General features: G+C 62.6%; 58 protein-coding genes (2 of these 58 cut by a window edge). 36 read left to right on the top strand and 22 right to left on the bottom strand.

Features of this window, described 5'->3' with window-relative positions:
• From AADA15_RS03580 to rpoD, 5 genes are all read left to right on the top strand, one after another.
• Nucleotides 1-1859, top strand: partial view of a sarcosine oxidase subunit alpha family protein gene (locus AADA15_RS03580; protein WP_341640177.1) — the 3' portion only. It extends 1087 nt beyond the left edge of the window; 1859 of the gene's 2946 nt are visible here — the last part of the coding sequence; its start codon lies beyond the left edge, outside the window; it ends in the stop codon at nucleotides 1857-1859.
• The gene (locus AADA15_RS03585) at nucleotides 1852-2397 is read left to right on the top strand and encodes a sarcosine oxidase subunit gamma (protein ID WP_341640178.1); all 546 of its coding nucleotides are present in this window, start codon (nucleotides 1852-1854) and stop codon (nucleotides 2395-2397) included. The genes AADA15_RS03580 and AADA15_RS03585 overlap by 8 nt, the downstream gene beginning before the upstream one ends.
• A 37-nt stretch (nucleotides 2398-2434) precedes the next feature.
• The gene (locus AADA15_RS03590; protein WP_341640179.1) at nucleotides 2435-2797 is read left to right on the top strand and encodes a hypothetical protein; all 363 of its coding nucleotides are present in this window, start codon (nucleotides 2435-2437) and stop codon (nucleotides 2795-2797) included.
• A gap of 1 nt (nucleotide 2798) precedes the next feature.
• The gene (gene dnaG, locus AADA15_RS03595; protein WP_341640180.1) at nucleotides 2799-4790 is read left to right on the top strand and encodes a DNA primase; all 1992 of its coding nucleotides are present in this window, start codon (nucleotides 2799-2801) and stop codon (nucleotides 4788-4790) included.
• A gap of 132 nt (nucleotides 4791-4922) precedes the next feature.
• On the top strand, nucleotides 4923-6917 hold the full coding sequence (rpoD, locus tag AADA15_RS03600) for an RNA polymerase sigma factor RpoD (protein ID WP_341640181.1): 1995 nt from the start codon (nucleotides 4923-4925) through the stop codon (nucleotides 6915-6917).
• Between the two features lie 330 nt (nucleotides 6918-7247).
• Here rpoD and AADA15_RS03605 read toward each other — a convergent pair whose 3' ends face one another.
• The gene (locus tag AADA15_RS03605) at nucleotides 7248-7694 is read right to left on the bottom strand and encodes a hypothetical protein (RefSeq protein ID WP_341640182.1); all 447 of its coding nucleotides are present in this window, start codon (nucleotides 7692-7694) and stop codon (nucleotides 7248-7250) included.
• A gap of 209 nt (nucleotides 7695-7903) precedes the next feature.
• On the opposite strand from AADA15_RS03605, the gene AADA15_RS03610 reads away from it, so the two are divergent.
• From AADA15_RS03610 to ribD, 6 genes are all read left to right on the top strand, one after another.
• Nucleotides 7904-8200 (top strand): hypothetical protein, encoded by a 297-nt coding sequence (locus AADA15_RS03610; RefSeq protein WP_341640183.1) that lies wholly within the window; start codon nucleotides 7904-7906, stop codon nucleotides 8198-8200.
• A 144-nt stretch (nucleotides 8201-8344) separates the two neighbouring features.
• The gene (locus AADA15_RS03615; protein WP_341640184.1) at nucleotides 8345-8752 is read left to right on the top strand and encodes a hypothetical protein; all 408 of its coding nucleotides are present in this window, start codon (nucleotides 8345-8347) and stop codon (nucleotides 8750-8752) included.
• Between the two features lie 48 nt (nucleotides 8753-8800).
• Nucleotides 8801-9223: a hypothetical protein gene (locus AADA15_RS03620; RefSeq protein WP_341640185.1), complete on the top strand. Its 423-nt coding sequence runs from the start codon at nucleotides 8801-8803 to the stop codon at nucleotides 9221-9223.
• A gap of 46 nt (nucleotides 9224-9269) precedes the next feature.
• Nucleotides 9270-9695 carry a secondary thiamine-phosphate synthase enzyme YjbQ gene (locus AADA15_RS03625; RefSeq protein WP_341640186.1) on the top strand — a complete coding sequence of 142 codons (426 nt, stop codon included), beginning with the start codon at nucleotides 9270-9272 and terminating at the stop codon, nucleotides 9693-9695.
• Between the two features lie 113 nt (nucleotides 9696-9808).
• Nucleotides 9809-10276, top strand: a complete 468-nt coding sequence (gene nrdR, locus AADA15_RS03630; RefSeq protein ID WP_341640187.1) for a transcriptional regulator NrdR — start codon at nucleotides 9809-9811, stop codon at nucleotides 10274-10276.
• A 44-nt stretch (nucleotides 10277-10320) separates the two neighbouring features.
• Nucleotides 10321-11397: a bifunctional diaminohydroxyphosphoribosylaminopyrimidine deaminase/5-amino-6-(5-phosphoribosylamino)uracil reductase RibD gene (gene ribD / locus AADA15_RS03635; protein WP_341640570.1), complete on the top strand. Its 1077-nt coding sequence runs from the start codon at nucleotides 10321-10323 to the stop codon at nucleotides 11395-11397.
• 12 nt (nucleotides 11398-11409) lie between these two features.
• Here ribD and AADA15_RS03640 read toward each other — a convergent pair whose 3' ends face one another.
• The 3 genes from AADA15_RS03640 to AADA15_RS03650 form a co-directional block, all read right to left on the bottom strand.
• On the bottom strand, nucleotides 11410-13428 hold the full coding sequence (locus AADA15_RS03640; protein ID WP_437343171.1) for a capsule polysaccharide biogenesis protein: 2019 nt from the start codon (nucleotides 13426-13428) through the stop codon (nucleotides 11410-11412).
• Nucleotides 13429-13447: 19 nt separating this feature from the next.
• Nucleotides 13448-14578, bottom strand: a complete 1131-nt coding sequence (locus tag AADA15_RS03645) for a polysaccharide biosynthesis/export family protein (RefSeq protein ID WP_341640188.1) — start codon at nucleotides 14576-14578, stop codon at nucleotides 13448-13450.
• A gap of 96 nt (nucleotides 14579-14674) precedes the next feature.
• Nucleotides 14675-15970: a capsule polysaccharide biogenesis protein gene (locus AADA15_RS03650; RefSeq protein ID WP_341640189.1), complete on the bottom strand. Its 1296-nt coding sequence runs from the start codon at nucleotides 15968-15970 to the stop codon at nucleotides 14675-14677.
• Between the two features lie 199 nt (nucleotides 15971-16169).
• Between AADA15_RS03650 and AADA15_RS03655 the strand changes: the two genes are divergently transcribed.
• The 7 genes from AADA15_RS03655 to AADA15_RS03685 all read left to right on the top strand — a co-directional run bounded on the left by AADA15_RS03655 (nucleotide 16170) and on the right by AADA15_RS03685 (nucleotide 21148).
• Nucleotides 16170-16757, top strand: coding sequence for a riboflavin synthase (locus AADA15_RS03655; protein WP_341640190.1), 588 nt, complete (start codon nucleotides 16170-16172; stop codon nucleotides 16755-16757).
• Nucleotides 16757-17356, top strand: a complete 600-nt coding sequence (locus tag AADA15_RS03660; protein WP_341640191.1) for a hypothetical protein — start codon at nucleotides 16757-16759, stop codon at nucleotides 17354-17356. The genes AADA15_RS03655 and AADA15_RS03660 overlap by 1 nt, the downstream gene beginning before the upstream one ends.
• A 654-nt stretch (nucleotides 17357-18010) precedes the next feature.
• Nucleotides 18011-19138 carry a 3,4-dihydroxy-2-butanone-4-phosphate synthase gene (ribB, locus tag AADA15_RS03665; protein ID WP_341640192.1) on the top strand — a complete coding sequence of 376 codons (1128 nt, stop codon included), beginning with the start codon at nucleotides 18011-18013 and terminating at the stop codon, nucleotides 19136-19138.
• Nucleotide 19139: 1 nt separating this feature from the next.
• The gene (locus tag AADA15_RS03670) at nucleotides 19140-19706 is read left to right on the top strand and encodes a 6,7-dimethyl-8-ribityllumazine synthase (protein ID WP_341640193.1); all 567 of its coding nucleotides are present in this window, start codon (nucleotides 19140-19142) and stop codon (nucleotides 19704-19706) included.
• The gene (gene nusB / locus AADA15_RS03675; RefSeq protein ID WP_341640194.1) at nucleotides 19703-20185 is read left to right on the top strand and encodes a transcription antitermination factor NusB; all 483 of its coding nucleotides are present in this window, start codon (nucleotides 19703-19705) and stop codon (nucleotides 20183-20185) included. The genes AADA15_RS03670 and nusB overlap by 4 nt, the downstream gene beginning before the upstream one ends.
• Before the next feature lie 162 nt (nucleotides 20186-20347).
• A complete protein-coding gene (locus AADA15_RS03680) occupies nucleotides 20348-20677 on the top strand; it encodes a hypothetical protein (RefSeq protein ID WP_341640195.1) in 330 nt (109 codons plus the stop codon).
• Nucleotides 20678-20962: 285 nt separating this feature from the next.
• A complete protein-coding gene (locus AADA15_RS03685; RefSeq protein WP_341640196.1) occupies nucleotides 20963-21148 on the top strand; it encodes a CTP synthetase in 186 nt (61 codons plus the stop codon).
• Nucleotides 21149-21159: 11 nt separating this feature from the next.
• Here the strand turns inward: AADA15_RS03685 and AADA15_RS03690 are convergent, their stop codons facing one another.
• A complete protein-coding gene (locus tag AADA15_RS03690; protein WP_341640197.1) occupies nucleotides 21160-21297 on the bottom strand; it encodes an entericidin A/B family lipoprotein in 138 nt (45 codons plus the stop codon).
• 191 nt (nucleotides 21298-21488) lie between these two features.
• On the opposite strand from AADA15_RS03690, the gene AADA15_RS03695 reads away from it, so the two are divergent.
• The 5 genes from AADA15_RS03695 (at nucleotide 21489) to AADA15_RS03715 (ending at nucleotide 25868) form a co-directional block, all read left to right on the top strand.
• Nucleotides 21489-21803 carry a TraR/DksA family transcriptional regulator gene (locus AADA15_RS03695; protein WP_341640198.1) on the top strand — a complete coding sequence of 105 codons (315 nt, stop codon included), beginning with the start codon at nucleotides 21489-21491 and terminating at the stop codon, nucleotides 21801-21803.
• Nucleotides 21804-21895: 92 nt separating this feature from the next.
• The gene (locus tag AADA15_RS03700) at nucleotides 21896-22420 is read left to right on the top strand and encodes a PhnA domain-containing protein (RefSeq protein WP_341640199.1); all 525 of its coding nucleotides are present in this window, start codon (nucleotides 21896-21898) and stop codon (nucleotides 22418-22420) included.
• A 104-nt stretch (nucleotides 22421-22524) separates the two neighbouring features.
• On the top strand, nucleotides 22525-23178 hold the full coding sequence (locus AADA15_RS03705) for a protein-L-isoaspartate O-methyltransferase family protein (RefSeq protein WP_341640200.1): 654 nt from the start codon (nucleotides 22525-22527) through the stop codon (nucleotides 23176-23178).
• A gap of 100 nt (nucleotides 23179-23278) precedes the next feature.
• On the top strand, nucleotides 23279-24697 hold the full coding sequence (locus AADA15_RS03710) for a TolC family outer membrane protein (RefSeq protein ID WP_341640201.1): 1419 nt from the start codon (nucleotides 23279-23281) through the stop codon (nucleotides 24695-24697).
• Between the two features lie 103 nt (nucleotides 24698-24800).
• Entirely contained in the window at nucleotides 24801-25868 is a 1068-nt protein-coding gene (locus tag AADA15_RS03715) for a prolipoprotein diacylglyceryl transferase (protein ID WP_341640202.1), read from the top strand.
• Nucleotides 25869-26069: 201 nt separating this feature from the next.
• Here AADA15_RS03715 and AADA15_RS03720 read toward each other — a convergent pair whose 3' ends face one another.
• A complete protein-coding gene (locus AADA15_RS03720; RefSeq protein ID WP_341640203.1) occupies nucleotides 26070-27533 on the bottom strand; it encodes a cobyric acid synthase in 1464 nt (487 codons plus the stop codon).
• A gap of 239 nt (nucleotides 27534-27772) precedes the next feature.
• Nucleotides 27773-28090, bottom strand: coding sequence for a DUF6280 family protein (locus AADA15_RS03725; RefSeq protein WP_341640204.1), 318 nt, complete (start codon nucleotides 28088-28090; stop codon nucleotides 27773-27775).
• Nucleotides 28091-28307: 217 nt separating this feature from the next.
• On the opposite strand from AADA15_RS03725, the gene efp reads away from it, so the two are divergent.
• Nucleotides 28308-28871 (top strand): elongation factor P, encoded by a 564-nt coding sequence (gene efp, locus AADA15_RS03730; protein WP_341640205.1) that lies wholly within the window; start codon nucleotides 28308-28310, stop codon nucleotides 28869-28871.
• Between the two features lie 59 nt (nucleotides 28872-28930).
• Here efp and AADA15_RS03735 read toward each other — a convergent pair whose 3' ends face one another.
• Both AADA15_RS03735 and ygfZ read right to left on the bottom strand, forming a co-directional pair.
• Nucleotides 28931-29464 carry a hypothetical protein gene (locus AADA15_RS03735; protein ID WP_341640206.1) on the bottom strand — a complete coding sequence of 178 codons (534 nt, stop codon included), beginning with the start codon at nucleotides 29462-29464 and terminating at the stop codon, nucleotides 28931-28933.
• 140 nt (nucleotides 29465-29604) lie between these two features.
• Nucleotides 29605-30345, bottom strand: a complete 741-nt coding sequence (gene ygfZ, locus AADA15_RS03740; protein ID WP_341640207.1) for a CAF17-like 4Fe-4S cluster assembly/insertion protein YgfZ — start codon at nucleotides 30343-30345, stop codon at nucleotides 29605-29607.
• 114 nt (nucleotides 30346-30459) lie between these two features.
• On the opposite strand from ygfZ, the gene AADA15_RS03745 reads away from it, so the two are divergent.
• A complete protein-coding gene (locus tag AADA15_RS03745) occupies nucleotides 30460-31140 on the top strand; it encodes a TIGR04283 family arsenosugar biosynthesis glycosyltransferase (protein ID WP_341640208.1) in 681 nt (226 codons plus the stop codon).
• 3 nt (nucleotides 31141-31143) lie between these two features.
• Here AADA15_RS03745 and AADA15_RS03750 read toward each other — a convergent pair whose 3' ends face one another.
• Nucleotides 31144-33000 (bottom strand): ABC transporter ATP-binding protein, encoded by a 1857-nt coding sequence (locus AADA15_RS03750; protein WP_341640209.1) that lies wholly within the window; start codon nucleotides 32998-33000, stop codon nucleotides 31144-31146.
• 150 nt (nucleotides 33001-33150) lie between these two features.
• Here AADA15_RS03750 and AADA15_RS03755 point away from each other — a divergent pair, with 150 nt between their 5' ends.
• The gene (locus tag AADA15_RS03755; protein ID WP_341640210.1) at nucleotides 33151-34386 is read left to right on the top strand and encodes a pyridoxal-phosphate-dependent aminotransferase family protein; all 1236 of its coding nucleotides are present in this window, start codon (nucleotides 33151-33153) and stop codon (nucleotides 34384-34386) included.
• Between the two features lie 12 nt (nucleotides 34387-34398).
• Here AADA15_RS03755 and AADA15_RS03760 read toward each other — a convergent pair whose 3' ends face one another.
• Nucleotides 34399-34617: a histidinol phosphate aminotransferase gene (locus tag AADA15_RS03760; RefSeq protein WP_341640211.1), complete on the bottom strand. Its 219-nt coding sequence runs from the start codon at nucleotides 34615-34617 to the stop codon at nucleotides 34399-34401.
• An 83-nt stretch (nucleotides 34618-34700) separates the two neighbouring features.
• On the bottom strand, nucleotides 34701-35810 hold the full coding sequence (locus tag AADA15_RS03765) for a pyridoxal phosphate-dependent aminotransferase (protein ID WP_341640212.1): 1110 nt from the start codon (nucleotides 35808-35810) through the stop codon (nucleotides 34701-34703).
• Nucleotides 35811-35913: 103 nt separating this feature from the next.
• Here AADA15_RS03765 and AADA15_RS03770 point away from each other — a divergent pair, with 103 nt between their 5' ends.
• Both AADA15_RS03770 and AADA15_RS03775 read left to right on the top strand, forming a co-directional pair.
• Nucleotides 35914-36996, top strand: a complete 1083-nt coding sequence (locus AADA15_RS03770) for an SMP-30/gluconolactonase/LRE family protein (protein ID WP_341640213.1) — start codon at nucleotides 35914-35916, stop codon at nucleotides 36994-36996.
• Between the two features lie 83 nt (nucleotides 36997-37079).
• A complete protein-coding gene (locus AADA15_RS03775; RefSeq protein WP_341640214.1) occupies nucleotides 37080-37865 on the top strand; it encodes a crotonase/enoyl-CoA hydratase family protein in 786 nt (261 codons plus the stop codon).
• Here the strand turns inward: AADA15_RS03775 and AADA15_RS03780 are convergent.
• On the bottom strand, nucleotides 37855-38814 hold the full coding sequence (locus AADA15_RS03780; RefSeq protein ID WP_341640215.1) for an ornithine cyclodeaminase family protein: 960 nt from the start codon (nucleotides 38812-38814) through the stop codon (nucleotides 37855-37857). The two genes, AADA15_RS03775 and AADA15_RS03780, sit on opposite strands and share 11 nt — an antisense overlap.
• Nucleotides 38811-39686 carry a PhzF family phenazine biosynthesis protein gene (locus AADA15_RS03785; protein WP_341640216.1) on the bottom strand — a complete coding sequence of 292 codons (876 nt, stop codon included), beginning with the start codon at nucleotides 39684-39686 and terminating at the stop codon, nucleotides 38811-38813. Before AADA15_RS03785 ends, AADA15_RS03780 begins: the two co-directional genes overlap by 4 nt.
• A gap of 32 nt (nucleotides 39687-39718) precedes the next feature.
• Here AADA15_RS03785 and AADA15_RS03790 point away from each other — a divergent pair, with 32 nt between their 5' ends.
• Together AADA15_RS03790 and AADA15_RS03795 are read left to right on the top strand one after the other, a co-directional pair.
• Nucleotides 39719-40087: an ArsR/SmtB family transcription factor gene (locus tag AADA15_RS03790; protein WP_341640217.1), complete on the top strand. Its 369-nt coding sequence runs from the start codon at nucleotides 39719-39721 to the stop codon at nucleotides 40085-40087.
• A 44-nt stretch (nucleotides 40088-40131) separates the two neighbouring features.
• Entirely contained in the window at nucleotides 40132-41430 is a 1299-nt protein-coding gene (locus AADA15_RS03795; RefSeq protein WP_341640218.1) for a ferredoxin reductase family protein, read from the top strand.
• Between the two features lie 183 nt (nucleotides 41431-41613).
• Here AADA15_RS03795 and AADA15_RS03800 read toward each other — a convergent pair whose 3' ends face one another.
• From AADA15_RS03800 to secG, 4 genes are all read right to left on the bottom strand, one after another.
• The gene (locus tag AADA15_RS03800) at nucleotides 41614-41919 is read right to left on the bottom strand and encodes a DUF4389 domain-containing protein (RefSeq protein WP_341640219.1); all 306 of its coding nucleotides are present in this window, start codon (nucleotides 41917-41919) and stop codon (nucleotides 41614-41616) included.
• A gap of 128 nt (nucleotides 41920-42047) precedes the next feature.
• On the bottom strand, nucleotides 42048-42950 hold the full coding sequence (locus AADA15_RS03805) for a fructose bisphosphate aldolase (protein WP_341640220.1): 903 nt from the start codon (nucleotides 42948-42950) through the stop codon (nucleotides 42048-42050).
• A 222-nt stretch (nucleotides 42951-43172) separates the two neighbouring features.
• The gene (pyrG, locus tag AADA15_RS03810; RefSeq protein ID WP_341640221.1) at nucleotides 43173-44816 is read right to left on the bottom strand and encodes a CTP synthase; all 1644 of its coding nucleotides are present in this window, start codon (nucleotides 44814-44816) and stop codon (nucleotides 43173-43175) included.
• Nucleotides 44817-44977: 161 nt separating this feature from the next.
• Nucleotides 44978-45343, bottom strand: coding sequence for a preprotein translocase subunit SecG (gene secG, locus AADA15_RS03815; protein ID WP_341640222.1), 366 nt, complete (start codon nucleotides 45341-45343; stop codon nucleotides 44978-44980).
• A gap of 226 nt (nucleotides 45344-45569) precedes the next feature.
• Here secG and nthA point away from each other — a divergent pair, with 226 nt between their 5' ends.
• The 5 genes from nthA to AADA15_RS03840 all read left to right on the top strand — a co-directional run bounded on the left by nthA (nucleotide 45570) and on the right by AADA15_RS03840 (nucleotide 48882).
• Complete coding sequence (gene nthA, locus AADA15_RS03820; RefSeq protein WP_341640223.1) at nucleotides 45570-46193, top strand: nitrile hydratase subunit alpha; 624 nt, start codon at nucleotides 45570-45572, stop codon at nucleotides 46191-46193.
• Nucleotides 46190-46867: a nitrile hydratase subunit beta gene (nthB, locus tag AADA15_RS03825; RefSeq protein ID WP_341640224.1), complete on the top strand. Its 678-nt coding sequence runs from the start codon at nucleotides 46190-46192 to the stop codon at nucleotides 46865-46867. The genes nthA and nthB overlap by 4 nt, the downstream gene beginning before the upstream one ends.
• Before the next feature lie 7 nt (nucleotides 46868-46874).
• Nucleotides 46875-47210, top strand: a complete 336-nt coding sequence (locus tag AADA15_RS03830; RefSeq protein ID WP_341640225.1) for a nitrile hydratase accessory protein — start codon at nucleotides 46875-46877, stop codon at nucleotides 47208-47210.
• A 113-nt stretch (nucleotides 47211-47323) separates the two neighbouring features.
• Nucleotides 47324-48637, top strand: a complete 1314-nt coding sequence (locus AADA15_RS03835) for an adenylosuccinate synthase (RefSeq protein ID WP_341640226.1) — start codon at nucleotides 47324-47326, stop codon at nucleotides 48635-48637.
• Entirely contained in the window at nucleotides 48637-48882 is a 246-nt protein-coding gene (locus AADA15_RS03840) for a DUF2842 domain-containing protein (RefSeq protein WP_341640227.1), read from the top strand. Before AADA15_RS03835 ends, AADA15_RS03840 begins: the two co-directional genes overlap by 1 nt.
• Nucleotides 48883-48987: 105 nt before the next feature.
• Here AADA15_RS03840 and AADA15_RS03845 read toward each other — a convergent pair whose 3' ends face one another.
• Entirely contained in the window at nucleotides 48988-51105 is a 2118-nt protein-coding gene (locus AADA15_RS03845; protein WP_341640228.1) for a chemotaxis protein CheA, read from the bottom strand.
• A gap of 140 nt (nucleotides 51106-51245) precedes the next feature.
• On the opposite strand from AADA15_RS03845, the gene AADA15_RS03850 reads away from it, so the two are divergent.
• On the top strand, nucleotides 51246-51905 hold the full coding sequence (locus tag AADA15_RS03850) for a thiamine diphosphokinase (RefSeq protein WP_341640229.1): 660 nt from the start codon (nucleotides 51246-51248) through the stop codon (nucleotides 51903-51905).
• Here the strand turns inward: AADA15_RS03850 and AADA15_RS03855 are convergent.
• The 3 genes in view from AADA15_RS03855 to AADA15_RS03865 are tightly spaced (at most 55 nt apart) and all read right to left on the bottom strand, a layout consistent with a single transcriptional unit that may run on beyond the window.
• On the bottom strand, nucleotides 51883-52809 hold the full coding sequence (locus AADA15_RS03855) for a DMT family transporter (RefSeq protein ID WP_341640230.1): 927 nt from the start codon (nucleotides 52807-52809) through the stop codon (nucleotides 51883-51885). The two genes, AADA15_RS03850 and AADA15_RS03855, sit on opposite strands and share 23 nt — an antisense overlap.
• Nucleotides 52810-52864: 55 nt before the next feature.
• Entirely contained in the window at nucleotides 52865-54238 is a 1374-nt protein-coding gene (locus AADA15_RS03860; RefSeq protein ID WP_341640231.1) for an L-serine ammonia-lyase, read from the bottom strand.
• On the bottom strand, nucleotides 54239-54660 hold the 3' portion of the coding sequence (locus AADA15_RS03865; RefSeq protein ID WP_341640232.1) for a glutathione S-transferase family protein. It continues 286 nt past the right edge of the window; only the last 422 of its 708 coding nucleotides appear in the window; its start codon lies off the right edge, out of view — the gene reads right to left on this strand; its stop codon occupies nucleotides 54239-54241.

The raw sequence follows: 54660 nt of genomic DNA on the forward strand, positions 1-54660 counted from the left end.
AGTTGTTCCCGGTGATCAAGGGCGCGCAGGTCTGCGACGCGGGCGGGCGCAAGCGGCTGGAAAGCATCACCGTGCGCTCCGTCGCGGGCGAGGAGAAGATCCAGACCGACTGCCTTGCCATGTCGGGCGGCTGGAACCCCTCGGTGCATCTGACCTGCCATCTGAACGCTCGGCCCACCTGGCGGCGCGACATCGCCGCCTTTGTGCCGAAGGTCGGCAGCGTGCCGGGCATGGTCACGGCGGGGGCCTGCAATGGGGAATTCTCCACCGCAGGTGCCCTGCGCGAAGGGGCAAGGGCAGCGGCAGAGGTGCTGGAGGCGCTGGGCCTCAAGGGGGCTGCCACCGATCTGCCAGAGGCCGAGGATGACCCGTACCGGATCTCGCCGCTCTGGGCGGTGCCGGGCAAGGGGCGCGCCTGGCTCGATTTCCAGAACGACGTGACCGTGAAGGACGTCAATCAGGCTGCCGGTGAGAACTTCCGCTCGGTCGAGCATATGAAGCGCTACACCACCCAAGGCATGGCGACGGATCAGGGCAAGAACTCCAATGTCGCCGCGCTGGCGGTTCTGGCCGATGCCACCGGGCGCAGCATTCCCGAAACCGGCACCACCACCTTCCGCCCGCCCTTCGTGCCCGTCAGTATCGGCGCGATGGGGGCCGGGGCTGCAGATCAGGGGTTCAAGCCGCAGCGTCTCCTGACCTCGCACAAGGCGAGCGAGGAGCGCGGCGCCCATCAGCTGGAGGTCGGTCTCTGGTATCGCGCGGCCTATTTCCCGAAAACCGGCGAAACCAACTGGCGCCAGTCCTGCGACCGCGAGGTGAATCTCGTGCGCAATCACGTCGGGGTCTGCGATGTCTCGACCCTGGGCAAGATCGACATCCAGGGGCCGGACGCGGGCAAGCTCTTGGATTATGTCTACACGAACACCTTCTCGACCCTGAAGGTGGCGCGCGCGCGCTATGGTCTGATGCTGCGCGAGGATGGCTTTGTCATGGACGATGGCACCACCGCGCGGCTGGGCGAGCAGCACTATGTGATGACCACCACCACCGCAGCCGCAGGGCAGGTGATGGCGCATCTGGAGTACGTGACACAGGTTCTGCGCCCCGATTGGGACGTGCGCGTCGCCTCGGTCACCGAACAATGGGCGCAATTCGCCGTGGCCGGCCCCAAGGCACGGGCGCTTTTGAACGGTCTCCTGGATGATGAGATCGACAGCGAAACCTGGCCCTTCATGGCCTGTGGCGATGTTTCGGTCATGGGCACCTCCGGGCGTTTGTTCCGCATCTCCTTCAGCGGTGAGGAAGCCTATGAGCTGGCGATTCCGGCCCGCTATGGCGATGCTCTGTTCCGCGAGCTGGTGTCCCGCGCCGAAGGTCTGGGCGGCGGCGCCTACGGGATGGAGGCGCTCAACGTGCTGCGGATCGAGAAGGGCTTCATCACCCATGCCGAGATCAACGGCACGGTGACCGCCGGTGATCTGGGGATGCAGGGCATGATGTCGACGAAGAAGGACTTCATCGGCAAGCCCATGTCCCGCCGCGAAGGGCTGACGGCCGAGGACCGCATGCAACTGGTGGGCCTCAAACCCGTCGGCGCGGTGAAACAGCTGACCGCAGGGGCGCATCTGTTCAACCCCGAAGAGCCGGTCGAGCGGATCTTTGATCAGGGCTATGTGACCTCGGCCTGTTTCTCGCCAACCCTTGGCCATTCCATCGCGCTGGCCTTCCTCAGCGGCGGACGGGGCCGGATCGGCGATCAGATCCGACTGGTCGATCACATGCGTGGCATCGACGCCCTGTGCGAGGTGGTCGAACCGCAATTCTACGACCCGGAAGGAGGGCGCGCCCGTGGCTGACCTCATTGCAAAAAGCCCCTGTGACGGGTTGCTCCCGATCTCTGTCGGTGGATTGAGCCTTGTTGAAGAGGATCCGGGTCATCTCACCACGCTTGCCCCCTTCAAAGGTCAGGACAAGGCGCTGAGCGCGGCCTTGGAGGCGGCCCACGGCATGAAGCTGCCCGCGCCGGGGCGCAGCACCGGCAAGGCGGGCGCCCGCGCGATCTGGTTCGGGCGGGACATGGTGTTGCTTGCCGGGCCGGCGCCCGATCCATCGCTGGCCGAATATGCGGCGTTGACGGACCAGAGCGATGCCTGGGCGGTGGTGCGCCTTGACGGGAAGGGGGCAGAGGACGTTCTGGCCCGTCTCTGTCCCATCGATCTGCGCAGCAAGAGCTTCAAACGGGGCCATACCGCGCGCACCGAGTTGCGCCACATGATGGCCTCGGTGACACGTACCGGGGCAAACAGCTTTCAGATCATGGTGTTCCGCTCGCTTGCGCAGACCCTGGTGCATGATCTGAAAACAGCCATGGAAGCTGTCGCCGCGCGGGGGTAGTCTCTCTGGATCACCGACTGATTCATGGAGCGTATCGATGATCCGCATTGCCCCTGCGATTTCACCAGTGGCAGCCCTCTTGGCTGTTGTCCTTGTCGCGCCTGTCCAGGCTGCTGAAAAGAAGGAAGAAAGCTGCAAATACCAGGGGCAGGTCATGGCCGCCGTGCAGGCCGCGCGGATGGATCGCGTGAAACAGGAAAAGGTCGAAGAGGTGATTCTGGCCTCCGACCCCGAATGGCCCGAACAGTATTCCAAGGCGATCCCGCAGCTGACCGCGCATGTCTACGCGATGAAACGGCGCGATCTGCGCAACGCGGATCTTGGTGCAATCCTGGAGCAGCAGTGCCTTGAGAACTGGGATCAGATCCAGGCCATGACCAAGCAACTGAAATCGAACTGATATGTCCCTGCCGCCGGGTTTCCTTGACGAACTGCGCACCCGCATCAGCCTGACGGATGTTGTCGGGCGCAAGGTCATGTGGGATCAGCGCAAATCCAATCAGGGCAAGGGCGACATGTGGGCGCCATGCCCCTTTCACCATGAAAAATCTGCCAGTTTCCACGTCGATGACCGCAAGGGGTTCTATTACTGCTTTGGCTGCCAGGCCAAAGGGGATGCGCTGAAGTTCGTCCAGGAGACCGAGAACGTCGGCTTCATGGAGGCAGTCGAGATCCTTGCCGGGGAGGCGGGCATGGAGATGCCGAAACGTGACCCCAAGGCGCAGGAGAAACAGGACCGCCGCGGCCAGCTTGCGGATGTGATGGAGCAGGCGGTGCAGTTCTTCCGGCTGCAGCTCAATACGCAAGGCGGCAGCGCTGCGCGCGCCTATCTGGCGAAACGCGGCCTGACGGGCGAAGCATTGCAGCGCTGGGAGATCGGCTTTGCCCCGGATGCCTGGCAGGGGCTTTGGGATCACTTGCGCGGCAAAAGCGTTCCCGAGGATCTGATCATGGGCGCGGGGCTGGCCAAGCCCTCCAGCAAGGGGGGCAAGCCCTATGATACCTTCCGCAACCGTATCATGTTCCCGATCCGCGATGCGCGGGGGCGGGCGATCGCCTTTGGTGGGCGGGCGATGGATCCGAATGACAATGCAAAATATCTGAACTCACCCGAGACCGAACTCTTTGACAAGGGGCGCAGCCTTTACAACCACGGACCGGCCCGCGCCGCCGCCGGGCGGGGCACGCCGCTGATCGTGGCCGAGGGCTATATGGATGTGATTGCCCTTTCCGAAGGGGGCTTTGCCTCCTGCGTCGCGCCGCTGGGGACCGCGATCACGGAAAACCAGCTGATGATGCTCTGGCGGATGTCGGATGAGCCGATCATCGCGCTGGATGGTGACACCGCCGGGATCCGCGCCGCAATGCGGCTGATCGATCTGGCCCTGCCGCGCCTTGAGGCCGGGAAATCCCTGCGCTTTGCCATCATGCCCGAGGGGAAAGACCCCGATGACATGATCCGCAGTGAAGGCCCCGCCGCCGTGCAGGCGGTTCTGGATCAGGCCATGCCCATGGTGAAACTCCTGTGGCAGCGCGAAACCGAAGGCCGCGTATTTGACAGCCCCGAACGCAAGGCGGCGCTGGACAAGGCCCTGCGCGAGAAGATCCGCCTGATCCGGGATCCGTCGATCCGCAAGCACTATGGAGAGGACATCAAGGAACTGCGCTGGCAGCTGTTTCGCGGCAACCGTCCCGCCCGCGAGGGCGGCTTTACGGCGCGCCGCGGCGGTGCGGGCGGCGGTTTTCGCGATGGTGCGCGCGCGCCCTGGCGAGGGCAGGGGAGCGCCCCTGTGCCGCTGGCCACAACCCGCAGCTCCCTCCTGGCCGCAGCCGACGAGGCCGCTCTGGCCCGCGCCCGCGAGGCGGTGATCCTTGCGGTGGTGATCACCACGCCCTCGGTCATTCCTGAGTTTGAGACCAACCTGGAACGTATGCTCTGCCCGGACCCGGATCTCATGGGCCTGCGGGACATGGCGCTGATGCATGGCATTTCTGCCCCACAGCGACTGAAAGAGGAAATTGAGTACGCTCTTGGGCCCCATGCCCTTGAAAACCTCTTTGCCCTGCGCCATGTGGCAATTGTCCCCTGTCTGCGCAAACCCGGCGATGAGGAGGCCGCGCGTCTGACGCTGGCCGAAGAATTTGCAAAGCTCGAAGCGCTGAGGGGACTGGATGCAGAGCTGGCCGAGGCAGAGGAGGATCTGTCTGGCCTGGCTGACGAGGCGCTGACATGGCGTTTGAAACAAGCCGCCGAAGCCCGCAACAGGGCCGTGCGAAGTGAAAACGAAGACAGGGCACAGTATGACGTGGGCGAAAACGGCGCACGGCTGGATCGCGAGGAACGTGACGCCTTTGGTGCCCTTCTGGACCGAATCGGCTTTTCCAACAAGTGACACACCTGGGAATAAACGGTGTTTTCCTAAGGAAGAGCGAAAGAAAATTGGGTAACACGGGGTGACGAATCATCGGTTCCGGATAATGATTCGCGCTATCCGAATCGCCCCAGCCTCTTAGAGGAGCAATGAATGGCCGCCAAAGATACTGACGAGCGCAAACCTGACGACCAGGAAGCCGAAATCTCGCTGGACATGAGCCAGGCCCAGGTCAAGAAGATGATCGCGGAGGCCCGTGAGAAGGGCTACATCACCTACGATCAGCTCAATCAGGTTTTGCCGCCGGATCAGGTCAGCTCGGAGCAGATCGAGGACGTGATGTCGATGCTGTCCGAAATGGGCATCAACATCATCGAAGACGAAGAGGCCGAGGAGGAAGAGCAGAACAAGGGCTCGACCGACCTGGTGACAACCGACTCCAACCGCGAGGTCGCGGTTGCGGGCGCGGCGGCCGAAAAGCTGGACCGCACCGACGATCCGGTGCGCATGTACCTGCGCGAGATGGGCTCGGTCGAACTCCTGAGCCGCGAGGGCGAGATCGCCATTGCCAAGCGGATCGAAGCCGGCCGCAACACGATGATCGCAGGTCTGTGTGAAAGCCCGCTGACCTTCCAGGCGATCACCATCTGGCATGACGAACTTCTGTCCGAAGACATTCTGTTGCGCGATGTCATCGATCTGGAGGCCACCTTCGGCAACCAGCTGGACGAGGACGGCGAGGTCAGCGAGCCGGTTGTGGATGCCGGTGCGGTTGCCGGTGCGGCAAAACCCGCCAAGGAAGAAAAAGGCCCCGAGCTGGATGCCGATGGCAACCCGATTGCCAGCGACGATGACGAGGATGAGGACGAACAGGCCAACATGTCCCTGGCCGCGATGGAAGCCGCGCTCAAGGATCGCGTTCTGTCGACGCTGGACCGGATCTCATCGGACTATGCCCAGCTGAGCGAGATGCAGGACAGCCGGATTTCGGCCACCCTGAACGAAGACGGCTCTTTCAGCGAGCAGGACGAAAACACCTATCAGTTGCTGCGGGCGGAGATCGTCGAACTGGTGAACGGTCTGCACCTGCACAACAACCGTATCGAGGCGTTGATCGACCAGCTTTATGGCATCAACCGCCGTGTCATGCAGATCGACAGCGCCATGGTGAAACTGGCGGACCAGGCCCGCATCAATCGCCGTGAGTTCGTCGAGGAGTACCGCGGCCGCGAGCTGGACCCGAACTGGCTGTCGGAAATGGCCGAAAAGCCGGGCCGTGGCTGGCAGATGTTCATCGAACGCTCCGCCGACAAGGTCGAAGAGCTGCGCGCCGACATGGCACAGGTCGGGCAGTATGTCGGTCTCGACATCTCGGAATTCCGTCGCATCGTGCAGCAGGTTCAAAAGGGTGAGAAAGAAGCCCGTCAGGCCAAGAAGGAAATGGTCGAGGCCAACCTGCGTCTGGTGATCTCGATTGCCAAGAAATACACCAACCGCGGCCTGCAGTTCCTGGACCTCATTCAGGAAGGCAACATCGGCCTCATGAAGGCGGTGGACAAGTTCGAATACCGTCGCGGCTACAAGTTCTCGACCTATGCGACCTGGTGGATCCGTCAGGCCATCACCCGCTCCATCGCGGATCAGGCGCGCACCATCCGTATCCCGGTGCACATGATCGAGACGATCAACAAGCTGGTGCGCACCGGCCGTCAGATGCTGCACGAAATCGGCCGCGAGCCGACCCCGGAAGAGCTGGCCGAAAAGCTGCAGATGCCGCTGGAGAAGGTCCGCAAGGTGATGAAGATCGCCAAGGAGCCGATCTCGCTCGAAACACCCATCGGGGACGAGGAAGACAGCCAGCTGGGCGATTTCATCGAGGACAAGAATGCCGTGCTGCCGCTCGACAGCGCCATTCAGGAAAACCTCAAGGAAACCACGACACGGGTGCTGGCCTCGCTCACCCCGCGCGAGGAACGGGTGTTGCGCATGCGGTTCGGCATCGGCATGAACACCGACCACACGCTGGAAGAGGTCGGCCAGCAGTTCTCGGTGACCCGCGAACGGATCCGCCAGATCGAGGCCAAGGCTTTGCGAAAGCTCAAGCACCCCAGCCGCAGCCGCAAGCTGCGCAGCTTCCTGGACCAGTGATCAAAAGGCGCCCCGAGGGGCGCCTTTTCTCATTGTAGTTCCAGCTTGGGATAGCGGTTTTTCGTTGCCAGTACTGGCAGTGGCTTTCTGTACCTGCGGGGCGACACCGAACAGAAAGCGCCCTTTGCATGTCCTCGGGAGCCGGAGGGTTTTCGGCTGTCCGTTGCGGCCTTCGGGATGGAACACCTGCCGCTGACTGGCGAAACAGCTCTCCCAAACCAACACGTCCGCCCCCCGAAACTTGAGGCAAAGCCAAGTCCTTCTGCCACCGGGGGGCGCACCCGCCATGTCTTGAAAGCGTGATTGGATTGGCTCCTGTGGATACACGGCCTAGTCAATCAGATTGAGCTGTTTTGCCGCTTGCCGCATTGCCTGCACCGCGCTCATGGAGGGGGTTGCCGCACAGATGGCCGATGTTTCCGCGTAGAACCTCGATCGCTGGACTGGTGCGGATGGCGACCGGGGCGCTGCGATGTCGGCCTCCTTGATGGCATTGTCTTCCATGAACCGTCTCATGAGAACGACGAATGGCAAGTCATCTTCTTTTGGGAGGCCGAGGTCTTCGTGAAACACACCTGCGCGATCAAAGTAAGCAATCTCGGCATCATGGTATGCAAAGATGACCTCCTCGTGCCGTGCGCCAAGCTCCTCACAGGTAACACCCAAAAGCTCATCTGCCGTGTAGAGTTTTATCTGTGATGATTGTGGCCAGGCGAAAAAAGCCAGTGCTGCGGCAGAGCCACAAAAACACAGGAGAATTCCGGCAATCTGCTTCATAGCCTCAGATACGATGCGCTCCGCCTCGTGTCAAAACCGCAAGCCCTCCTGATACTCAGACCTCGAAAGCAGACCGAGACACAGGTTGCCTGCATCCCCTTTTTGCCGACTGGAACGCCCATCTGTTAACCATGCCGCGGCCCCTATCTTGCCCCCTCGGGACTGTATGCGTAAACTATTTGTTAAGAAATCGCATGTCGGGGGATATGATGTCTGTGACCCAGGGAACCGCTTCCGCGCTCACCGCTCTTGAAGAAAAGCTGCTGCATCTCAGCCACCTGACCGAGGCCAACCAGTTCATGGTCGAGGTGCTGAAAGAACAGGGCGAGCAGCTCAATGCCATCGACGCCGAAGAGGCCCGCGCCATGCTGCGTGCGCAGGCGCGCAAGGTGTTCGGACCTGCGGGCGGTGATGCGCAGAACCCCGACGTTCTCGCCATTCTGGAACAGGCGCTTGGCGCACAGCAAAGCGCTCAGATCATTCCCTTTCCCAAACGCCCCGCCTGATCCTGCCTGATACGGGCGTCTCCCTGCCGGGGGCGACCGTTCTGACGGCGGGTCTTTGCTGACCTACGATTTTGTGAAGGCGTTCTGCCATTGCCTCTGTGGGCGCAGGGTCTATCCTGTTCAGCAGAACAGGGGGCATTTGCCATGAAACGTATCCTTCCGACCATGTGCTGCGCCATGATGCTGCAGCTTGCCGCGCCCGCACAGGCCTTTACCCTGCCCAATGGGGTGCAGGTCAAAGCGGTCGACGATCTGGTGTTCGAAGTGGTTCCCAGGAGTTCCGGCACCTTGGATGATTTCTGGTGTGGGGCTTCGGAATATGCCCGCCGGGTCCTTGGCGCGGGGTGGCGCGACACGATCTATGTCTACCGCGGACGTGGCATCAGCGAGACGACCGGAAAACGCTCTGCTGTGCAGTTCACCCTGTCCCGCGAGAAAGCGCCGGATCTGCCGCCTGAGCGGGGCGTGATCAAGCTGGGTTTGAAAGCCGGGGACTCCATGTCCGTCCAGATGGCCCGCGGTCACTGCAATCAAAGGGCAGTTCGCCCCTGACACAGGGTGAGCTGAGCCCGCAAGAAACCAGCCCTTGGGAGGTCGGACATGACAAGAACGAAACGTGCAGGCCTCCTGTTGGCCGCCGCCCTTGCCCTGCAGCCCATCACGGCCGAGGCGTGGTGGGCCTGGAACCGTCACGAGGTGCTTCCGGTTCAGGAAGGGGTCTGGGAGGTGGTCAGCCGGGTTGGCAGCTCTCCGCAGGACTACTGGTGCGGCATCGGAGATTTCGCCATCACGCAATTGCGTACGGGCGCCGCTCAGCGGATCTATATCTGGGAAGGGGTTGGGCCGTCGGTCAACCGACCCAAGAAAAGATCAGTGAAATTCGCCCTGACACCGCCGCCCGGGGCGGATACATCCAGCAGCTACTCCCTGTCGATCAAACGACCCGGAGAAAACATCAGCGCAAATATGGCGCGCAATTACTGCTACAATCACTTTGACGATCCGTTCTATCTGCGGCCTTAGGTCAATCTTCTTGCGGGATGGGCCGCGCTGAGGCATCTGTTTCCCCATGCAGACGGAATTCCAGATCGAAACAGACGGGCAGGGCCTCTATGAGTTCACCCGTGACCTGCGGCGCTGGGTGCAGGGCCAGGACCTGCGCGAGGGGCTGCTCACCCTTTTTGTGCGCCACACCTCCTGCTCCCTGCTGATACAGGAAAACGCCGACCCCGAGGTGCAGGAAGACCTCAGGGCTTTTTTCGCCCGGCTGGTGCCGCCCAGCACCCATCCGTCCATGTCTTACCTGCGCCACACCTACGAGGGACCAGATGACATGCCCGCCCATATCAAGGCGGCCATGATGCCGGTCAGCCTGTCCATTCCGGTCCGGGATGGGCTGCCGGTCCTCGGCACATGGCAGGGGGTCTATCTTTTCGAACACCGCGATGCGCCGCACCGCCGCAAAATCGCGGCACATCTAGCGGGAACCGCTTGATCTAGCGGTGCGATTTCACCTCTACCCAAACTCTAGAGGCTCCCCTATACTTGTGGATAAGTGCGCCGGATGACGCGCAGATTACAGGCATTTATCAACAAGGGGCCCAGCTGATGCGCTGTCCGTTTTGCGGAAATATCGATACTCAGGTCAAAGACTCCCGTCCCGCAGAGGACCACGTTTCGATCCGCCGCCGCCGTTTCTGTCCGGCCTGCGGGGGGCGCTTCACGACCTACGAGCGGGTGCAGCTGCGCGATCTGGTGGTGGTCAAGACCAACGGACGCCGCGAGGACTTTGACCGCGACAAGCTGGAACGCTCGATCCGCATCTCGATGCAGAAACGCCCGATCGACCCCGAGCGGATCGATCAGATGATTTCCGGCATCGTGCGGCGCCTTGAAAGCATGGGCGAGACGGATATCCCGTCCAAGATGATCGGCGAAATCGTGATGGAGGCCTTGGCCCGGATCGACACAGTGGCCTATGTGCGCTTTGCCAGTGTCTACAAGAACTTCCAGGCGGCCGACGATTTCGAGGATTTCGTGCACGAGCTGCGCCCTCATACGCCGCCCGAAGAGTGATCTGACCGATGCAACGTTACGATCAGGCCATGGACGACCGGTTCATGGCGCTGGCCCTGTCATTGGGGCGGCGCGGGCAGGGCAACTGCTGGCCAAATCCGGCCGTTGGCTGCGTGATCGTCAAGGACGGGCGCATTCTGGGCCGCGGCTGGACCCAGCCCGGCGGGCGTCCACACGGAGAGACTGAGGCTTTGGCGCAGGCGGGGGCGGCCGCGCACGGTGCCACAGCCTATGTGACGCTCGAGCCCTGTTCGCACCACGGGGAAACGCCGCCTTGCGCGCAGGCCCTGATCGATGCGGGTGTGGCCCGTGTCGTCGCCGCCATCGGAGATAGCGACCCAAGGGTCTCGGGGCAGGGGTTCGAGATGCTGCGCTATGCGGGGATCGAGGTCACGACCGGTGTCCTCGCCGAAGAGGCCGCGCGCGACCATGCCGGGTTTTTCCTCAAGACCGAACAGGGCCGCCCCTTGGTGACGCTGAAACTGGCGGGCAGTTTTGACGGCCGTATCGCGACCGGATCGGGCCAGAGCAAGTGGATCACCGGCCCCGAGGCGCGCCGCGCGGTGCATGCCATGCGGGCCAGCCATGATGCGGTGATGGTCGGGGCGGGTACGGTACGTGCCGATGATCCGTCGCTGACGGTCCGTGATCTCGGGGTTGAGCGGCAGCCGGTGCGGGTGATCGCTTCGCGGCATCTGGACCTTCCGCTGATGAGCCAGCTCGCCCGCACCGCAAACGAGGTGCCGGTCTGGCTGTGCCATGGGCAGGGCGCCGATGTGGAGCGTCTGCGCGCCTGGGAGGGACTCGGCGCCCGTCTGATCCCCTGCGCCAGCCACGGGGTGCAACTGTCGGCAGCGGATGTTGTGCAGCAGTTGGGTCAGGCCGGGTTGACGCGGGTGTTCTGCGAAGGGGGCAGCGCCCTTGCAGCCTCTCTGTTGGCCTTTGATCTCGTGGATGAGCTGATCGGCTTTACCGCCGGTATCGGCATTGGCGCCGAAGGGCTGCCCTCGATCGGGGCCCTGGGACTGGGACGTCTGGATGAGGCGCCAAGGTTTGAGCTGGTCGAGGCGCGCCCGATTGGCCGCGATATCCTGCACCGCTGGCGGCGCGCGCTGGCATAGGCGGCATCAGCCCTAGCGCCACAGGTGGGCGTAGCTGGCAAACAGCCCCTGCAGTTTCGACAGGCTCCGGTTGGCCAGCCCCGCCCGCGCCTGCTGCCCAGTTGCCAGACGTTCCACAACCACCTCAACCGGGCAGGGCTGACCGGTGACCGGATCAAGGTAGCGCGGATAGTCGATCAGAACCGCATGGGCGAGACCGGCCAGACCGGGGCGCGCCTTGCGCCAGGCCGGGGCCGAGATCATGTCGCGCGTCAGCCCCCAGCCCGCATAGAAGGGCGTGCCGAGCACGGTGACCTTCACCCCGCGCAAGAGCGCCTCGAACCCAAGGAGCGAGGTCATCGTCCAGACCTCCTGCACCTCATCCAACAGCGCCATGGGATCGGCATTGCGTGCCACCACATCGGCCAGACCTTCGGGGATGATCTCGGCTGGCACCTCTCCCTTGCGCAGGCCTGCCTCCACGTCCGGGTGGGGCTTGTAGATGATCACCGCATCCGGGTTTTCGGCGCGCACGCGGCGCAGCAGATCGAGGTTGCTGCGCACCTTGCCTGCGCCAGCGAGAATGGAGGCGTCGTCCTCGACCTGTCCCGGCACCAGAATCCGGTGGCCGGGCGGCAGATCGGGCAGGTCGCCGCGCAGATTGTATTTTGAAATGCTGTCGCGCGTCAGGGACTTGATCAGCCGTTCGGCGCGCTGCGTCTCGGCATCGCTCATATCCGCGCGCTTTGCAATCAGATCATCCAGATCCGAGGGGTGGCGCGGATCGTAGTAGATGCCCTGCCGGTCCAGCACCAGCGACATGGGCGGGACCAGCTCGGCGCCAAGGCCGCGTGAGCGCAGAAACCCGTCTTCAAGGCGAAAGGCCCCGGCGTGGGATGTGTCGGCCTTCGAGGCCCAGACCATCCAGTTGCGCCCGCTCTTGCGTGCCTTCTCGGGGTCATCGGTGAACAGCACTTTCCGCTCGCGGCCAAAGAAGCCCTGCAGAGGCTTTCGCTTCCACAGACGCATGCCCGAGGCGGCCCAGCCGACCCGATCCTGCCGCCATGCGCGCACGCGGGCCTCTAGATTGTCGATGACGCATTCGATGTCACACAGTCGGTCGCGGAACGGATCGTACCAGGTGGGGTAAAGGATCATCGCCCCGGTGAACAGCTGCGCCCGTGTCAGGCGCCGGTGGCGGCGCGGGGGCGGGAACTCGTCCCGCGTGAGGCCCCATCCGGCATAGAAAGGCTGGCCAAAGACGCGGGGCTTGTGCCCGGCGAGGATGGCTTCGAACCCCAGTTGCGATGAGACGGTGTAAACGCCGACAGCCCCTTCCAGCAGCTGCCAGGGGGAGACGGGATCGCTGAGAATGCTGGTCCGGTCATTGGCGTCCTTCTGGCCGAAATAACCGTGCCTGAACCCGGCGCGGGTCTCGGGGTGGGTCTTGATCACGATGCGCGCGCCGGGGTTTTCCTCTTGCGCAAAGACCAGCATCTCCCGGAACCGCGCCGCATCCGCGCCTGATGCGGTGACCGAGGCATCCCCGCGCGCCTGATCCACCACCAGAACATAGCCGGGATCCGGCACCGGAGCCGCAGGCGCATAGGCGTTGTATTTGCTGAGGTGCGCATCCATCAGCCGCCCGATGGCATCACGGGCGCGGCGCATCATCTGGCTGTCATCGAGGGGATGCGTGGCCAGAAGCTGCTCCAGGTCAGATGGGATGGAGGGGTCGAAATGCACGCCCGAGCGGTCCAGCAGAAGGCCCACGGGCGGCTCTCCGGCGCGGCCGGGCTGCACTGAGCGCAGAAAGGCGTCTTCCACCCGCAGCAGATCGGCGCCCCGTTCCCGCGCCACGGCGCGGCCCCGGTGGGCGGTGGGAGAGTTGCCCCAGATCCCGACCAGATCACCGTCGCCGGGCAGACCAAGGCGGATGTCATATCCCGCCAGCGTCAGAATGCGCCTCAGGCGCTTTTGTGTGAGGAACCCGCCATTGTAGACGAAAAGCCGGGATCTGTTGATCCCGGCTTTGCCATTGCCATGCGGCATGTCGTGCATCGGTTTGAGATCACTCAAGGATGGAGGCTGCACTGGACACCGAGCCGAGCGGTGTGACCAGCAGCGAGATGGTCTTGGTCCACTGGGCGTAGGGCGCCTCGGTGACGTAAAGGGTATCATCGTCGCGGATCACGAAGTCGCGGGCGATGAACAGGCCGTTCGGTTGCGTGAGGTTCAGTACGTAGACCATGCGCTGCGCCCCGATCAGATCGTCGCGTCCCAGAACCTGATTGGCAATCTCGGCCGGTTCGTTGCGCAGGATGAAGACGCCCGTCGGATCCGACGCGGTGGAGATCAGGCCGCCGACCTGGGCGATCGCCTCGAGCGCGGACAGGTCCTGGCTCTCGAACGGCACACGGGCCTGCGCACTGGTGGCGCCAAGCGCGGTGTAGGAGCGCGTGTCCTCCTCGACAAGGATCTTGTCGCCGCCGCGCAGGGCGATATCGAGTTCGGGGTGATCGTAGAGATCCTGGAACCAGATCTTGCCCTGGGTACTACCCCGAATGATGGTGACCTGTGCGATCTCCGGCTGAATGGTGACGCCGCCCGCCTGCGCCAGCATGGTGGCAAGGGTTCGGGTCGGACGTTCGATGGGGTAGATGCCCTGGCCGGTCACCGCGCCCGTCAGGCTGACGGTGGCGCCATCACCGGCGAGGCGGCGCACCTGCACCTGCGGATCCGGCGTCTGATCCTCTAGCCTCTTGGTAATTATTTCGCGCAGCTGATCGGGGGTATTGCCCGAAGCGCGCACGCGGCCGGCATAGGGCACGAAGATATATCCGGCGCTGTCGACCTGCACTTCTTCCAGCGCGGTCGCATTGGTGGCCTCGGCGGCCAGAAGGCCATCGTCGACGTTTTCCCAGATCGTCAGGCCCAGCACGTCGCCGGGGCGGATGGTGTCAGAGGTCAGCTGTCCGGCGGATGTGAAGCTATCGGAAAAGCCAAGTGCAGGCACCACGGCCGTTGCACGGGCCACCCGGTCGTTGACAGAAACGACAAAGGCATCGCCCTGCTTCTGTACCGAGCCGGCGAAGATCTGACGCTTGTTCGGGCCGACCTTCGGCAGACCACAGGAAGCCGCCAGCGAAAGAGCTGCCAGAATCGCGATGGGGCGCGCCCAGCGGAATGGGACGTGTGACACTGCTCGGTCTCCTCGACCTATTATTGTTTTGCCTCAATTTTTTGGGATACCCTAGCGCAGTGACGTTGGAAAATCCAGCCTCCCGACGCTTTGGAGTCAGCTCACCGCCCGCAACTGTTGCCGCGGCGCCGCTGTGCCCTGTTTCAGCGCATCGTAAGGATCGTCCGGGGCCAGCATCATGTCGACCACCTGCCGCAGCAGCTGTCGGCGCCCTTTCTTGGAGTAATACCCGCCCGGCAGTTGCGATGTCTCGAGCAGATAGCGACGATACTCCTTGTAGGCCCGGTTGTCTGGGCGGGCGGGAGTGGCAAAAAACTCCGGCAGGCTCTGAGTGGAGACGAACTCGGATTTGTCATAGACCGCGCGGCCAAAGACCTTGAGCGGGATGCCCCGCCACAGGACCTGCTGGCCGGCGGTGGAGTTCACGGTGATCGCCGTGCGCGCCTCGTTCAGAAGCTGCGCAAGCTTGCCCCCTCGCACGTAGTGGATGCGGTGGCCGATGTCATGCTCGCGGGCCAGACGGCGCACCACGCTGCGCAACGGCACCCGCCCATCCTCGAGCGGGTGGGCCTTGACCACCAGATGATGATGTCGGGGGGCGCCATCGGCAAAGCCGGTGATCACCTCCTCCAGAAAATCGCTCATGCTGTCAAAGGGAGAGTGCATCTGGAACGAGCTGTCGTGCTCCAGCTGCAAAAGCGCCAGATGATAGGGAAAGCCGCCATTGCGGATCCGCCAGGTGGCCAGACGTCGCTCAAGCGCCTGAAATGGCATCAGAAGAAGGCGTTTGAGGTACAACTGGAATTCCCGTGCGACCGGCAGGGCGCGGTGCGGGCGAAAGTTCCGGTAGCCCCGGTTCCAGAACATCACGAACCAATGATAGAGCGCCCCGTAAAAGACGTGCTGGCGCATGTCGCCCCAATGGGACGGGGGCAGGGGCGCCTCCATGTCCGAGCGCTCCAGCGCCAGCTGCATATCGGCCACGGACATCTCCATCAGGCGGGAGTTCCCATTGGATCCTTCCCGTTCGTAGGTGACCCAGTAAGGGCGCAGGTAGCCCTCTTCAAAGACATGAACCGTCAGGCCGCGCGATTTGGCCTGCCGCACCGCCTCGGCGTGGATCGGGCGGGTGTCGCCATAAAGGACGATATCCGTAATGCCACGGTCCTTGCAGATCTCTGCAAGCCTGTCCGGCCAATCTTCAGGCGTGCCGCGATAGGGGATGTAACTGGCCCGGTGTCGCCAGAAAACGCTGTCGCCTGCGTTGAAGCCAACCCGCCAGACCGTGCAGCCCGCCGCCCGCAGCATCGCGCCAAGGCCGTTGAAAAACGGCCCGTGCGGTCCCTGTAGAAACAGGAAGCAGCGATGCGGATCAGGATCGGCTCTGGACATCAGACAACTCTGGTTTTCCGGGATGTTACCGCGACATGGTTAACGAATGACTGGGGCGAAACTATGACCTGCCTCGCCCATGGGCAACTGTCCTTGGGCGAGGGGGATTTGCATGCGGCGGCGTGCGGGAAGGCTTGTGAACCCCTCGGGCAGGCGCTACCTCTGGGATCGAGAAAGAACAGGCACGGAGCGCCCCACCATGTTTACAGGTATCATCACCGATGTCGGCACCATCGCCGAGCTGGAACAGCAGGGCGATCTGCGCGCACGCATCAAGACCGGCTATGACACCTCCGGGATCGACCTTGGCGCCTCCATCGCCTCGGACGGTGTGTGCCTGACTGTGATCGAGCTTGGACCGGACTGGTACGACGTGCAGATCTCGGCCGAGACGGTTTCGAAGACCAATATCGGCGCCTGGGACGTGGGGAAGCGGGTCAACCTGGAGCGCGCCCTGAAGGTGGGCGATGAGCTGGGCGGTCATATCGTGTCGGGCCATGTGGATGGCGTGGCCGAGGTGGTGGAGATCCGGGACGAGGGCGACAGCACCCGCGTCACCCTGCGCGCGCCGAAAGATCTGGCGCGCTTCATCGCGCCAAAGGGGTCGGTTGCTTTGAACGGGACCTCGCTGACGGTCAACGACGTTGAGGGCTGCGAGTTCGGCATCAACTTCATTCCCCACACCAAGGAGGTGACCACCTGGGGAGATGTGAAACTGGGCGATCAGGTCAACCTCGAGATCGACACGCTGGCCCGCTACGTGGCGCGGCTGGCAGAGGCCGGGTGATGCCCGGGCTGGCATCTGGCGCGGCGCTGGCCGGGATCGGACACAACAACGGACCCAGCATGGACGCAGGACGCGCATGGCGCATCCATGCCTGGAAAAAGGCCCAGAAAAAACTGATGCCCAACACCATCCCGAAGCTGGTCCTGCAGATGCGGATCCGGCGGGCGGCGGAACTGGGCATGGACTACAAGACCTATGCCCGTGTGCGGCAGACCTCGGGGCAGGACATCGCCGGGCTGCTGTTCTCCTCGAACGCGTTGCGCATCATCGCCTATGGCGCCCATATGCCTGACGCCGAGCGGCGCGCCCTCGACGCGGTCAGGAACTCCAGCAAGCTGGCGCTTGTCCACAGGCCGAACAACCCTGAGGCGGTTCTGGCGGCGCACCCTGTGCTGGATGCGGCGGGCGCGGCGCCAAGGTTCAACGAGAGCTGGTCCGAGATGCGTAGCAAGGTGCAGGCGTTGATCCACAGTCAGGGTCTGCCGGGAGCGTCTGTGGTGGTGATCGGTGATGCGCCGCTTGAAAGCGAATGGAGCACCGCCGCCCGCGCCGCCGCCTATCTGCCCGCTGCCGAGTATTTCGGCCACCACACAGGCTGACGCAGAAGCGTCGGCTTTTGAATGGAGCCACTGACGCAAAGCGGTCTCTCAGGGCGGATCAATATCGGCCTATCTCGACTTTTTGCGGCGCGATCACCATGGCGTCGGAAGAGAGCGCAGTCACGACTGCAAAGTGACGGTTGCCACGACCGCCGCAACAGGGCGGCACATGGCCTTTTGATGCGTATCTGCCGGTGCCGCGTGATGCAGGAATTGCCTTTGCATTGCCGGACAGCTTTCTGACCAGCCCGGAACGGAGCAGAGATCTGCTGAAGAGCCATTGGCCGGGTATCCGGGTACCCCATGGCCGCCCCGTCTGGAGAGGGGGGCGGCACGTTGCTTTGGTGGGTCAGGTTGGTTCGGGGGAAGCGAGGCATCCGCCGTTCTCTGGCGGAAGGGGCTGCGCCGCTGGGAGAAACCGGGCTGAGTAACCTGGTAGACAGAACACCTGCAACCCGATCGATATGCGTCATCCCGCCCGCCTGATAGCATCCGGGCCCGCGTGGTGGCGGCCTTCTGCGCATTTGCAAACGTGGCGTCGCTGATTCCTAGAGAGCCAAGCGGGCTGGCCTTTGCGGCGCGGCTGCGCTATCCCGCTGGCAACGCGGCAGCGCCTTTAGGGGGGCTGCGACACGGATCATGAAAGGCCATGACATGAGCTTTGAAACACCGGGGCCGGTCGAGGCCCGCCTGCGCGACGCAATCAGCCCGATCGAAGAGATCATCGAAGAGGCGCGCCAGGGACGCATGTTCATCCTTGTGGACCATGAGGACCGCGAGAACGAGGGCGATCTGGTCATCCCCGCCCAGTTTGCCGATGCTGAGGCCATCAACTTCATGGCAACCCACGGGCGCGGGCTGATCTGCCTGCCGATGACCGCCGAGCGGATCGATGCCTTGGGTCTGCCGATGATGGCGGTGAACAACTCCTCGCGGCACGAGACCGCCTTTACCGTCTCGATCGAGGCGCGCGAAGGGGTCTCCACGGGCATCTCCGCCGCTGACCGGGCGCTGACCGTGGCGACCGCGATCAACGAACAGAACACCATGGCCGCCATCGCAACGCCGGGCCATGTCTTCCCGCTGCGCGCAAAACGTGGCGGCGTCTTGGTGCGTGCGGGTCATACCGAGGCGGCAGTCGATATCTCGCGCCTGGCGGGGCTGCATCCTTCGGGCGTGATCTGCGAGATCATGAAGGAAGACGGCACCATGGCGCGCCTGCCGGATCTGGTGGAGTTCGCAGCCAAGCACGGACAGAAAATCGGCACCATCAGCGATCTGATCGCTTACCGGGCGCGGAATGATAACCTGGTGACGGAAACCTCCTGCGAGATGGTGACATCCGAGTTCGGCGGCGACTGGGAGATGCGTCTTTTCACCGACCAGACCCACGGGGTTGAGCACGTGGTGATGATCAAGGGCGATATCACCACGCCCGAGCCGGTTCTGGCCCGCACCCATGCCCTGCACGAGGCGACGGATATTCTGGGCCTCGGCCCGAAATCAGCCCGCCAGCTGCCCCGCGCGATGGAGATCATCGCCGCCGAGGGGCGCGGTGTGGTGACGCTGTTCCGCCAGCCGCGAAATGCGCTATATGCATACGAGGACGACGGATCGCGCACGGTGACGATCAAGCAGACAGGGATCGGCGCGCAGATCCTTTCGAACCTGGGCCTGAAAGATCTTATCCTGCTGACGGATTCGCCCTCGACCAAATATGTGGGTCTTGATGCCTATGGGCTGTCGATCGTCGGCACCCGTCCCATTCTGAAGGAAAAGTGATATGGCCGGTCATGAAAGCCACTACATCCTGCCGCGTCCCAGCTTTGACAAGCCGGTCAAACTGCTGATCGTGGTTGCGCCTTATTACAAGGACATCGCCGACAACCTGGTCGCGGGCGCCAAGGCCGAGATCGAGGCGGTGGGCGGCACCTGGGATCTGGTCGAGGTGCCCGGCGCGCTGGAGGTGCCCACCGCGATCTCCATCGCGGATCGGACCTCGAACTTTGACGGCTACGTGGCGCTCGGCTGCGTGATCCGCGGCGAGACCACCCATTATGACACCGTCTGCAACGACAGCAGCCGCGCGATCCAGCTGATGGGCCTTCAGGGCCTGTGCATCGGCAATGGTATCCTGACGGTGGAAAACCGTCCCCAGGCCGAGGTGCGCGCGGATCCGGCGGATCAGAACAAGGGCGGTGGTGCGGCGGCTGCGGCCTTGCATCTGATCGCGCTGACGCGTAAGTGGGGCGGCCAGACCAAGGGAGTCGGCTTCAAGGCGCCTTCCGACGCCATCCAGCTGGCTGGCACAGACCTGGCGATCACAGACAACGGACCCACCACGGCATGAGCACCTCAGGCGGCGCCCGCAAGGGCAATGGCAAGACCCAGATGAAATCGGCAGCGCGGCTTTACGCGGTGCAGGCGCTGTTCCAGATGGAGCACAGCGGGCAGACCTTTGACCAGGTGATCGTCGAATTCGAGGATCATCGGTTCGGTGCCGTCTATGAGGGCGATGAATTTGCCGAGGGCGATCCCAAGCTGTTTCGCAAGCTGGTCGAGGATGCCGTGAACTATCAGGCGAAGATCGACCAGATGACCGACCGCGCCCTGGTGGCGAAATGGCCGATTGCCCGCATCGACCCGACCCTGCGCGCCCTGTTCCGCGCAGCCGGCGCCGAACTGGTGCAGGCCGACACGCCGGTCAAGGTGGTGATCAACGAATACGTCGATGTGGCCCGCGCCTTCTTTCCCGAGGGCAAGGAGGCGAAATTCGTCAACGCGGTGCTGGATCACATGGCCCGCGAGGCACGCCCCGACGCGTTTTGACGCCTTTGGGCTGCAAGTGATCAAGAGGCGCGGTTCACCGCGCCTTTCTTTGCGCAGTGACGGTGGGACAAATTCCGCCGATTGCATGTATTCTCATTATAATGTGCTGGACCCTTCTGGCTTTGGTGCTACCATCCCCATGCGCCTTACGGAGGGAATCTGATGCCAGAACTCATTCGTCTCTACATCCGCAATGTGGCTTTGGGCTTTGCAATTGCGGCCGTGTTCGTCGCATTGCTGTTGTGGTTTAACGTGATGAACCTCTGGGGGCTGATCAGCACCTCTGACGTCGGGCTGCTGGCCGTCGGCATCTTGTGGTTCATGAACGGGATCGTTTTTGCCGGGGTTCAGTTTGCCTTTGCGGTGATGTCCCTGGCCGACAAGAAGGATGGGCCGCGCGGCGGCACGCCTGTTGCGCATCACTTCGAACCGATCCGCGTCGAAGCGACCGTGCGTCCGAACGGCTCTCGCAAGGGGCGCGCGCGCCCCTAGGCTGACTATGCGGGCCGAGAAAGACCCGGGCGGCCCCCAAAAGAACCCGGAGCCCTCTGGCCCCCTTCCTCCACCTTGAGCGGAAGCCCGTTTCACGGCCAATGCGATGGCGTCAGCACGGTCGTAATCTGCACCCTGTAACGCGGAAATGTTGCGGCAGGGCGCGTCTTGCATGTATCAGACCTGTTGTGGTTTTGGGGTGCGGGCCTGATCCAGATCAATGATATATCGCGCATGCGGAATATGATTGCCGCGACTCACATCAGGCAATCAAAGAGGCTCCACATGTTCCGTCTCGCATTCATCCTGCATCTGTTCATCGGCTCTACCCTTGCGGGCAGCGCGGTCATTGCCGCGCTGACCATGGGGCAGGATCGCTTGCAGCCCATTCTGATTGCCGCCGCGATCGGGTTTTTGGCCGCGTTTCCGGTGACCTGGCTGGTGGCCCGCAAGCTGTATCAGCGGGCCTGACAGCCGTTGGCTTAGAGCTTTTTCTGGATGTCCGTGGCGACGTCCTCGATGGCCGTGCCGGCCTTGTTGATGTCACGGCCTGCGCCTTTTGCGGTCTCGCAGGCGGTAAGCCCCATCAATGCGATCCCGGTCAGGATGTACTTGAGCATTCTGGTCTCCGTTCTTTCGTCAAGTGATGCTTGACGCCGCACCTGGCCCTGTTTGTGGCTCTGCAGCCAGAGGCACGGAGGGCGTCGTCGCTCCTCGCCATTTCCTGCGAGTTTCTTGACGGAGGTCAATGTTCTATTTTGATCTTTGGGAGAAAACCCCTGCGAGAACAGATATTGGGAGGCAATGATCCATGACACTTCAGCAGCGCAAACAGGCGTTGGAAACACGCCGGAAAGTTCTGACGGGGCATCTGATCGAGGTTGAGCACGCCTTGGATGAGCCGATGCCGAAAGACTGGGAGGATCGCTCGTCCGAGCGTCAGGGCGACGAGGTGCTTGAACGGCTGGGGCAGGTGGAGCTGGATGAGGTGCGCCAGATCGATGCGGCCCTTGCGCGGCTTGAGGAGGGATCCTACGGCTTTTGCCAGATCTGTGGCGATGCGATTTCAGAGGAGCGTCTGGACCTGTTGCCGGCAACGCCCTTCTGCAAGAAGTGTGCCAGATAGGGCCGGGTGGGTGATCCCGGCGTCAGGCCACCTTTTCATTCGGGCTTGGGCGGCCTAAAGCCATGGGCAGCAGTCCAATCCGGAGTTTTCCAATGTCTTGCGCCCTGTGTTCGGCCGACTCGCCGCTGATATTTCTTGACGTTCCCGGCGGGCCGGAGGGGGCCGGGGTCGAGGTATGTGCCACCTGCAAGGACCAGATCGAGGGCGATCTGGAACCGAACCACTGGCGCTGCCTGTCGTCCTCCATGTGGTCCGAAGATGCGGCGGTGCAGGTTCTGGCGGCGCGGCTGCTCAAACGTCTTGAGGGGCAGGACTGGGCGCGGGATCTGGCAGACCAGCTATGGCTGGAGGATGACACCCGCGCCTGGGCTGAAAACACGGGCACCGCGTCCGGTGGTCACCCCGGTGTTCACAAGGACAGCAACGGCGCGGCGCTTGCACAGGGGGACACCGTCGTTCTGATCAAGGACCTGCCGGTCAAGGGCGCGGGCTTTACCGCCAAGCGCGGCACTGCGGTGCGCGGGATTTCCCTGGTGCAGGACAACCCTGCCCATATCGAGGGCCGCGTCGAGGGCCAGCGGATCGTCATCCTCACCCAGTATGTGAAAAAGAAATAGACGTATGCCAGCATCAATGGCGCAATTTCACAAAGCCACCGTTGCCGAGGGTTTCGCGATGTGGCACAACCTGTCTCAAACGACTGAACAGACGAGTTTAGCACATGACTGACTTCGCCGAACGTCGCCGCATGATGGTGGACACTCAGGTCCGCCCTTCCGATGTGACGAAATATCCAATTATCGAAGCGATGCTGGCGGTGCCGCGCGAGAGCTTTGTTCCCGATGCGCAGCGGGAAGCGGCCTATGCAGACCAGAACCTCGACCTGGGGCAGGGGCGCGTCCTGCTGGAACCCCGCACCCTGGCAAAAATCCTGGATGCGCTGGATATCCAGAATGACGAGCTGGTCCTCGATGTTGGCTGCGCGCTTGGCTATTCAACCGCCGTCGTCGCGCGGGTCGCACAAATGGTGATCGGCGTGGAAGAAGACGAGAGCATCGGCGCAGATGCGCAGTCTCAGTTGTCCGAGGTCGGTGCCGACAATGCCATTGTTCATGTCGGACCTTTGGCCGAAGGCGCTGCGGAACATGGACCATATGACGTGATCATGATCGAGGGCGGGGTCGAAGACATTCCGGCTGCGCTCCTGGAGCAACTCCGCGAGGGCGGACGCATTGCGGCCATCTTCATGAGCGGCGCTTTGGGCGAGGTGAAGATCGGCTACAAGACGGCCGGTAAGCTGTCCTGGCGGTTCGCGTTCAATGCAGGTGCGCCGGTTCTTTCCGGGTTTGCAGCCGCGCGGGAATTTGCGCTCTGATCTCTTGAGAAGGAAAGGTTTCCTGCGCCCTCAGAACGGGGGCGCAAGAGTGGAAATGAACCAACCGCGGCTGGCGGCGCGGCAAACGATAAGGCAACCGATGCGAAAGATTTCCCCGGTGAAGTATCTGAAAACGTTTGTAAGTGCTGGCGCTGTGGTCTTGGCCCTTTCGGCGCCGCAGGCCGTGAAGGCAGACAATCTGTCTGATGCTTTGATCGGCGCCTACAAGACCAGCGGCCTGCTCGAACAGAACCGCGCGCTCTTGCGGGCCACAGACGAAGGCGTCGCCGTGGCCGTGGCCCGGCTGCGCCCGATCGTCGATTTCGCCCTGACGACAAGCCACCGCTACAGCCGCGGTCCGACAACCTTTGGCTTTGCCGATGACGACACCAACACCCTGGAGGCCGGTGTCAGCCTTGAGTGGCTCCTCTATGATGGCGGCGCGTCCCGGTTGAGCCAGCTCGCCGCGCAGGAAACGGTTCTGGCCACCCGCCAGAGCCTTCTGGATGTCGAACAACAGGTCCTCTTTTCGGCGGTGCAGGCCTATGTGAATGTGCTGTTGCAGCAGGACACCGTGCGGCTGCGCAGCAACAACCTGCGTCTGTTGCGCGAAGAACTGCGCGCCGCTCAGGATCGCTTCGAAGTGGGGGAAGTCACCCGGACCGACGTCGCCCTTGCTGAAAGCCGGGTGGCCGGTGCACGCGCCAATCTGACCCAAAGTCAGGGCAATCTCCTGGAAGCCAAGGCGACCTATGTGCAGGTCGTCGGATCGCCGATCAACGTTGTCGCAGGGCAACCGCCCCTGCCGCAGCGTGTGGCCTCCCTGCAGGCTGCCGAAAGCGTTGCAATGCGCAACCACCCCAGCCTGCTGGCGCGTCAACACGCCGTCAAGGCCGCGGAACATACGGCCGCCAGCACCGAAAAGAACCTGGGCCCCAGCCTCAGATTCCGGGCCGATGCGGGCCATTCGATCAATCTGGACGGCGGAGGGGACTCCGATTCCTCCGGTGTCAGCGTCAGCCTGACGCAGCGGTTGTATGGCGGAGGCGCGCTTGCCGCGGCCCGGCGCGCGGATATTGCCCGTCTTGATGCCGAAAAAGGTGCGCTGATCTCGACGCAGCGGTCGGTGTCGCAAGCGGTCGCTGCCGCCTATGCCTCGCTTGATGCGGCGCGGGCCAGCCTTGTGTCGTCGGGCGAACAGGTGCGTGCGGCGCAGGTGGCCTTTGACGGGATCCGCGAAGAGGCCACTTTGGGCGCGCGTACCACGCTGGATGTGCTGCAGGCCGAGCAGGAGTTGCTCAATGCGCAGACCGCGCGGGTGCAGGCGCGGGCCAATGAGGCGCTGGCCGCCTACCAGTTGCTGCAGGCTCAGGGTCTGTTGACGGCCGAGCACCTGGGTCTTGCCGTTGAGATCTACGACCCGACGTTGTATTATAATCTGGTGAAGGGCGCTCCGGCCAATGTCAGCCAGCGCAGCAAGGATCTTGATCGCGTGATGAAGGCACTTGGTCGCAACTGACACGGCGTGCCGGACCGTTAAACTGAAAATTTACCGTAATTGTTGTGTGGCCGCTTCTGGGCGGCTACACTCTCGCCATTGGCAAGAGTGGTGTTGAAGAAACATGTCCGAACCGGTGACACAGGCTGAAATCGAAGATGTGCTGTCCTCCATCCGGCGGCTGGTGAGCGAGGATGCCCGCGAAGCGCAGGCTGAAAGCAAGAGCGCCACGCCTGCGGCGGGGGCCGAGCCCTCTGGTGCGGCGGCCCAGGGCAAAGCTGCCCCACGCCTTGTTCTGACGCCTGCCTTGCGTGTGTCGGAAAACGCCGACATGGGCGAAGAGCGCAAGACCTGGGAACCGGAAGACGCCGCCATCGCTGTCGAAGAAGATGAAGAAGATACGGCCGGGACGGCGGGCGCTTGCGACTTGGATTCAGACCAGGCGGCGTTTGAGGCGGAACGCCTGACTCGCGAAACACCGATGGATACCGCATCCCGTGCTGCGGATCCGGCGACAGAGACCGATGCCGGGGAAACCGATCAGGGCGGATCTGAGGAAGCCCCGTGGAAGGATCCTTGGGCGACGCTTTATCAGGCTGCAGGCGTGCAGGGGCCGGACGCAGACACCGCCGACCTTGCCGTTGACGCGGGCAGCGTCGAGGTATCCGAGCCAGACTGGCAGACCTCTGACCGCGTTTCTGCCGTCGTCCAGAAGATCACCGAGCTTGAGACCAAGGTCGCGCAGTCCAAACAGCAATGGGAGCCGGATGGTCGCTCCAGTGACCCTTACGCCGGGTCGAACATCGAGATGCTGCAGTGGCAGGATCACGTTGAAGATGAGGCTGCAGAGCTGAGCGGGTATGAGGCGGACGAAACCGTGCTGGAGGCCGATGTGATGGTCGAGCACCCTGCAGGTGAGGCGGCGGGTGTCTTTGCAGATGCCGATTCCGGAGATCGGCAGCAAGACCCGGACATGGCCGAAAGGATCGTGGAAGAGGCCGTTACCTCCGAAGCGTTCGAAACGCTGTCCAGTGAGGACGCCTTCCTCGATGAGGAAAGCCTTCGGGAAATGGTCGCTGATATCGTGCGTGAAGAGCTGCAAGGCGCGCTTGGGGAACGTATCACCCGCAATGTGCGCAAATTGGTCCGGCGTGAAATCCACCGGGCGCTGGCGGCGCAGGACCTTCTCTGAGGCCCCCGCCATTCACTGAAGGCTGCCACTGAAGGCTGCGCTTGTCCTTTGATCTGACAGGCAATGGCCCGCCTTGATTTGCCTCGGTTCACGGTTCTGGCATCACAGCGCACTCCCGCCCGGATCGGGTGTTTTCAACCCCCTCTCCCGTTGGGCCCGGCGCCGCGCTCTGCGAGGCGGAGCGCCCTCTGCGCTGTGGCGCTAGTCCGGGCTCTGCACCGTCTGCGACAGGGCCAGAAGGTGATCGAGATCCATGTAGGTTTCCAGATGGGCGGCAAGATCATCCAGCGCCGCATCAACGCCATCCTCATAGGAAGTCCGGCTCTCATGGCCGAGGCCAGCGAGGAAATCGGCGCGGAAGGCATCGGAGCTGAAAAGCCCGTGCAGGTAGGATCCGCGCACACGCCCGTTGGGCGAGGTGGCGCCTTCGGGGCGCCCTTCCACGCTGAGCCAGGCCCGCGCGCAATCCGGCCCCGTGGTGCGGCCCATGTGAATTTCGTAGCCAGAGACGGGCAGGGCGCCGTCAAGGGTCTGCGCCTCGGTCAGGGTGACCCGCTTGTCGCCGACCATTGTGGTGTGCACGTCCAGAAGGCCGAGGCCCTCGACCTTGCCGGGGCGGCCATCAACGCCGTCGGGATCATCGATCGTCTTGCCGAGCATCTGATAGCCGCCGCACAGGCCCAGCACATGACCACCGCGCCGGTGGTGCGCCAGAATGTCGATGTCCCAGCCCTGGGCCCGCAGATAGGTCAGATCCCCGATGGTGGATTTGCTGCCGGGGATGAGGACCAGATCAGCATCACCGGGCAGGGCGCGCCCGGGCGGTACGATTTCGACCGTGACGTCCGGCTCGGCGGCCAGCGGATCGAGGTCATCGAAATTGGCCATACGCTCCAACTGGGGCACCACCACCTTGCAGGCGCCCCCCTCGCGGGAGGCGATATCCATCATGTCCTCTGCGGGCAGTTTCCAGGCCTCCCAGAACCAGGGGATCACCCCCAATGAGGGCCATCCCGTGCGCGCAACGATATCGTCGCGCCCCCCGTCAAAGAGGCTCAGGTCTCCGCGAAACCGGTTCACGGCAAAGCCGACGACGCGCTTAAGATCCTGCGCCTCCAGCACGGCCTTGGTGCCGACGATCTGGGCGATGACCCCGCCGCGATGAATATCCCCCACAAGCACCACGGGCACATTCGCCGCGCAGGCGAATCCCATGTTGGCGATGTCGCCCTTGCGCAGGTTGGTTTCGGCTGGAGAGCCTGCGCCTTCGATCAGCACAAGGTCCGCATCCTGCGCCAGCCGGTAGTAGCTTTCGAGGGCCGCCTCCAGGAGGCCGGACTTGTCCCGCATGAAGGACCCAGCCGCGCGGGTGCCGCGCCGCTTGCCCTGCACGATCACCTGAGCGCCGGTATCCGTTTCAGGCTTCAGCAGCACGGGGTTCATGTCGGTATGCGGTGCACGCAGGGCTGCGCGGGCCTGCAGGGCCTGGGCGCGGCCAATCTCTCCTCCCTCGGGGGTGACGGCGGCGTTGTTGGACATGTTCTGCGGCTTGAAAGGCGCCACCCGCAGCCCGCGCCGGGTAAAGGCGCGCGCCAGTCCCGCCACCAACAGGGATTTCCCGACGTTGCTGCCGGTGCCTTGAATCATGAGTGCCCTTGCGGTCATGCGCTGTGCCCTGCTGTTCGCTCTGCTTTGCGCAGACAGTTGCAATGGGGGCGGGCAGAGGTCAACGGCAATCGCAGGGTTTACCGGATAGGATGGGGGCAGGCCTCAGGGGCGTGCATCGGGCGGTGCACAGGGGGTGTACAGGAGGTGTACGGATGGCACCGGCAGAAAACCGGGTTCCGAAAAAGAAAAACGCGCCCCCCAGGACGCGCTTTTCTATAAGCCAGAGGCAGCGTGTATCAGGCGGCTTCGGCCTGGGCTGCATTGCGGCGTTCGCTTTCTTCGCGCGACAGGGCAACAGAGGTGCGCACACCACGGCCGACGAAATCCATCAGGCCTGCGACCACGCGCTCGTTCGGGTCGATGCCCGCGCAGGAGAGAACCTCACGCCCGTCACGCGACCGCGCCCAGCGGGCGATCTGCTCGGGGCCATTTCCATATTTCTTGTCGTCGGCGATGGCGTCATCCAGCGCTGCCAGAACCACTGCGGCAAAAAGTTTGCGCGCGCGGTTGCCCTGTTCGTTGTTGTAAGCGGTGCCGTCAACGAAATCTCGCATCCCGTTTCCTTTGTTGTTCTTGCTATTGCAATTTCGGCGTGACGCTCCTTATGACGGAACTGTGACGATTCGGGTAGCCCACAAATGCATAGCGTTCATGCAAATTGTGCATAGCTTTCCGACCTTACACACGACATATCGTTGTCTTGCCAGCCTACTCATCGCCAGATATAGGGGCGGTTAAGAGTTCATCAACCACCCGAGAGGGATTTTTCCGATGCCCAAGATCAACGGTAACGAAATCCGCCCTGGCAATGTTCTGGAGCACAATGGCGGTCTTTGGGCCGCTGTGAAGGTCGATCACGTAAAACCTGGAAAGGGCGGCGCCTTTGCTCAGGTCGAGATGCGCAACCTGCGCAACGGCTCCAAGCTGAACGAACGTTTCCGCAGTGCCGACAAGGTCGAACGTGTGCGCCTCGAGCAGAAGGATCAGCAGTTCCTTTATGAGAGCGACGGCATGCTGGTTTTCATGGATGCCGAAACCTACGAACAGATCGAATTGCCTGCCGACCTTCTGGGCGATCGCCGCCCCTTCCTGCAGGACGGCATGACCATCGTTGTCGAGTTCTACGACTCCGAGGCCCTGAACGCGACACTGCCGCAGAAGGTCACCTGCAAGATCGTCGAGACCGAGCCGGTGGTCAAAGGTCAGACGGCGGCCAACTCCTTCAAGCCGGCCATTCTGGACAACGGGGTCAAGGTCATGGTGCCGCCCTTCGTCGGTCAGGACGAGATGATCGTCGTGAACACCGAAACCATGGAATACTCCGAGCGCGCCTGACGCGCGATGGGCTGCAGGCTTTTGAACCCCGTGCGATGGTCGCGCGGGGTTTTTCGTTTTCAGTCGAGCGACAGGCTGAAGCCGCAGCTGTCCATCATCTTGCCGTAAGCGGCTGTGAACCCGGCGAGCGACGCGGTGTAGAGCGTGCGGCCCGCGGTCTGGATCTCCAAGCGGCTGCCACGTTTCATCACCTGCAGCACTGGCAGATTGTCGGCAAGGCTGAGCGCGGCATATGCTTCGAACAGGCCTTCGTCGGTGACCCAGGCCTGCGCTGTCGTGGAGAACACCGTACCGGTGTCGATGACAAAGCGCACAGGTTGCCCGTCCTGCATCAGTGTGGGGTAGTGGCGCGGGGCCCGTTCCATGATGCTGGGGGAAGGATAGAAATCCGGCGGGCCTGCATCACCGTTTGAAACCTCCAGGCTGATGACGGGGGCACCGTCGCCGCCCGTCCGGGCGCTGCAGGTGCGACGCAGGTCTTCGCCGGTGTCGATATCTTCGACCCAGACCCGCCAATCCTTGTACTCCCAATAGTGCTGGGCTGACCCCTGCAAAGGCAGGCAGGCGAGGACAAAAGCGAACAGAGCACGCATCGGCAATCCTTTCGTGGTGCAGTCGCGCAATTGGCGCGTGGTCCGACGGGTCTACCCGGAGCGGGTTAAGGTCTGATTGTCGGATCTGAGCTTAAGGGGCGCGTCCCAAGCCGGTCCAGTGACATAACCGCGCGGGGCGGCTATGCGGGCCAGATGATCTGGGCCTCTCCGGCCTGCAGCGCTTTGCCTTTTGCGCGATCATATCTCAGATAGGCAATCGCTTGCCCATTGTCTTGGGACAACAGCGTGCCGACGCTCTTGCCCTCTGCCGTTATCTCGGTCCCGACCGGAGCATTGCCTTCGACGGACACCACCTGGAGACCTTTGCGCAGTTCCGTCTTGTGTTTCATGCGTGCGGTTACCTCCTGCCCCACATAGCAGCCTTTGCGGAAATCGACGCCATTCAGCGCCTCGAACCCGGCTTCAAGGATGTAGCTGTCGGGGGTCAGCTCGATCCCGCTTTCGGGAATGCAATGGGCGATCCGCAAAGCCTGCCAATTGGTGCCGTCATCGCCACCTTCCGCCCCACATTTGCGCCAGCCCATATCCGGGTGGCGAGGGTCGGCAAAGGCGCCCTCGGGGCGCGGGCCGGTGCCGCGCTGCACATCCAGATCGGTTTTTTCGATCTGCACATCAGCCCGCAGCCGGTACATGGAAAGCCGCTTCAAAAGGCCATCCGCCAGATCTGAGGCCACATCCAATAGGATGTCATCTCCATGCGGAACCAGAAAGAAATCCGCCAGGTACTTGCCCTGCGGCGTCAGAAGCGCCGCATAGACCAGACCGCCCTGATCCAGCTTTCTGACATCATTGGTGACAAGACCTTGCAGAAAATCACGGGTATCCGGGCCGGAGAGGGATAGGATCGTGCGGGCGCTCATGTCTGTTCTCCTTTGGTGCGGCAGGCATGCGATTGGACGTATTCTTGACCGCGCAAGTCATATAGGCCTGCACCTGATATAGGAATGCCTGCCGAGTTGAACAGGAATTTGCCCATGCCCGCTCCGATCAGCGTCGTGATCCCGACATTGAACAGCGCCTGCGAACTGCCGGGGTGCCTCGAATCCTTGATGGAAGGGCTGTCCGCCGGACTGATCCGGGAGCTGATCGTGACCGATGGCGGATCAGACGACCAAACCCGCGCCATCGCCGAAGAAGTCGGTGCGAAGGTGGTGAGCGGCGCGCCCTCGCGCGGGGGGCAGTTGCAAAGGGGATGCCTTGCGGCACGGGGCGAGTGGCTGTTGATCCTGCACGCGGACACCCACCTGTCGCCGGGCTGGAGCGAGGTCGTCGAGGCGCATATGGATGAAGGGCAGGGCAGACCGGCCTATTTCCACCTGGCGTTTCGCGCCACGGGACCGGGGGCTGCCCTGGTTGCCGGATGGGCGAATCTCAGATCGCACCTGTTCCGGCTGCCCTACGGGGATCAGGGCCTGCTGATCCACCGCGCAGCCTACGAGGCTGCGGGAGGATACCCCGACCAGCCGCTGATGGAGGATGTTGCCCTGGTGCGGCGGGTGACGGGGCTTGTGAAGCTTCCGGCCGTGGCCAGAACCTCGGCCGAGCGTTACCTGCGTCAGGGCTGGCTGCGACGTGGTGCAGCCAATCTTTTTACTTTGGCAAGGTACGCCTGCGGAACCAGTCCGGAAACCCTGGCGAAGGCCTATCGGAAGTAGCCCCTAGCCCCAAAGGCGGCTCAGAAGGCGCCGCAGGGCTCCTTTCCGCTCCTGCTCGGTGGCATTCCCTGCGGGAAGCTGGGCTTTTACCCCCTCGCGGTCCACCAGCGTTTTGCCTTCCTTGAACTGCAGCCGGTACAGATCCGCATAGATGCCGCCGCGCTCCAGAAGCTCTTCGTGGGTCCCCTGATCCATCACCTCACCGCGTTCCATCACCACAATCTTGTCGGCATTGCGAATGGTGGACAGGCGGTGCGCGATCACAAGGGTGGTCCGCCCGCCGGACAGGCGGTCGAGTGCCTGCTGCACGACCTTCTCGGATTGCGCATCCAGCGCCGAGGTCGCTTCGTCCAGCAGCAAAATGGGGGTGTCCCGCAACAGCGCGCGGGCGATGACAACCCTCTGGCGCTGTCCGCCCGACAGGGCCGAGCCGCGCGGTCCGACCAATGTCTCCAGCCCATTGGCCAGTTTGGGCAGGAAGTCGGATACATGGGCGGCGTCCAGGACCTCTTTCAGGCGCTCTTCGCTTACGTCGGTGCGGCCCAAAAGGATGTTTTCGCGCAGGGTCTCGTCAAACAGCAGCGCTTCTTGCGAGACCACCGAGTACAGGCCGCGCAGGTCTTCGAAAGCAAGGTCGGACACGGCGGTGCCACCAATGGTGATCTGACCGGATTGCGGATCGACAAGCCGCGTCAGCAGGTTGAAAATCGTCGATTTGCCCGCGCCCGATGCTCCGACCAAGGCGGTGGTCTTGCCCGCTTCGGCCACCAGGGACAGGTCCTTGAGGATCTGCGCCTCTCCGTAGTTCAGGCTGACGTGGTCAAGGCGGACCTCGGGCAGGCCTTTGGGAGCTGCCAGAGGGGCGACAGGGGGCAGCAGCTTGATCGGCGTATCCATCAGCTCCTTGATGCGCTCCATCGAAGCTGCGGCGCTTTGCCAGATCCCGCTGATGGCGGCAAGGCGCCGCATCGGGTCAAAGGCAAGGCCGATGGCGGTGAAGAAGCTCATGAACTCGCCCACGGTCTTTTCGCCGCTGATGATCTCCTGTCCGCCATAGAGAACAACGCCCATGACGCCGAGTCCGGCCATGAAATCGATCATGCCGGTGATTGAGGCGGTGCCGAAAGACGCGCGCACTTCGGAGCGCACGAACTGATCCATATGTGAGCCAAAACGCTCCGTTTGGTAGCGCTCAAGGCTGTTGAGCTTGATCGGAACGATGCCGTGAAAAATCTCGTCCAGGCGCGTTGCCAGTGTCGCACCCAGATCGCGCGCGGCAGCGGCCTTTTTGCGTACATAGCGTTGCAGTGCCGAGATCGGCAGCAACAGCAGCGGCAGGCCGATCAGCATGATGATCGTCCAGCGCCAGTCAACGCTGATGGCGACCCCCAGGACCGCGATCATCTGCGCCATGTCGCGGCCCGCGCCGGTGACCACGGCTTGCCACACCATGCTGATTGCGCCCACATCGCTTTGCACGCGCTGGATCAGGAACCCCGGCGGATGCACCTGGTGGAAGGCCGGATCCTGGCGGATCATCCGGTCCAGCATGTCCTTGCGCATATGCGCCGCAGAGGTTTGCGAGATCTTCGACAGGATCACCTTTTGGCAGACACTGGTGATCCCGCGGACGGAAAAGATGATCAGAAAGGCAAGGCTGACCCAGAACAGCGCGTCCGTGTTCCCGGCCACGAACACCAGATCGAACATCGGCTGCATCATGTAGCTAAGCGCGCCTACCGTGCCGCCTTCGAGCAGCATGAAAATGACGGCGATGCCCAAAAGGCCCATGTAATGGCGCAGATAGCCGCGCCACAGCCAGACAATCAACTCACGCGAGGAGGTGTGTTCTTTCTTCATGCTGGGAGGTTCCGGCTGTAGTGACTGCAGGGTGTTTGCGAACCGGATTCGAATTCCGGAATTGACCTTCCATAACCGAATTGTAGGGTGACAGCAATTTTGAGAGGAGGCCGACGGGCATGCGGCCTCGATTTGCAAGGATACCACGACATGAGCGGCACTGACCTTTCCAAGGGCACTCTGGCTGGGGGGCGACCCTATCTGGCAATTCCCGGACCTTCGGTCATCCCGGATCGCGTGCTTCAGGCGATGCACCGCCCATCCCCCAATATCTACGCAGGTGAGCTGGTCGAAATGACCGCGACCCTGATACCGGATCTGCGCAAAGTGGCGCGCACCGCCCATCACGCTGCGATCTATATCTCGAACGGTCATGGCGCCTGGGAGGCGGCTCTGTCGAACACACTGGCGCCGGGCGACAAGGTGCTGGTGCCGTCTTCGGGGCGCTTTGCCATCGGGTGGTCGGAAATGGCCGAGGGGCTGGGCATAGATGTCGAGGTGATCGACTTTGGCAATCATGCGCCGTGGGATCTGGCGCGCATCGCCGAGCGTCTTCAGGCGGACACGGCCCATCAGATCAAAGCGGTACTGGCTGTGCATGTGGATACCTCAAGTTCCATCCGCAACGATGTGCCGGGGCTTCGCAGCCTGTTGGACGAGGCAGGTCATCCAGCCCTGTTGATGGCGGACTGCATTGCATCCCTGGGCTGTGACCGGTTTGAGATGGACGATTGGGGCGTGGATGTCATGGTCACCGGCAGCCAGAAGGGACTGATGGTCCCGGCAGGCGTGTCATTTGTCTTTTTCAACGACAAGGCGGTAGAGGTGCGGGCCGCCATGCCGCGGGTCAGCCGCTACTGGGATTGGACACCGCGGGCCAATCCGCAGGAGTTCTACCAGTATTTCGGGGGCACCGCGCCGACGCACCATCTGTACGGGCTGCGGGCCTCGCTCGACATGATCCACGAGGAAGGCATTGAGAACGTCTGGGCGCGCCATGAGCGCCTTGCCCGTGCGATCTGGGCCGCCTGCGAGGCCTGGGGCCGGGAGGGGCCGCTGGAGATGAATGTATCCGATCCCTCCCTGCGTTCACACGCGGTGACGGCGTTGCGCCTTGGCGGATCGCGCGCGACCGAGTTGCGCAACTGGCTGGAACAGACCCTGGGTCTGACCCTCGGCATCGGCCTAGGCATGGCGCCGCCGGGTAGCCCCGAGTGGCACGGGTTCTTCCGCCTGGGCCATATGGGGCATCTGAGCGGTCACATGGTTATGGGGATGCTCGGCGGGATAGAGGCGGGTCTCGGCGCGCTCAGGATTCCGCACGGTGCGGGCGCACTGGATGCGGCTGCCGCCGTCATCGCAGGGGCGGGCGAACCTGCAACTTGACCGGTGACAGGATCAGGCGGGGCGTTTGCCCAGCTTGATCTCAAGCCGCGTGATCATGTGGTTGATGAAGAGCGCCAGCAGCAGCACCGGCACCATTCCGTAAAGCACCCAGATGGCAAAGAAGACCCACATCAGGTTGATGCCGATGAAACTCAAGGCAGCCTCCAGCAGGTCGGGGGCTTTCTTCAGTTCCCGGGATGGATCGTTGTCGTAATCCTTGAACTCTCGCATGGCGCAGCTCCTCGGTCGCTAGGGGACCAAGGATAAGGCGCAGCAGTGAATTTCGGGTAAAGCGCCCGGTGAGCCTTTGTGGCTTAGCTTTTGCGCGCGCGCTTCAGGGCGACAGGCAGGGCTCTGGCGAAGGCTTCCAGATCCTCCGGGCGGCCACAGCTGACGCGGATGCAGCGGTTTTGCGGCGCGGCAAAGGGCATGCGCACAAAGACGCCCTGATCCACCAGCCCGTCCAGCACAGCCTTGGCAAAGGTGCCGTCCCGCCCGCAGTCGATGGCGACGAAGTTGGTGGCCGAGGGGAGGGGAACAAGCTCATTTTCCGTTGCGATCTGAGCAATACGCTCCCGTGCTGTCAGAATCTCACCCTGGATATGCGCCAGCCACTCCTGATCAAGCAGGGCCGCCAGGGCGCCCGCTTGCGCTGTGCGATTCATGCCAAAGTGGTTGCGCACCTTGTTGAAGGCGGAGATCAGACCAGCCTCCGCCATCGCATAGCCCACGCGCGCGCCTGCCATGCCATAGGCCTTGGAAAAGGTCCGCATGCGGATGACGCGGGTGTCGCTGATGTCGATCGGTGCGGCGGTGCCTTCGGGGGCGCATTCCACATAGGCCTCGTCCAAAAGCAGCAGGCAGCCCTCTGGCAACCGGTCCAGAGCAGCGACGATATCAGCGCCCTTGTGCCAGCTTCCCATCGGGTTGTCCGGGTTGGCAAGGTAGACGAGCTTCGCATCCACCTCGGCGGCCTTGGCAAAAAGGCTCGCGGGGTCTTCGTGGTCGTCCTTGTAGGGGACTGTATGAAGGGTGCCGCCAAACCCTGCCACGTGGTAGTTGAAGGTCGGATAGGCTCCGAGTGAGGTCACCACGTGATCGCCGGTCGTGATCAGCAGGCGCACCAGGTAGCCCAGAAGGCCGTCGATCCCTTCGCCGACGATGATGTTTTCGGGCGCGACTTCGTGGTGCGCGGCAAGCGCCATGCGCAGATCGTGGCTTTGGGCATCGCCATACTTCCAGATCTCGGCAGCTTCGGCCTGCATGGCGGCAATGGCCTTGGGCGAGGGGCCAAAGACGTTCTCATTGGCGCCAAGGCGCGCGATGAAGGGCGCACCGCGCTCACGCTCCTGCGTCTCGGGGCCGACGAATGGCACGGTGGCGGGCAGGGATTGGGCAAGCGGTGTGTAGCGAGGTGTGGTCATGAGGGCAGATAACGCGAAGCGGCCCCCGCCATCAAGGGGGCAGGTAGGGCTTGCAGGCGGGCCGAGCCATGCGCAGACTGCGCCCATTAAGGGAGTTTCGATCATGCGTATTATTCTGGCAGTGCTGGCGCTGGGGCTGGCCTATCTGTTGTTCTGGCCGGTGCCGGTGGATCCGGTGTCCTATGATCCGCCAAAGGGACCGGGATTCACCGGGGAGTTCGAGGAAAACAATGCATTGCAGGCAGCGCAGAAGGTCGTGTTGCCAAATGGCGCGATCGGCCCCGAGGATCTGGCGGTGATGGCCGACGGCACCGTTTACACCACGGATCTGGCAGGCAACCTCTATCGCATTGATGGTGAGGCTCCGATGCTGATCGAGGCGCTCGGCGGGCGGCCTTTGGGGCTGAAGGCGGGGCCGGATGGTGCGCTCTACATTGCCGACAGTTTCCGTGGCATCCTGCGTTGGAGCGGGCCGGGGACATTGGAAATTCTGGTGAGCGAAATTGATGGCGCGCCTGTGATCTATGCCAACCAGCTGGATGTGGCGCGCGATGGCACGGTCTATTTCTCCAACTCCTCGGACCGGTTCGATCCCGAAACCATGGGCGGCACCAAGCCCACTTCGGTGCTGACCATCTGGGAACAGTCCGATACCGGCTATGTTGCGCGCCGCACGCCGGACGGAACGGTCGAGAAGATCGCGACGGGGTTCGTCTACACCAATGGCGTTGCCCTGTCCCCGGATGAGGATTTCCTGCTGATCAACGAAACGGGCCGCGCGCGGGTGCATCGCCTTTGGCTAAAGGGGCCAGAGGCGGGCAAGCAGGAGCTGTTCCTGGGCAATCTGCCCGGATACCCCGACAACCTTGAGGCGCAGGGCGATGGGACCTTCTGGCTTGCCTTCGCCAGCCCGCGCGTGCCGTCCGAGGTGCTGATGCCCTATCCCTTCCTGCGCAAGGTGCTGTGGCGGCTGGGGTCAAAGGTGCGCCCGGCGCCGATCCACCGCGGCATGGTCATGCAGTTCGACGGAGACGGAAACATCCTGCGCACGCTGCAGGATCCGGCAGGTGGCCTTGGCATCACCACGGGGGCGCGGGTTGTGGGCGATCAGCTTTATGTGATGACGCTCGACAGTGACGGGTTCGCGCGTCTGCCGATCGCCTATATGCCGCCCATCCGGCGCTAGGCCGATCTGCCCCGGCGTTAATCTGGAAAACGGCGTCGTTCCGGGGCAGGCTGCCGCAAAAGGGACATCAGGAGGAGCCGCAGATGGCACGGGTATCCGTCGAATACAAAGACCACATCGCCCATGTGACGCTGACGCGCGCGGACAAGATGAACGCGCTGGACGACGAGATGATCAAGGCGATCATCGCCGCCGCCGAGGAGGTCGCCGCCTCCAAGGCGCGCGCCGTGGTGCTGACCGGCGAGGGCAAGGGCTTTTGCGCGGGGCTTGACCTGATGAGCTTTGCCAAGATGGGGCAGGTCAACCCCGAGGAATGGCTGATGGAACGCAGCCACGGTGACGCCAACGAGGTGCAGGCCGTGGCCATGGCCTGGCGGCAGGTGCCAGTTCCGGTCATTGCTGCGGTAAACGGCGTCTGTTTCGGCGGCGGGCTGCAACTGGCGCTGGGCGCGGATATCCGCATCGCCGCGCCGGATGCGCGGTTTTCGGTGATGGAGATGAAATGGGGCATCGTGCCGGACATGGGCGGTATGGCCTTGCTGCCGCGGCTTGTGCGGTCAGACATTCTGCGTCGACTGACATATACGGCGGAAATCTTCGAAGCACCCCAGGCGCTGGACTGGGGTCTGCTGACCGAAGTGACCGACGATCCCCTTGCGCGGGCGCTGGCCCTCGCGGCCGAGATCGCGGGCAAGAATCCCGAAGCCATCCGTGCGGCCAAACGGCTGATCGATGTGGCCGAAACGGCGGATCAGGCCACCGTGCTGGTGGAAGAAAGCCGCGAGCAGGTGGCCCTGATCGGCAAGCCCAACCAGATGGAGGCTATCGCCGCCCAGATGCAGAAACGCGCGCCTCAGTTCACGGACTGAGGGGGGCTTGAGCCGTTAGCGCGGGCCAGATTGCCTGAACGGCGGTCAGATCCTGCACTCCGAGGCCTGACAGGCAGGCGATGCTGGTGCAACTGGGGTGCGGCGTCATCTCAGTTTCAAGAGCTGTGCCGAGTTCCACCAGATCGCTTGCGCAAATCAGGCCGCTGGCGATGGCCCGGCGGGGCGTTCCGAAGGCCTCACCAGACGAGCGCGCCTCGACAAAGACCTGCGCATCGGCCAGGGCGGCGGGATCGATCTCGCATTTGGTGGCATCGTCCGAGCCGACCGAGGTTACGTGCTGACCGGGGCGCAGCCACGCGGATTGGATCAACGGCTTTTTGGCGCCAGTGGCGACAATGATGACGTCCGCAGCACGGACGGACCGCTCCAGATCCGGTGCTGCTGCGAAACGTGTGGCGGGAAACCGGGGCTTTAGCTCTGAGATCATGCGGAGCACTTTTGAAGTGTCCCGTCCCCATACGCGGACGAGGGACATCGGTGCGACGGTAAGCAGGGCCTCTGTTTGTAGTCTTGCTTGAGTGCCGGTTCCGACGATCACGGCGCTCTGGGCGCTGGAGGGGACAAGAAACTTCGCCACGATCGCCCCGGCAGCGGCTGTGCGGTAGTCCGAAATCAGGTGCTCGTCCTGCAGAATTGCAAGCGGCCGGCAGGTCTGGCTGTCAAAGACGACGATCATGCCGCTGGAGGGCGGCTCTCCCCTGTCCGCCAGAAGCTGTGACCAGCCTGCCGTCTTGACCGTGAAGATTGAGCAACCCGCAAGAACAGCCGACTTGAGGTGGATATCCGAGACACCGGTGGGGTGCATCACCTGAGTGGGGGTCGTTGTTTTGCCTTGCGCAATCGCGTGGAAGGCCTGTTTTGCTGAAGGGATCAGGCTTTTGATATCCAGATGTGGGCGAATGTCCGCAGATGTATAGACCTTGATCATGGGGCGATAAGTTCCCCCGACCCGACAAAGGTGACCTCTCCGGCGACGGTGACATGAGTGATATCCGTGAGATCGCCATGGGGGGTGACTATCAGTTCGCTGGGCCGGTTCATGAAATGCCCCTGATGCAGGGTAAAGCTGCGGTCTGCCGGCACCAGCCCGTGTTTCAGGGCATAGGCGCCGACGACACCTGCGGCGCTGCCGGTGGCGACATCCTCCAGCACTCCGTCGTTGTTCCAATGGCGCCCTTCAAACCGCTTTATATCAAAAAGATAGGCAAACTCCGCGCCGATGGCCTTGAGGCGATCTTCAAGGTCGGAAACTGTGATGCGGGCCTGTTTCAAGCCACCCGTGACTGGAACGACCAGATACTTCAACCCGGTTGAGATGACCTCGAGCGGCAGTTCCGGAAGGTGCGCCGGGTTCAGATTGAAGGCCTCTGCGATCTGTCGACGGGCACTGTCGGGCGCCGCGCCAAGGAAGGCCGGTCGCCCCTGATCCAGCGTGCCAGAATACCGACTGGCGCGGGCCATGGTGGTGACGGTCACGGTGCGATCCCCCTGCAAGGCGAAGTGCCAGACCCTGGTCCCCCGCGCACCGCTGGCCCGATGCAGGCTGCAGGCCGCGCCGATGATCGGATGGCCTGCAAAGGGCAGTTCCTCGAACAGGTCAAAGACGCGGGCATTGATGCGCCCATCCAGCTCTTGCAGGAAGATCGCTTCGAAATGGCGCAGTTCTTGCGTCATCGTCAGCATCTGCGCCGCACTGAGGCCTGTGCTGTCCGGAAAGACCGCAAGACTGTTGCCAGCATAGGGGCGGGATGCGAAGACATCGCAGTGGATGAAGGTATAGGATGGGCGCGGCTGTTGCATGTGTCTATCTGTATAGGTGGATAACTATATAGATGATTGACTATACAAATGCCGGTCTGGTGTCAATCGCCGCACCGCTCAGGGTGCTGGCGAATGAGAATCGCCTTCTGATCCTGCATTGGCTGAGCGATCCAGAGCGCCATTTTCCGCCGCAGGAGGATGGCGATCTGGTAAAGGACGGGGTTTGCGTGGGGTTCATCACCGAAAAGATCGGGTTGCGGCAGCCCACGGTGACAAACCATATGCGCCTTTTGCAGGACGCCGGGTTGGTGAGCAGCAAGAAGATCAAGAATTGGGTTTTCTACAAACTGGTTCCCGCCCGCGCCGATGAGATCCTGCAACAGACTGCGCGCCTGTGGGACGTATCACAGGCGGGCATGACGCCTGATCCCTCGGGTTGAGCAGGATCAAGGACCGTGACAGGAAGACGGGTCAGGAAGACAGTATGAAACCGCTTTTCCTTCTCCTGCTGTACTCTGTTGTCGTGACGCTGCCTCTGGGCCTTTCCTGGGTGTTCGGAGGCCCGCCGCGCGGCTTCTGGGCGGAACTCGGAAGCGGGCTGGGCATGCTGGCTTTCGCCATGATCCTGGCCGAGTTCGTCCTGTCCGGGCGGTTCCGCCGGGTGTCGTCTGGCATTGGCATGGATGTGACCATGCGGTTTCATCAGGTGATGGCCCGCGCGGCGCTGCTGTTCGCCCTTGTGCACCCTTTTCTGTATGGCGGCACCCCTGCGGGCGGAGCGCGGCCCTGGGACCCGAGCCGGGTTCTGACGGTAAGCACTGACTTCACGGCCATGGCGGGGGGCGTTCTTGCCTTTGTTTTGTTGCCTGCCCTGGTGGCGCTGGCGGCCTGTCGCACTCAGCTGGATTACAAATACGAAACCTGGCGGCTGATGCATGGGATTGGTGCAGTGCTGATCGCCGGGGCCTTGCTGCACCATGCATTGAGTGCCGGGAGGTATAGTGCAGAACCAGAATTGGTCTGGATGTGGGCAGGCATGACGGGCCTCGCGGTGGGTTCGCTCCTTTGGGTCTACGCGATTGAACCGGCGCGCGCACGTCCCTGGCAGGTCAAGGAGGTCAGGCGCCTCACGCCGCGCCAGTGGGGCGTAACAGTCGCGCCAAAGGGGCACGGCGGCCTCTCATACAAGGCAGGCCAGTTTGCCTGGCTCAGCATTGGCCATTCGGCCTATTCTTTGCATGAAAACCCGTTTTCCATCAGCTCAGCTCCGGATGGCGGATCCGATGTGTCCTTTGTCATCAAGGAGCTTGGGGATTTCACCAGGGCGCTCGATCAAATCAAGGCTGGGACACGGGCCTATCTCGATGCCCCATATGGCAGTCTGACGGTCGAGGGGCGGGATGAACCGGGGATCGCGCTGATTGCGGGCGGTGTCGGCATTGCGCCGATGCTTAGCATCCTGCGCCACTTGCGCCTGACAGATGATCCGCGCGCGGTTCGAATCCTTTATGGCAACAGAGCCGAAGAACAGATCGTATTTCGCGAGGAGCTGGGGGTAGAGGACACGATTTTTGTTCTCTCGGAGCCGCCCGAAGGGTGGACAGGAGAGACCGGCATGATCGACAGCGCCTTGCTGGATCGTGCGTTCACGCCGGAAGAGGTTCGCAGCTGGCTCTTTGTCCTATGCGGGCCGCCTGCGATGATGGATGCGGTCGAGGATCATCTGATTGCGCGCGGTGCGCCCTCGGACCGTATCCTGTCTGAAAGGTTCGACTATGACTGATCTGATGAAATCCAAGCCGATGCGCCGCCGGGTGTCCCTCGCGATCAAAGGAGTGCTGGTCCTGATCGTCCTGGCGCTGCTGGTCTTCGTACTGCGATAGCCCGGCCGTTTGCCCATGCCGCTGATACCAAGACTGGTCAGTCCTGATGGGACAGTCCAGATCAGTCAGTCAGTCCAGATCAGTCAGTCCAGATCAGTCCAGGGCCAGGGTTTCACATTGCTTGCAGCGGTCTGATATCGCGCGGCCTTGGCCATCCAGATCCCAAGATCGGTGCCAAAATCGGCAATGCGCTCATTCGGCTGCTTGTTGTTGAGGGCCATGACCAGAAACTGCAGCACGGTCACGACACCAAGCACGGTCTGGGCGAACTGGATCATCAACCAGATGATGACCATGTAGACGAGCCGCATCAACAGGCTGTCCGCGCTCTCTGGCTCGAACTGTTCGCCGTGCAAACGGCCATCAATCTTGTGGTCATCCTGTGCCATCATCGGTCCTGTCTGAAATGCGCGTGCCAAAACTCCTGGGTGCAATATAGGCAGGCTTTGGTCCGGAAAAAAGACAAAGGCCGCGCCTGATCGCAGGCGCGGCCCGGAATGATGTCTTGAAAAAAAACTTACAGCGATGCGTTGTAGATCTTTGAGATATTGGCGCCAAGGGCAGCGTTGTAATCCGCATCGCTCATGGCGACATTCAGACCCTCGGTCAGCGCGCGGCTGAAGGAGGCGATCATCTTGGTGTTCTGAGAGAGCTTTGCGCAGGCATCATCGGTGCTGTAGCCGCCCGAAAGAGCGACGACACGGACCACTTCGGGGTGATCCGCCAGATCGTCATAAAGACCGGCTTCGTTCGGGATGGTCAGTTTCAGCGCAACCTTGGTGCCCGCAGGGAGCGCATCCAGTGCGGCATTCAGTTCCGCCTTGAGGATCGCTTCGGCTTTGGCCTTGGTGACCGAGTGGATGTCCACTTCGGGTTCGATGATCGGCACCAGACCGGCGGCCGCGATCTGCCTGCCCACTTCGAACTGCTGCGCCACCACGTTCTTGATGCCGGTGGCGTTGGCGTCCTTGATGACCGAGCGCATCTTGGTACCAAAGATCCCCGCCTCGACTGCGCGAGCAAGAAGCGCGTCCAGATCGGGCATGGGCTTCATCATTTGTGCGCCGTCCTGTTCGTCAGCCAGCCCCTTGTCGACCTTGAGGAAGGGAACAACCCCGCATTTCTCCCACAGGTACTGCGGCACCTGAATGCCGTCGATGGCGTTGTCCATGGTCTTTTCAAACAGGATCGCGCCAAGAATCTTGTCGCTGTTGAAATCCGGTGCGGTGATGATGCGGGCGCGCATTTTCTGGATTTCGCCGAACATTTCGTCGTCATTCGAATAGGCATTTTCCATGACGCCATAAAGCGCGAGCGCTTTCGGAGTGGAGCCACCGGACTGGTCCAGAGCCGCAATAAAGCCTTTGCCGTTTGCGATACGGTCGAACTGTTCCTGTTTGGTAGAAGTCTCTTGCGCCATGGGTCGGAATCTCCGCGAATATCAATTGTACTCTTTAAGACCGTCTATACCGTGCCCGCGATCAGAAACAACTGGCCCTGTATCCGGTTGCGCTAACAGGGACGGGGTTTTCGCCTGTGCTGAAGGCGCATGGCCTGGATCGCAGTCCCAAAGGCAAAACGGCAGACCGTTCGGTCTGCCGTGTGCATGAATTCATTATCCGGAAAATCTGTCAGACCGGGATCAGACCAGGCGCGAGGTTTCCTTGGCCGCGCGCACGAAGTCCTTGAACAGTGGATGCGGCGCAAAGGGTTTGGATTTCAGTTCCGGGTGGAACTGAACGCCGATGAACCAGGGGTGATCACTCCATTCGACGATTTCCGGCAGACGCCCATCGGGGGACATGCCCGAGAACTGCAGACCGCAGGCCTCCAGCTGATCCTTGTATTTGGTGTCCACCTCATAGCGGTGACGGTGGCGTTCCTCGATATGGGTGCTGCCATAGACTTCGGACACCCTGGAGCCTTCTGCAAGTGTGGCGTCATAGGCACCGAGGCGCATGGTGCCGCCCTTGTCGTCACCGACCTTGCGTTCGACCATCTGGTTGCCCTGCACCCATTCCTTCAGGTGATAGACGACGGGCTCGAAACGCTTCTTGCCTGCTTCATGGTCGAATTCCTCGGAACCGGCCTCGGTTATGCCAGCCACGTTGCGTGCGGCTTCGATGACGGCCATCTGCATGCCGAGGCAGATCCCGAGGTACGGCACCTTGTGCTCGCGCGCATATTGCGCCGCCTTGATCTTGCCCTCGGTACCGCGTTCGCCAAAACCGCCGGGCACCAGGATCGCGTGGAAGCCCTGCAGGTGCGGGGCGGCATCCTCGCGGTCAAAGGTTTCAGCATCCACCCATTCGATCTTTACCTTGACCCGGTTGGCCATACCGCCATGGGTCAGCGCCTCGACCACCGATTTGTAGGCATCTTCGAGCTGGATGTACTTGCCTACGATGGCAATCTTGACCTCGCCCTCGGGGTTGTAGATGCGGTCGGCCACATCGTCCCAGCGTTCCAGGTTCGGCTTGGGGGCCGGGGCGATGCCGAAGGCGTCCAGAACCGCCTGGTCCAGCCCTTCCCGGTGATAGGCCAGAGGCGCCTCGTAGATGGATTTCAGATCCTGCGCGGCAATCACGCTGTCGGGGCGCACGTTGCAGAACAGGGCGAGCTTTTCACGCTCCTTCTGCGGGATCGGCCCTTCGGAGCGGCAAACCAGAATGTCGGGCGCCAGACCGATGGACCGCAGTTCCTTGACCGAGTGCTGGGTTGGTTTGGTCTTCAGCTCGCCGCTTGCCTTGATGTAGGGCAGCAGGGTGAGGTGCATGAAGATACACTGGCCGCGCGGCTTGTCCTGGGCAAACTGGCGGATCGCCTCGAAGAAGGGCAGGCCCTCGATGTCGCCCACGGTGCCGCCGATCTCGCAGAGCATGAAGTCGACCTCATCCTCGCCGATGGAGATGAAGTCCTTGATCTCGTTGGTGACGTGCGGAATGACCTGGATGGTCTTGCCGAGGTAGTCGCCGCGGCGCTCCTTTTCCAGCACGTTCATGTAGATGCGGCCCGAGGAGATCGAGTCGGTCTTGCGTGCCGGAACACCGGTGAAGCGTTCATAATGGCCAAGGTCCAGATCGGTTTCCGCACCATCGTCGGTGATGAAGACCTCACCGTGTTCAAAGGGGCTCATAGTGCCCGGATCGACGTTCAGATAGGGATCCAGCTTTCGCAGCCGCACGGAGTATCCGCGCGCCTGCAGCAATGCCCCAAGGGCCGCCGAAGCCAGCCCTTTTCCAAGCGATGAAACAACGCCGCCAGTGATAAAGATAAAACGCGCCATGAGTGTTCGGCTGCCCCCGTGAGAAGTCAGATTTCAGCTGCCCGGCGGCTTTTGAAAACCGCAGCACCACGGGACTTTACGTATAAAGGATTCGGCCAAAAGGCGCAAGGGAACCGCAAGATGCTGTTACGGTCCCTTTGGTGTATTCTAGGTGTAGTCTTTTAGTCGGCGCTGGGCACCAAGGGCGCGTTGTCACCTTCTGCCGGTGGCAAAAGATCGCTGCCAAGGGGCGCAGCCGGTGTCAGATCTCCGGTTTCACCGCTTGCCGGGGCCGTAATCCGATCGGCGACGGACGAACCTGCCGATTTCTGCGCGGCCAGCACCGTCAGGGTGACCGAGGTGATGATAAAGGCAACGGCCAGAACCCAGGTTACTTTGCTGAGCGCGGTTGCTGCAGCCCGGCCGGTCATGGCGCCGCCGCCACCGCCGCCCATGCCAAGACCACCGCCCTCGGAGCGTTGCAGCAGCACGACGGCAATCAGGCCCAGAGCCAGAAGAAGATGGATGATCAGTACAACGTTTTCCATGGGTCCCTGCGGCGGTTGGCTCGGTATCGGGCGGTAAATAGGCAAGAAACCCGGCAGGGGCAAGGGTGGAGTTGGTGGGGGCGCGTACACGGGTACGGAACGTGGCGAAAAACGCTCCGCAGTTCTAACGATGAAGGCGCAAAAGGGTCAGGAATTTCTGCGTATTGCGGGGATTGACGGATTTTGAGGCTGGACAGCGGCGCGGCAGCAGGGGCAGGGTCAGCATATGCCACATGACCATTCCGACCATCCGCATGCTTTGCTGCCTCCTGATCCTGCTCTGCGGGTCAAGGCGCTTGAGACGATTCTGACCCGCAAGGGGCTGATCGACCCTGCGGCACTCGATGAAATCATCGACACCTATCAGAACAGGATCGGCCCGCAGAATGGCGCGCGCGTGGTTGCCCGCGCCTGGAACGATCCAGCCTTCAAGGCGGCCCTTCTGGCGGATGCTGATCCCGTCTTGGCCGAGCTTGGCTATTACGGGCGGCAGGGTGAGCATATGGTCGTCGTCGAGAACACGCCGACGCAGCACAACATGGTCGTCTGTACCCTGTGTAGCTGTTATCCATGGCCTTTGCTTGGGATCCCGCCTGGCTGGTACAAATCCGATGCGTACCGCGCCCGCGCAGTGCGCGAGCCACGCGCGGTTCTGGCCGATTTTGGCGTGACGCTGCCCGAAGGCACCCGTGTGCGGGTCTGGGATTCGACGGCTGAGGTGCGCTATCTGGTGCTGCCGATGCGCCCTCAAGGCACCGAAGGACTCAGCGAGGATGAACTGTCCGAGCTGGTCACCCGCGACAGTATGGTGGGCACAGGTCTGCCAAAAACGCCAGAGAGTACGTCATGAGTCGCGTTCATGACATGGGCGGGCGATTCGGAGATGGCCCGGTGCGCCCCGATGCCCCGCATGCGCCCGTCTTTGCCGCCGAATGGCACGCGCGCGCCCTGGCGGTGACCCTGGCCTGCGGGGCCCTCGGACAGTGGAATATCGACACCTCACGGCACGCGCGCGAAAAGCTCTCGCCGCTGGATTACACCCGTTTCAGTTACTACGAGATCTGGCTCGCCGCTCTTGCCGATCTTCTGGTCCAAAAGGGTGTGCTGAGCGAGGACGATCTGGCCGGGCAGGGTTCGGACACACCGCATTCCCTTGCATCAAGACGCCTGACGGGCGATGCGGTGGCCGCTGTTCTTGCCAAGGGCGGTCCGGCGAACCGGGACGGCGGGCCCGCGCCGGTGTTTGCCGAAGGGCAGATCGTGCGCACCCGCCATCCGGGCGGAAACAGGCTGGTGAATGGCGGTCATACCCGCCTTCCAGCCTATGCAACCGGAGCAGAGGGGCGGATCCTGCGCCTGCATGGGACACACGTTCTGCCGGACAGCGCCGCGCATGGGTTGGGGGAGGCGCCAGAGCCGCTTTATGCAGTTGTCTTTGCGGCAGGAGATCTGTGGAGCCATCCCGAAAACCCGGAAGATGAAGTGGTGCTGGACCTGTGGCAAAGCTATCTGCAGCCGGTCTGAGCAGATCATGAGCGATTGCATCCCCCATAACGCTCCCGAACCGGCCTTTGAGCAGCCCTGGCATGCCCAGGCCTTTGCTCTGACCGTGCATCTGAATGAAAGCGGACGTTTCACCTGGGGGCAATGGGTCGATCGTTTCTCGTCCACCTTGGCCCGGCATGGGCTGTCCAAGGACTTGAACGGCGGCGATGACTATTTCACCGCCTGGATCGAAACGCTTGAGGCGATTCTGGCAGAGGATGGCACGGCCCGACCGGAAGAGGTCGAGAGCACGCGGATGGGATGGGAAAAAGCCTATCTGGAAACCCCGCATGGCGCTCCGGTGCGGCTGGCGGAGGGATAAGCACAAATAAACCTGCGTTCAGCTGCCGCCTGCGGCGAATTTGCGGTTTTCCTGTCCTTGCTGCGCGGCTATACCGGCTCGGGTTTGAACGAGACAGCTATGAAGGACCTGATATGGCCAATGTCGTCGTAGTCGGCGCCCAATGGGGTGACGAGGGAAAAGGCAAGATCGTGGACTGGCTGAGCGAGCGTGCGGATGTGATCGCGCGCTTTCAGGGTGGTCACAACGCCGGCCACACGCTGGTGATCGACAGCAAGGTCTACAAGCTGCACGCGCTGCCTTCTGGCGTTGTGCGCGGCGGCAAACTGTCCGTGATCGGCAACGGTGTGGTTCTGGATCCCTGGCATCTGGTCAAGGAGATCGAGACGGTCCGCGCCCAGGGCGTCGATATCACGCCCGAGACCCTGATGATCGCCGAGAACACGCCGCTGATTCTGCCGCTGCACGGCGAGCTGGACCGCGCCCGCGAAGAGGCCGCCAGCAAGGGCACCAAGATCGGCACCACCGGTCGCGGCATCGGCCCGGCCTACGAGGACAAGGTTGGTCGCCGCGCCATCCGCGTGGCGGACCTGGCGGATGACGCCACGCTTGAGGCACGCGTGGACCGTGCCCTTCAGCACCACAATCCGCTGCGCAAGGGCCTTGGCGTCGAAGCCATCGACCGCGATGCGCTGATCGCGCAGCTGAAAGAGATCGCGCCCCAGATCCTGCCCTATGCGGCACCGGTCTGGAAGGTGATGAACGAGAAACGCAAGGCGGGCAAACGCATCCTGTTCGAAGGGGCGCAGGGCGCGCTTCTGGACATCGACTTTGGCACCTATCCCTTCGTGACCTCCTCGAATGTGATCGCAGGCCAGGCGGCCACCGGTGTGGGCATCGGTCCCAACTCGATCGACTATGTTCTGGGCATCGTCAAAGCCTACACCACCCGCGTTGGCGAAGGTCCGTTCCCGACCGAGCTTCTGGGACCCGACGGCGAACCCGATGAGGACGGCGCACGTCTGGGTGAACGCGGTCATGAGTTCGGAACCACGACGGGCCGCAAGCGTCGGTGCGGCTGGTTTGACGCCTGCCTGGTGCGCCAGACCTGTGCGACCTCCGGCATCAACGGCATATCGCTGACCAAGCTTGACGTTCTGGACGGGTTCGAGACCCTCAAGATCTGCGTCGGCTACGATCTGGACGGTGAGCATCTGGACTACCTGCCGACGGCGGCGGACCAGCAGGCGCGTTGCACGCCGATCTACGAGGAAATGCCGGGCTGGTCCGAGTCGACCGAAGGCGCGCGAAGCTGGAACGACCTTCCGGCCAACGCCATCAAATACGTCAAACGGGTGGAAGAACTGATCCAGTGTCCGGTCGCGCTTTTGTCCACCAGCCCGGAGCGGGACGACACCATCCTGGTGACCGACCCGTTTGCAGACTGATGGCAGATAAACCGGGCCTCAGTTACAAGGCGCGTCGCCGGTGGTCGCTGGCGCTGCTGTTGGTGGGCATGCCGCTCTACATCGTGCTGGCGGTCACAATCCTCAACTGGATGGACCGCCCGCCGCTGTGGCTTGAGCTTGTGGTCTATATCACTCTGGGAATCCTGTGGGTGCTGCCATTCAAATTCGTGTTCCGAGGCGTCGGTCAGGCCGACCCGGATGCGGATCAGTCCCTGGACGATTAGGGTAGGAAAACCGCGGCGCGCCTGCGCGTGCCGATCATCCGAAACACCAAAAAGGCGGACCATGTGGCCCGCCTTTTTTTGATGGCTATCCGGGTTGGGAGCAGCTTATCCCGCCGCGCGTTTGGCTGGTTGAAAGCCGATGTCCTCGGTCGCGACAAAGCGTCCGTTTTCAGACCGCTCGATCTTGCCTTCGCGCAGAAGCTGCCCAAAGGAGCGCAGCCCGTCTTCACGCTTAAAGTCTGCCGTTCCGGACTGGCGTACCGCGTTCAACAGCTGCGGGCGGGAGAAATGGTCGCGCCCTTCCACAAAGCTCATGTAAGCGGCAGCCGCTTCCAGAAGATCCGGCAGATCAACGGCGCCGCAGTCCTGGGCGTAGGCCGCAAAGCCGCCTTCTGCGTTTGATTTTGCGTCTCCGCCATCGTCCAGCACCGAGATGCGGCGCGGGCGGATTGCCTGCTTTTCGGTCGTGGCAGAGGGTTCCTGATCCGGGTCAATGCGCTGTTCTGCCACCAGCTTGAGAGGCGCGGGGCGCGGGCCTGGCCTGGATTTGCGCAGAGGCTGCACACCGCCAGCGGCAAGGCGCCGTGGCTTGACCACATTGGCCAGGTCTTCGCGATAGGCCCCTTCGCTGTCTGCGGTTCCGGCGGTCCCCCCTGAAACGGGATCCGCCTTTGCGGCGGCCACTGCCGCGCGCAGGTGGTTGTAGGTTTCCCTGGAAGACGTCGTTTCGGGAGCGCCAAGCTTGGCGTCTGCCGCTTCCATCAACCGGGAGACATCGCTTTCCGCCACATTCGGAGCCTGCCGCGTGGAGGCTTTGGGTTCAGATTCTTGATCCTGCGCTGCGGCGGGAACGTCCTCGTCGGCTTTTTCGTCCTGCGCATCGTCCTCGGAGGCCGCAAGCAACTCGGCTTCCACGGCTGCCAGCTCGCGCATCAGGTCTTCTTCGTCCTCATCGGACAGAGAGCTTTCGATGCCCGGGCTGGGTTTGGTGTCTTCCTCTGCAACTGCGGGGCGCGGCGCCGCGGGGGCGGGCTTCAGGGCACCGTCAGAAACAGCCTCTTCCAGTTCGGCGCGCTTGACCTTGATCACGCGGGCGCGCGGACGGCGGGGTGCGGGCGCAGCCGGGCTTGCCTCGGCAGGGTCGGCCTCAGCCGTTTCCAGGGCTGCGCTGTCCTCGGAACCTGTGTTCAAGTCTTCGTCTTGGTCTTGGTCTTCGTCGGCAGAGGCTGCAGGTGCATTTTGATCGGTTTCGCCGTTCTCGCTGCCGAGTTGGGACAGAACGCGGCTGATTTCATCACTCTCTTCGTCCGACACGTCCTCTGTGGAAGGCGCTTCGCCAACGGCGTCGAGGCTGTTGTCATCGGGCGCAGCCGTGCCCAATACGTCGGACATGTCGGCAGAGGCTTCGGGCAGAATGTCTTCCGCGTGCTCGTCCTCAGAGTAATCCTCCTCCGAGGTTTTGGAGACAACGGCCCTGATGCGGCGCAGTTTTGCGGAGATGCTTTCTGCGGAGGCAGCCGAGCGATCTTCGCTTCTGTTCACGGCGGCGACCTGGTCGTCATCGAAGGCACCTTCGGCTGAGAGGCTGGCCCCTTCCTCGTCTTCTTCTGGCTCGGATTGGGTTTGAGCGGCGGATTGCGCGGCATTGGCGGCGACCGCTGCGGAGATCGCGGCAATCTTGTCGGCATCCGGTTCCGGGGCGTCGCACATCGCCGCAGAAGCCTCCGGCGCCTCGGGGGGCAGAGCTGTTTCTGCACTCTGCCCTGTCTCGGGGGCCGCCAGCTGGTCGTGATCGGTTTCGTTGACCGTTCCGGCATCCTGCCCGGCTGTGGCTTCTGTCGGCGCATCATCGGACGCGGCCTTCGGGGCGGCGGCTGTTTGGTGCTGTGATGTCGAGACTTCTTGGCCAGAGAGATCGGCGGGTGCCGATTTCCGGGATGGTGCAGGCGTCAGTGCGGGCGCAGGGGTTTCGGCGGCGCGCAGGTGGATGCCGGCATCGCTCGTGCGTGCCTCTACCTGGCGGGCAATTTCGCGTTGCGCGATCCGGGCCAGCATGTCGGCATCGGGCTGCGGGGGCTCGGCGCCAAAATAGCGGTCATCTGAGGCAAGGTCGCGAAAATACTCGGCGATTGCCTTCATCGTGCCAAAGGAATCTTCGAACCCTTCAAGCGTGCAGGAGAATGTCCCGTAGGAAACGGTCAAAACTTTGTTATTTTGTACCATAGGGCAGCTCGTCCTCACCAACGTCTTCGCTGTTCACACTATGGAGCAGCAACGACAAATTCTGCGCGAATCCGTGCAATTGATCGTATCATTTTGTGTTTAGATTGTGACCTGTTTCCAGATCTGCGAGAAATCCCGGCATGAAGAAGCTGATTGTTGACGAGGCCGGACCGGTGACGCTGGTTGGCGGTGGCCATCTGGAAGAGGGTGATCTGAACGAGGCCCTGAGCCTTGCGCCGACCCTTGTGGCGGCGGATGGGGGGGCTGCGGCAGCGCTTGCGCGAGGGCATGTGCCATGCGCCGTAATCGGGGATTTTGATTCTCTGCCTGCCGAGACGCAGACCCGTCTCCCCCGAGATGTCCTTCATCATGTAGCCGAGCAGAACTCGACCGATTTCGACAAGGCCTTGCGGTCCATACGTGCGCCCGTTGTCTTGGGGGCGGGTTTCCTCGGCGCGCGCGTTGACCATCAACTGGCGGCCTTTCACACCCTGATACAACCGGGGCGCAGCCCCTGCATCCTGATCGGTGCAAACGAGTTGGTATTTCATCTGAGGCGGCGCATTTCGCTCCCGATGCAGGCGGGCGATGTTGTTTCCCTCTTTCCCATGCAGCCGGTGACAGGGCGTTCCGGCGGTTTGGTCTGGCCCATCGATGGCCTCGATCTGTGCCCCACCAGCCGGATCGGCACCTCGAATCGTGCCGAAGGGGAAATCTGGGTCGAGGCGGATGGGCCGGGTCTTTTGGGGATTGTGCCGCGCCGCTATCTGCCTGCCCTTATGCGGGCGATTGCGGAATAGGGATCTTGGCAGCCTGGCGCGCCATGGATTGTTCGCGCAGGATCACATAAAGCCCCGCAGCCATCGTGATGGCAATTCCCGTGGCGGCGAGGGTGTTGGGCAACTCGTTGAAGATGATCCAGCCGAACAGCGTGGCGACGGGGATTTCCAGGTATTGCATCGGGGCAAGGGTCGCGGCGGGAGCGTAGCGCAGGCTCCAGGTCATCAGCAGGTGTGCGCCCGTGCCAAGCAGCCCGATGCTGAACATCAGAAAACTGATCCAGAGATCCGGCACCACAATTTGCAGGCCGTCGATATCAAGGGCGTCTCCGATCACAATGACTGGCGCGAGCAAAGCGCAGGCCATGGCGCCGGATACGGCCTGAAGGCCTATTGGGTCGGTCTCTTTGGCGATCTGGCGCGTCACCATCATGAACAGGGCAAAGATGACCGCCACCGCCAGCGGCCATAGCGCGTGCACGCCCACGGCGGCAAAGCTGGGCTGAATGACCAGCAGCGTGCCCACAAACCCCACCATGCAGGCGAAGATGCGGCGAAAGCCGACTTCTTCCTTCAGCACGAACTTGCCGATCAGAAGCATGATGAAGGGCATGACAAAGGCGATCGCGATGGCGTCTGCAAGGGGCAGATACTTCAGCGCGGTGAACATCGCCCCGATGCCGCCAATATGCAGCAGCGTGCGCAGAAAGGTCAGGCGCAGCACACGCCCCTTCATGCGCCACAGGCGGCGGCCGCTCCAAACCAGTGGTGCCAGCAGAATCACCTGCGCCGCAAAGCGTACAAAGATCAGCTCTCCCAGCGGCATATGCTCACCGAGGAGTTTCGCCACCGCATCGCCAAGGGGCGCGAGAACGCAAAAGCCGAGCATCAGGAAAATGCCAAGGAGGGGGCGATCTTGGGTCATGCGGCGCACGCTAGGCCCACGCCCGGGGAAGGGCAAGGCAGGGAATGACGCCTGTTCAGCAATTCGGCACGTTCACGGCCAATCCGCCAAGGGATGTTTCCTTGTATTTTTCGTTCATGTCTGCGCCCGTCTGGCGCATGGTCTCGATTGCGGCATCCAGCGGCACGAAATGCTGACCGTCACCGCGCAGCGCCAGAGACGCCGCTGAGACGGCCTTGATGGCGCCGAGGCCATTGCGTTCGATGCAGGGGACCTGGACCAGACCCTTGACCGGATCACAGGTCATGCCCAGGTGATGTTCAAGCGCGATTTCGGCCGCGTTTTCCACCTGTTCGGGACTGCCGCCCAGAACGGCGCAGAGGCCCGCAGCGGCCATGGCGGCTGCCGATCCGACCTCGGCCTGGCAGCCGGCTTCCGCGCCCGAGATCGAGGCGTTGAATTTCACCAATCCGCCGATGGCTGCGGCGGTCAGCAGGAAATCCTCGATGTTGCGCTCGGAGGCGCCGGGGACGTGATCAAGATAATAGCGCAGCACCGCAGGTAGCACGCCGGCGGCGCCATTCGTGGGGGCCGTCACGACCTGTCCGCCAGCCGCGTTTTCCTCGTTGACGGCCATGGCGTAGACGCTGATCCAGTCGTTGATGGTGTGGGGCGCTGACAGGTTCATGCCCCGTTCGGCCAGAAGCGCTTCGTGAATGCCCTTGGCGCGGCGCCGAACGCTGAGCCCGCCGGGAAGGATGCCATCGCGCTCCAGCCCGCGGTCGATGCAGTCGTTCATCACCTGCCAGATCCGGGCGGTACCGTTCTGAAAATCGATGGCGCTGCAGCGCGACACTTCATTGGCGCGTTTCATGGCTGCGATGCTCTTGCCGCTGGCCTTTGCCATCTCCAGCATTTCGGCGGCGGTCTTGAACGGGTAGGGGACGGGTGCGCCCTCATCGGTGGCCTTGCCTGCGGCGAGTTCCTCTTCGGTGAGAACAAAGCCGCCCCCGACAGAGTAATAGACCTGTCGCAGGATCACGTCCCCCTGCGCATCGGTGGCCATCAGGATCATGCCATTGGCATGGCCGGGCAGGGTATGCTCGTAGTCGAATATCAGATCGGTCTTGGGGTCGAATTGCAGCTGTCCCAGCCCGTCCGGTGTAAGCGTCCTGCTGTCGCGGTTGGTCGCAAGGGCAGCTTCGGCCTTTTCATCGTCATAGGTGTCGGGGACAAACCCGGCGAGGCCGAGGGTCGTTGCCCGGTCGGTCGCGTGGCCCACGCCGGTGAAGGCGAGTGAGCCATGCAATGAGGCGCGCAGCCCGTGAAAGTCGAAGGGCGAGGCACGCATCAAATCGAGGAACCGAGCGGCCGCCACCATCGGTCCCATGGTGTGAGAGGACGACGGGCCGATGCCCACTTTGAACATATCGAAGACGGAGAGGAACATTCAGGTAGCCGATCCTTCTGGGGGGTGGGCGTAACGGGGGGATGTGAAGGGGGTGGCGCCAAGGCCTTCGGCCTGGACTGCGGCGGCCACCGAGGGGCGTTTCTCGAGACGGGCCAGCATCTTTGCAAGCCGGGGCGTGGCGCTGGGTGTGAACCAGCTGCGGTCGCGCCGTTCGGGATAAAGCGCCATCCAGCGCATCAGGCAGGCGAGATAAAGATCCAGCACCGATGGAGTTTGCCCCGCAAGCCATCCCTTCCCTGCGGCCGCCGCAGCCTCAAGGCTGGTCAGATGCGTTTTCAGCCGGGTCGCCATTCCCTTGTGGAGGGCCTCCTGATGGGCCGGGTCCGCTCCGATGTATTTCTGCGGATAGAACAGGATACGCAGATCGGCGTGCAGGGTGTTTGACACAAAAAATAGCCATT

The sequence above is a fragment of the Phycobacter sedimenti genome (genome assembly GCF_038148855.1).
Classification (GTDB): Bacteria; Pseudomonadota; Alphaproteobacteria; order Rhodobacterales; family Rhodobacteraceae; genus Phycobacter; species Phycobacter sedimenti.

Bases quoted from the DNA above. Each gene is read 5' to 3' on its own strand.
- AADA15_RS03845 (WP_341640228.1), bottom strand. From the start codon at position 51,105: ATGGTACAAAATAACAAAGTTTTGACCGTTTCCTACGGGACATTCTCC.
- AADA15_RS03770 (WP_341640213.1), top strand. From the start codon at position 35,914: ATGCGTATTATTCTGGCAGTGCTGGCGCTGGGGCTGGCCTATCTGTTG.
- secG (WP_341640222.1), bottom strand. From the start codon at position 45,343: ATGGAAAACGTTGTACTGATCATCCATCTTCTTCTGGCTCTGGGCCTG.
- AADA15_RS03625 (WP_341640186.1), top strand. From the start codon at position 9,270: ATGCAGACGGAATTCCAGATCGAAACAGACGGGCAGGGCCTCTATGAG.
- AADA15_RS03705 (WP_341640200.1), top strand. From the start codon at position 22,525: ATGACTGACTTCGCCGAACGTCGCCGCATGATGGTGGACACTCAGGTC.
- AADA15_RS03715 (WP_341640202.1), top strand. From the start codon at position 24,801: ATGTCCGAACCGGTGACACAGGCTGAAATCGAAGATGTGCTGTCCTCC.
- AADA15_RS03775 (WP_341640214.1), top strand. From the start codon at position 37,080: ATGGCACGGGTATCCGTCGAATACAAAGACCACATCGCCCATGTGACG.
- ygfZ (WP_341640207.1), bottom strand. From the start codon at position 30,345: ATGAGCGCCCGCACGATCCTATCCCTCTCCGGCCCGGATACCCGTGAT.
- AADA15_RS03720 (WP_341640203.1), bottom strand. From the start codon at position 27,533: ATGACCGCAAGGGCACTCATGATTCAAGGCACCGGCAGCAACGTCGGG.
- AADA15_RS03690 (WP_341640197.1), bottom strand. From the start codon at position 21,297: ATGCTCAAGTACATCCTGACCGGGATCGCATTGATGGGGCTTACCGCC.
- rpoD (WP_341640181.1), top strand. From the start codon at position 4,923: ATGGCCGCCAAAGATACTGACGAGCGCAAACCTGACGACCAGGAAGCC.
- AADA15_RS03615 (WP_341640184.1), top strand. From the start codon at position 8,345: ATGAAACGTATCCTTCCGACCATGTGCTGCGCCATGATGCTGCAGCTT.
- nrdR (WP_341640187.1), top strand. From the start codon at position 9,809: ATGCGCTGTCCGTTTTGCGGAAATATCGATACTCAGGTCAAAGACTCC.
- AADA15_RS03610 (WP_341640183.1), top strand. From the start codon at position 7,904: ATGTCTGTGACCCAGGGAACCGCTTCCGCGCTCACCGCTCTTGAAGAA.
- AADA15_RS03650 (WP_341640189.1), bottom strand. From the start codon at position 15,970: ATGTCCAGAGCCGATCCTGATCCGCATCGCTGCTTCCTGTTTCTACAG.
- AADA15_RS03755 (WP_341640210.1), top strand. From the start codon at position 33,151: ATGAGCGGCACTGACCTTTCCAAGGGCACTCTGGCTGGGGGGCGACCC.
- AADA15_RS03860 (WP_341640231.1), bottom strand. From the start codon at position 54,238: ATGTTCCTCTCCGTCTTCGATATGTTCAAAGTGGGCATCGGCCCGTCG.
- nthA (WP_341640223.1), top strand. From the start codon at position 45,570: ATGCCACATGACCATTCCGACCATCCGCATGCTTTGCTGCCTCCTGAT.
- AADA15_RS03800 (WP_341640219.1), bottom strand. From the start codon at position 41,919: ATGGCACAGGATGACCACAAGATTGATGGCCGTTTGCACGGCGAACAG.
- AADA15_RS03795 (WP_341640218.1), top strand. From the start codon at position 40,132: ATGAAACCGCTTTTCCTTCTCCTGCTGTACTCTGTTGTCGTGACGCTG.
- AADA15_RS03685 (WP_341640196.1), top strand. From the start codon at position 20,963: ATGTTCCGTCTCGCATTCATCCTGCATCTGTTCATCGGCTCTACCCTT.
- AADA15_RS03640 (WP_437343171.1), bottom strand. From the start codon at position 13,428: ATGCCGCATGGCAATGGCAAAGCCGGGATCAACAGATCCCGGCTTTTC.
- AADA15_RS03830 (WP_341640225.1), top strand. From the start codon at position 46,875: ATGAGCGATTGCATCCCCCATAACGCTCCCGAACCGGCCTTTGAGCAG.
- AADA15_RS03780 (WP_341640215.1), bottom strand. From the start codon at position 38,814: ATGATCAAGGTCTATACATCTGCGGACATTCGCCCACATCTGGATATC.
- AADA15_RS03670 (WP_341640193.1), top strand. From the start codon at position 19,140: ATGGCCGGTCATGAAAGCCACTACATCCTGCCGCGTCCCAGCTTTGAC.
- AADA15_RS03680 (WP_341640195.1), top strand. From the start codon at position 20,348: ATGCCAGAACTCATTCGTCTCTACATCCGCAATGTGGCTTTGGGCTTT.
- AADA15_RS03695 (WP_341640198.1), top strand. From the start codon at position 21,489: ATGACACTTCAGCAGCGCAAACAGGCGTTGGAAACACGCCGGAAAGTT.
- AADA15_RS03735 (WP_341640206.1), bottom strand. From the start codon at position 29,464: ATGCGTGCTCTGTTCGCTTTTGTCCTCGCCTGCCTGCCTTTGCAGGGG.
- AADA15_RS03700 (WP_341640199.1), top strand. From the start codon at position 21,896: ATGTCTTGCGCCCTGTGTTCGGCCGACTCGCCGCTGATATTTCTTGAC.
- nthB (WP_341640224.1), top strand. From the start codon at position 46,190: ATGAGTCGCGTTCATGACATGGGCGGGCGATTCGGAGATGGCCCGGTG.
- AADA15_RS03760 (WP_341640211.1), bottom strand. From the start codon at position 34,617: ATGCGAGAGTTCAAGGATTACGACAACGATCCATCCCGGGAACTGAAG.
- efp (WP_341640205.1), top strand. From the start codon at position 28,308: ATGCCCAAGATCAACGGTAACGAAATCCGCCCTGGCAATGTTCTGGAG.
- pyrG (WP_341640221.1), bottom strand. From the start codon at position 44,816: ATGGCGCGTTTTATCTTTATCACTGGCGGCGTTGTTTCATCGCTTGGA.
- AADA15_RS03605 (WP_341640182.1), bottom strand. From the start codon at position 7,694: ATGAAGCAGATTGCCGGAATTCTCCTGTGTTTTTGTGGCTCTGCCGCA.
- AADA15_RS03590 (WP_341640179.1), top strand. From the start codon at position 2,435: ATGATCCGCATTGCCCCTGCGATTTCACCAGTGGCAGCCCTCTTGGCT.
- AADA15_RS03765 (WP_341640212.1), bottom strand. From the start codon at position 35,810: ATGACCACACCTCGCTACACACCGCTTGCCCAATCCCTGCCCGCCACC.
- AADA15_RS03790 (WP_341640217.1), top strand. From the start codon at position 39,719: ATGATTGACTATACAAATGCCGGTCTGGTGTCAATCGCCGCACCGCTC.
- AADA15_RS03840 (WP_341640227.1), top strand. From the start codon at position 48,637: ATGGCAGATAAACCGGGCCTCAGTTACAAGGCGCGTCGCCGGTGGTCG.
- AADA15_RS03660 (WP_341640191.1), top strand. From the start codon at position 16,757: ATGCCCGGGCTGGCATCTGGCGCGGCGCTGGCCGGGATCGGACACAAC.
- AADA15_RS03835 (WP_341640226.1), top strand. From the start codon at position 47,324: ATGGCCAATGTCGTCGTAGTCGGCGCCCAATGGGGTGACGAGGGAAAA.
- AADA15_RS03850 (WP_341640229.1), top strand. From the start codon at position 51,246: ATGAAGAAGCTGATTGTTGACGAGGCCGGACCGGTGACGCTGGTTGGC.
- ribB (WP_341640192.1), top strand. From the start codon at position 18,011: ATGAGCTTTGAAACACCGGGGCCGGTCGAGGCCCGCCTGCGCGACGCA.
- AADA15_RS03750 (WP_341640209.1), bottom strand. From the start codon at position 33,000: ATGAAGAAAGAACACACCTCCTCGCGTGAGTTGATTGTCTGGCTGTGG.
- AADA15_RS03725 (WP_341640204.1), bottom strand. From the start codon at position 28,090: ATGCGAGATTTCGTTGACGGCACCGCTTACAACAACGAACAGGGCAAC.
- AADA15_RS03620 (WP_341640185.1), top strand. From the start codon at position 8,801: ATGACAAGAACGAAACGTGCAGGCCTCCTGTTGGCCGCCGCCCTTGCC.
- AADA15_RS03710 (WP_341640201.1), top strand. From the start codon at position 23,279: ATGCGAAAGATTTCCCCGGTGAAGTATCTGAAAACGTTTGTAAGTGCT.
- ribD (WP_341640570.1), top strand. From the start codon at position 10,321: ATGGCGCTGGCCCTGTCATTGGGGCGGCGCGGGCAGGGCAACTGCTGG.
- AADA15_RS03655 (WP_341640190.1), top strand. From the start codon at position 16,170: ATGTTTACAGGTATCATCACCGATGTCGGCACCATCGCCGAGCTGGAA.
- AADA15_RS03745 (WP_341640208.1), top strand. From the start codon at position 30,460: ATGCCCGCTCCGATCAGCGTCGTGATCCCGACATTGAACAGCGCCTGC.
- AADA15_RS03805 (WP_341640220.1), bottom strand. From the start codon at position 42,950: ATGGCGCAAGAGACTTCTACCAAACAGGAACAGTTCGACCGTATCGCA.
- AADA15_RS03785 (WP_341640216.1), bottom strand. From the start codon at position 39,686: ATGCAACAGCCGCGCCCATCCTATACCTTCATCCACTGCGATGTCTTC.
- AADA15_RS03855 (WP_341640230.1), bottom strand. From the start codon at position 52,809: ATGACCCAAGATCGCCCCCTCCTTGGCATTTTCCTGATGCTCGGCTTT.
- dnaG (WP_341640180.1), top strand. From the start codon at position 2,799: ATGTCCCTGCCGCCGGGTTTCCTTGACGAACTGCGCACCCGCATCAGC.
- nusB (WP_341640194.1), top strand. From the start codon at position 19,703: ATGAGCACCTCAGGCGGCGCCCGCAAGGGCAATGGCAAGACCCAGATG.